The organism is Roseomonas sp. CAU 1739, assembly GCF_039839775.1.
Lineage (GTDB): Bacteria > Pseudomonadota > Alphaproteobacteria > Acetobacterales > Acetobacteraceae > Neoroseomonas.
Map to the genome: position 1 here is coordinate 1 of NZ_JBDOQQ010000030.1, position 42,722 is coordinate 42,722.

General features: G+C 67.3%; 43 protein-coding genes and 2 pseudogenes. 33 read left to right on the forward strand and 12 right to left on the reverse strand.

The features are described 5' to 3' along the window. Both AAFN86_RS27975 and AAFN86_RS27980 read left to right on the forward strand, forming a co-directional pair. A pseudogene (locus tag AAFN86_RS27975) lies at positions 1-202 on the forward strand (D-galactarate dehydratase); the annotation flags it as partial. Positions 203-475: 273 nt separating this feature from the next. After that, positions 476-1,042 (forward strand): DUF308 domain-containing protein, encoded by a 567-nt coding sequence (locus tag AAFN86_RS27980; protein ID WP_347546912.1) that lies wholly within the window; start codon positions 476-478, stop codon positions 1,040-1,042. Here the strand turns inward: AAFN86_RS27980 and AAFN86_RS27985 are convergent. Both AAFN86_RS27985 and AAFN86_RS27990 read right to left on the reverse strand, forming a co-directional pair. After that, on the reverse strand, positions 1,026-1,466 hold the full coding sequence (locus tag AAFN86_RS27985) for a DUF3429 domain-containing protein (protein WP_347546913.1): 441 nt from the start codon (positions 1,464-1,466) through the stop codon (positions 1,026-1,028). The two genes, AAFN86_RS27980 and AAFN86_RS27985, sit on opposite strands and share 17 nt — an antisense overlap. A gap of 70 nt (positions 1,467-1,536) precedes the next feature. Next, positions 1,537-2,148: a hypothetical protein gene (locus tag AAFN86_RS27990; protein ID WP_347546914.1), complete on the reverse strand. Its 612-nt coding sequence runs from the start codon at positions 2,146-2,148 to the stop codon at positions 1,537-1,539. Positions 2,149-2,271: 123 nt separating this feature from the next. Between AAFN86_RS27990 and AAFN86_RS27995 the strand changes: the two genes are divergently transcribed. Next, a complete protein-coding gene (locus tag AAFN86_RS27995; protein WP_347546915.1) occupies positions 2,272-3,756 on the forward strand; it encodes an ABC transporter substrate-binding protein in 1,485 nt (494 codons plus the stop codon). A 3-nt stretch (positions 3,757-3,759) separates the two neighbouring features. Here AAFN86_RS27995 and AAFN86_RS28000 read toward each other — a convergent pair whose 3' ends face one another. Further along, positions 3,760-4,464 (reverse strand): creatininase family protein, encoded by a 705-nt coding sequence (locus AAFN86_RS28000; protein ID WP_347546916.1) that lies wholly within the window; start codon positions 4,462-4,464, stop codon positions 3,760-3,762. Further along, positions 4,461-6,053 (reverse strand): ABC transporter substrate-binding protein, encoded by a 1,593-nt coding sequence (locus AAFN86_RS28005; RefSeq protein WP_347546917.1) that lies wholly within the window; start codon positions 6,051-6,053, stop codon positions 4,461-4,463. The genes AAFN86_RS28000 and AAFN86_RS28005 overlap by 4 nt, the downstream gene beginning before the upstream one ends. A gap of 177 nt (positions 6,054-6,230) precedes the next feature. On the opposite strand from AAFN86_RS28005, the gene AAFN86_RS28010 reads away from it, so the two are divergent. From AAFN86_RS28010 to AAFN86_RS28055, 10 genes are all read left to right on the forward strand, one after another. After that, positions 6,231-7,208 (forward strand): ABC transporter permease, encoded by a 978-nt coding sequence (locus AAFN86_RS28010; RefSeq protein ID WP_347546918.1) that lies wholly within the window; start codon positions 6,231-6,233, stop codon positions 7,206-7,208. After that, the gene (locus tag AAFN86_RS28015) at positions 7,205-8,065 is read left to right on the forward strand and encodes an ABC transporter permease (RefSeq protein ID WP_347546919.1); all 861 of its coding nucleotides are present in this window, start codon (positions 7,205-7,207) and stop codon (positions 8,063-8,065) included. Before AAFN86_RS28010 ends, AAFN86_RS28015 begins: the two co-directional genes overlap by 4 nt. After that, positions 8,062-9,033 carry an ABC transporter ATP-binding protein gene (locus AAFN86_RS28020; protein WP_347546920.1) on the forward strand — a complete coding sequence of 324 codons (972 nt, stop codon included), beginning with the start codon at positions 8,062-8,064 and terminating at the stop codon, positions 9,031-9,033. Before AAFN86_RS28015 ends, AAFN86_RS28020 begins: the two co-directional genes overlap by 4 nt. Next, positions 9,030-10,028, forward strand: coding sequence for an oligopeptide/dipeptide ABC transporter ATP-binding protein (locus AAFN86_RS28025; RefSeq protein ID WP_347546921.1), 999 nt, complete (start codon positions 9,030-9,032; stop codon positions 10,026-10,028). Before AAFN86_RS28020 ends, AAFN86_RS28025 begins: the two co-directional genes overlap by 4 nt. Continuing rightward, the gene (locus tag AAFN86_RS28030; RefSeq protein ID WP_347546922.1) at positions 10,025-11,221 is read left to right on the forward strand and encodes a M20 aminoacylase family protein; all 1,197 of its coding nucleotides are present in this window, start codon (positions 10,025-10,027) and stop codon (positions 11,219-11,221) included. Before AAFN86_RS28025 ends, AAFN86_RS28030 begins: the two co-directional genes overlap by 4 nt. A gap of 138 nt (positions 11,222-11,359) precedes the next feature. After that, positions 11,360-13,156 (forward strand): peptide ABC transporter substrate-binding protein, encoded by a 1,797-nt coding sequence (locus AAFN86_RS28035; protein WP_347546923.1) that lies wholly within the window; start codon positions 11,360-11,362, stop codon positions 13,154-13,156. A 10-nt stretch (positions 13,157-13,166) separates the two neighbouring features. Then, complete coding sequence (locus tag AAFN86_RS28040; RefSeq protein ID WP_347546924.1) at positions 13,167-14,126, forward strand: ABC transporter permease; 960 nt, start codon at positions 13,167-13,169, stop codon at positions 14,124-14,126. After that, positions 14,092-15,018: an ABC transporter permease gene (locus tag AAFN86_RS28045; protein ID WP_347546925.1), complete on the forward strand. Its 927-nt coding sequence runs from the start codon at positions 14,092-14,094 to the stop codon at positions 15,016-15,018. Before AAFN86_RS28040 ends, AAFN86_RS28045 begins: the two co-directional genes overlap by 35 nt. Beyond that, positions 15,015-16,004, forward strand: a complete 990-nt coding sequence (locus AAFN86_RS28050; RefSeq protein ID WP_347546926.1) for an ABC transporter ATP-binding protein — start codon at positions 15,015-15,017, stop codon at positions 16,002-16,004. Before AAFN86_RS28045 ends, AAFN86_RS28050 begins: the two co-directional genes overlap by 4 nt. Further along, a complete protein-coding gene (locus AAFN86_RS28055) occupies positions 16,001-16,975 on the forward strand; it encodes a dipeptide ABC transporter ATP-binding protein (protein ID WP_347546927.1) in 975 nt (324 codons plus the stop codon). The genes AAFN86_RS28050 and AAFN86_RS28055 overlap by 4 nt, the downstream gene beginning before the upstream one ends. 299 nt (positions 16,976-17,274) lie before the next feature. Here AAFN86_RS28055 and AAFN86_RS28060 read toward each other — a convergent pair whose 3' ends face one another. Together AAFN86_RS28060 and AAFN86_RS28065 are read right to left on the reverse strand one after the other, a co-directional pair. After that, positions 17,275-18,492 (reverse strand): MFS transporter, encoded by a 1,218-nt coding sequence (locus AAFN86_RS28060; protein ID WP_347546928.1) that lies wholly within the window; start codon positions 18,490-18,492, stop codon positions 17,275-17,277. Beyond that, positions 18,489-19,889, reverse strand: coding sequence for a M20/M25/M40 family metallo-hydrolase (locus AAFN86_RS28065; protein WP_347546929.1), 1,401 nt, complete (start codon positions 19,887-19,889; stop codon positions 18,489-18,491). The genes AAFN86_RS28060 and AAFN86_RS28065 overlap by 4 nt, the downstream gene beginning before the upstream one ends. A gap of 131 nt (positions 19,890-20,020) precedes the next feature. On the opposite strand from AAFN86_RS28065, the gene AAFN86_RS28070 reads away from it, so the two are divergent. Further along, positions 20,021-21,451: an amidase family protein gene (locus tag AAFN86_RS28070; protein ID WP_347546930.1), complete on the forward strand. Its 1,431-nt coding sequence runs from the start codon at positions 20,021-20,023 to the stop codon at positions 21,449-21,451. A gap of 350 nt (positions 21,452-21,801) precedes the next feature. On the opposite strand, the gene AAFN86_RS28075 is transcribed toward AAFN86_RS28070, so the two are convergent. The 4 genes from AAFN86_RS28075 to AAFN86_RS28090 are packed head-to-tail and all read right to left on the reverse strand — an operon-like array spanning position 21,802 to position 26,591. Continuing rightward, positions 21,802-22,878: a DUF1513 domain-containing protein gene (locus AAFN86_RS28075; protein WP_347546931.1), complete on the reverse strand. Its 1,077-nt coding sequence runs from the start codon at positions 22,876-22,878 to the stop codon at positions 21,802-21,804. Next, positions 22,878-23,945, reverse strand: a complete 1,068-nt coding sequence (locus AAFN86_RS28080) for an imelysin family protein (RefSeq protein WP_347546932.1) — start codon at positions 23,943-23,945, stop codon at positions 22,878-22,880. The genes AAFN86_RS28075 and AAFN86_RS28080 overlap by 1 nt, the downstream gene beginning before the upstream one ends. Beyond that, on the reverse strand, positions 23,945-25,309 hold the full coding sequence (locus tag AAFN86_RS28085; RefSeq protein WP_347546933.1) for a di-heme oxidoredictase family protein: 1,365 nt from the start codon (positions 25,307-25,309) through the stop codon (positions 23,945-23,947). The genes AAFN86_RS28080 and AAFN86_RS28085 overlap by 1 nt, the downstream gene beginning before the upstream one ends. A gap of 4 nt (positions 25,310-25,313) precedes the next feature. Beyond that, on the reverse strand, positions 25,314-26,591 hold the full coding sequence (locus tag AAFN86_RS28090; protein WP_347546934.1) for an imelysin family protein: 1,278 nt from the start codon (positions 26,589-26,591) through the stop codon (positions 25,314-25,316). 481 nt (positions 26,592-27,072) lie between these two features. Here AAFN86_RS28090 and AAFN86_RS28095 point away from each other — a divergent pair. From AAFN86_RS28095 to AAFN86_RS28105, 3 genes and pseudogenes are all read left to right on the forward strand, one after another. Continuing rightward, positions 27,073-27,357: pseudogene (locus tag AAFN86_RS28095) on the forward strand (Arm DNA-binding domain-containing protein); the annotation flags it as partial. A gap of 87 nt (positions 27,358-27,444) precedes the next feature. Beyond that, positions 27,445-28,392: a site-specific integrase gene (locus tag AAFN86_RS28100; RefSeq protein ID WP_347546956.1), complete on the forward strand. Its 948-nt coding sequence runs from the start codon at positions 27,445-27,447 to the stop codon at positions 28,390-28,392. Between the two features lie 81 nt (positions 28,393-28,473). Further along, on the forward strand, positions 28,474-29,481 hold the full coding sequence (locus tag AAFN86_RS28105) for an SDH family Clp fold serine proteinase (protein WP_347546935.1): 1,008 nt from the start codon (positions 28,474-28,476) through the stop codon (positions 29,479-29,481). Positions 29,482-29,836: 355 nt separating this feature from the next. Here the strand turns inward: AAFN86_RS28105 and AAFN86_RS28110 are convergent, their stop codons facing one another. Both AAFN86_RS28110 and AAFN86_RS29665 read right to left on the reverse strand, forming a co-directional pair. Then, positions 29,837-30,085, reverse strand: a complete 249-nt coding sequence (locus tag AAFN86_RS28110; RefSeq protein WP_347546936.1) for a hypothetical protein — start codon at positions 30,083-30,085, stop codon at positions 29,837-29,839. 13 nt (positions 30,086-30,098) lie between these two features. After that, positions 30,099-30,497, reverse strand: coding sequence for an Arc family DNA-binding protein (locus tag AAFN86_RS29665; protein ID WP_408906639.1), 399 nt, complete (start codon positions 30,495-30,497; stop codon positions 30,099-30,101). A gap of 83 nt (positions 30,498-30,580) precedes the next feature. On the opposite strand from AAFN86_RS29665, the gene AAFN86_RS28115 reads away from it, so the two are divergent. From AAFN86_RS28115 to AAFN86_RS28190, 16 genes are all read left to right on the forward strand, one after another. Beyond that, a complete protein-coding gene (locus AAFN86_RS28115) occupies positions 30,581-30,772 on the forward strand; it encodes an Arc family DNA-binding protein (RefSeq protein ID WP_347546937.1) in 192 nt (63 codons plus the stop codon). A gap of 81 nt (positions 30,773-30,853) precedes the next feature. Next, the gene (locus tag AAFN86_RS28120) at positions 30,854-31,231 is read left to right on the forward strand and encodes a hypothetical protein (RefSeq protein ID WP_347546938.1); all 378 of its coding nucleotides are present in this window, start codon (positions 30,854-30,856) and stop codon (positions 31,229-31,231) included. Beyond that, positions 31,228-31,611 (forward strand): hypothetical protein, encoded by a 384-nt coding sequence (locus AAFN86_RS28125; RefSeq protein WP_347546939.1) that lies wholly within the window; start codon positions 31,228-31,230, stop codon positions 31,609-31,611. The genes AAFN86_RS28120 and AAFN86_RS28125 overlap by 4 nt, the downstream gene beginning before the upstream one ends. Continuing rightward, positions 31,608-32,129 carry a hypothetical protein gene (locus AAFN86_RS28130; protein ID WP_347546940.1) on the forward strand — a complete coding sequence of 174 codons (522 nt, stop codon included), beginning with the start codon at positions 31,608-31,610 and terminating at the stop codon, positions 32,127-32,129. The genes AAFN86_RS28125 and AAFN86_RS28130 overlap by 4 nt, the downstream gene beginning before the upstream one ends. A gap of 812 nt (positions 32,130-32,941) precedes the next feature. Next, the gene (locus tag AAFN86_RS28135) at positions 32,942-33,169 is read left to right on the forward strand and encodes a hypothetical protein (protein WP_347546941.1); all 228 of its coding nucleotides are present in this window, start codon (positions 32,942-32,944) and stop codon (positions 33,167-33,169) included. Positions 33,170-33,385: 216 nt separating this feature from the next. Next, on the forward strand, positions 33,386-33,523 hold the full coding sequence (locus AAFN86_RS28140) for a hypothetical protein (protein WP_347546942.1): 138 nt from the start codon (positions 33,386-33,388) through the stop codon (positions 33,521-33,523). Further along, positions 33,523-33,786: a hypothetical protein gene (locus tag AAFN86_RS28145; RefSeq protein WP_347546944.1), complete on the forward strand. Its 264-nt coding sequence runs from the start codon at positions 33,523-33,525 to the stop codon at positions 33,784-33,786. The genes AAFN86_RS28140 and AAFN86_RS28145 overlap by 1 nt, the downstream gene beginning before the upstream one ends. Further along, positions 33,779-34,093 carry a hypothetical protein gene (locus AAFN86_RS28150; RefSeq protein WP_347546945.1) on the forward strand — a complete coding sequence of 105 codons (315 nt, stop codon included), beginning with the start codon at positions 33,779-33,781 and terminating at the stop codon, positions 34,091-34,093. The genes AAFN86_RS28145 and AAFN86_RS28150 overlap by 8 nt, the downstream gene beginning before the upstream one ends. Next, a complete protein-coding gene (locus AAFN86_RS28155; protein WP_347546947.1) occupies positions 34,086-36,941 on the forward strand; it encodes a hypothetical protein in 2,856 nt (951 codons plus the stop codon). The genes AAFN86_RS28150 and AAFN86_RS28155 overlap by 8 nt, the downstream gene beginning before the upstream one ends. A gap of 882 nt (positions 36,942-37,823) precedes the next feature. Next, positions 37,824-38,363, forward strand: a complete 540-nt coding sequence (locus tag AAFN86_RS28160) for a hypothetical protein (protein WP_347546948.1) — start codon at positions 37,824-37,826, stop codon at positions 38,361-38,363. Then, the gene (locus tag AAFN86_RS28165; protein ID WP_347546950.1) at positions 38,360-39,061 is read left to right on the forward strand and encodes a hypothetical protein; all 702 of its coding nucleotides are present in this window, start codon (positions 38,360-38,362) and stop codon (positions 39,059-39,061) included. Before AAFN86_RS28160 ends, AAFN86_RS28165 begins: the two co-directional genes overlap by 4 nt. A 4-nt stretch (positions 39,062-39,065) precedes the next feature. Next, positions 39,066-39,311 (forward strand): hypothetical protein, encoded by a 246-nt coding sequence (locus AAFN86_RS28170; RefSeq protein WP_347546951.1) that lies wholly within the window; start codon positions 39,066-39,068, stop codon positions 39,309-39,311. A gap of 131 nt (positions 39,312-39,442) precedes the next feature. Beyond that, positions 39,443-39,934, forward strand: coding sequence for a hypothetical protein (locus AAFN86_RS28175; protein WP_347546952.1), 492 nt, complete (start codon positions 39,443-39,445; stop codon positions 39,932-39,934). 48 nt (positions 39,935-39,982) lie between these two features. Beyond that, on the forward strand, positions 39,983-40,450 hold the full coding sequence (locus AAFN86_RS28180) for a hypothetical protein (RefSeq protein WP_347546953.1): 468 nt from the start codon (positions 39,983-39,985) through the stop codon (positions 40,448-40,450). A gap of 103 nt (positions 40,451-40,553) precedes the next feature. Then, positions 40,554-41,765, forward strand: a complete 1,212-nt coding sequence (locus AAFN86_RS28185) for a hypothetical protein (protein ID WP_347546954.1) — start codon at positions 40,554-40,556, stop codon at positions 41,763-41,765. A 34-nt stretch (positions 41,766-41,799) separates the two neighbouring features. Then, positions 41,800-42,126 (forward strand): hypothetical protein, encoded by a 327-nt coding sequence (locus AAFN86_RS28190; RefSeq protein WP_347546955.1) that lies wholly within the window; start codon positions 41,800-41,802, stop codon positions 42,124-42,126. Positions 42,127-42,722 lie beyond the last annotated feature (596 nt).

Consider the following 42,722-nt stretch of genomic DNA (forward strand, 5'->3'; position numbering starts at 1 on the left):
GGCCAATCCGCGCACCATGCGCACCATGTCCGAGCACGTCGATGTGGACGTGACCGGGCTACTGCAGAAGCAGATGAACATGGACGAGGCCGGCGAGGCGCTGCTCGACTGCATCATCCGCACCGCGGATGGGCAGCACACGGCGGCCGAGATCCTCGGCCACCGGGAATACAGCCTGACGCGGCTTTACGAGAGCGCGTGACCTGTTGTACGGCGCTTCGCACCTCGGAGCGCCGTGCTGGCCGCGATCCCGATGATTTGCCCATCGATGGACCTGCTGCGCCTCATTCGTCCGTGCCGGACCCTGTCGAAACGTGGCGTCAATTCAGGGGGCAGGTCACGTGGCCTGTACACTCCCTTCAAACCCCGCCAAGCCCAGAATCCAGGCCATCCATAACGCCGTGGTCACAAGGCATGACGGGCGTGACGTTCCGAGTCATGCTGGCTCGCCATCCCGCGCGAGGAGCCCGAACCGATGACAGATGCCGTACACGGCCTTCCCGGCCATGGTCACGTCGCGATCCTGCGCGCCATGGCCCGGCACTGGTGGGCGTTCGTGCTGCGTGGCGCTGCGGCTATTCTGTTCGGTGTCCTGACCTTCATGAACCCAGGGCTTAGTATCTTCGTGCTGCTGGCCTTCCTGGCGGCTTGGATGGCGGTGGAGGGCGGCGCGACGATCTGGCAGGCGATCGCCGGCAAAGGGCAGCACGGTGCCTGGACCTGGATCGACGGCCTGCTGTCGCTGGCCGCCGCCGCGGCCCTGCTGCTGGCGCCGGGCCTGTCGGTCTTCGTCTTTGTCCTGTTCGCCGGGGGGTTTGCGGTCGCGATCGGTGTCGGGCGAATCGTACTCGCCTTTCGCGTGTCGGATGTGCTGCTTGGCGTGCTCGGCGCGGTCACCGTGCTGTTCGGCGCCATTCTGCTGACCAGGCCTGGCGAAGGACTCATCGCCATTGCCTGGATCATTGCGCTTGAAGCGATCGTGATGGGTGCGGTGCTGGTGGCCCTCGGCTTCCGCCTGAAGCGCCTCAATCAGCAGGGTTGAGGAACAGCACCAACGACGTGACCACCTGCAGAACCGCCATGGCATAGGAAAGCGGGCGGCGCTGGGCCAGCCACCAGCCCGGCGTGACGCCAGCCGCCTGCAACCGGCGGTCGGTGGGGGGCAACACGGCGAACAGCATCGCCAGGATTGCGAAGCCTGTCGCCGGCTGCACCAGCACCGCGAGCCAGGCGGTCAATGCAGGCATGATGGCGAGTTGCAGAAAACGCGAAAGCTCGCCGGGGCTCGCTCGCAGGGCGGCGAGGCCCCACCAGGTCCCGCCCACGAAGCTGGCGACCATGGCGCTGAAGACCAGGGCCGCGTGGGCGGCAAAGCCTTGCGCCTCCGGCCAGGCCAGCATGACGGCGAGCGCCGCAACGTTCGGCAGCATACCGGTCAGGCCAAGCCACCAGGCAGCGCGCGGCACGGTCGATTCGCTCATGCGGGTACCCCCTTGCTCTCATCTGCGCGAGCCGGGCGCGCCTGCCAAGCGAAAATCAGGCGCGGATCCAGGTCTCCGAAAAGGCGAGCATGGCGGTCGAGATGCGCTGTCCGGCAATGTCACGCGGCAAGGGCGCGCCGGGGCGGACCCGCCCGTTCACCGTGACGACCGCCTTCTCGCAGCCGACGAACAGGGATGGCATGTGGTGCCTGCCGGTCGCCGAATTCGGCGGCGTGAGCGCGAAGCAGAACGGCTTGCCGAGCCCCGACCAGGTCAGCGCCACGGTCGTATCCCCCGCGCGCACCGTCTCGCTGTAGGAGGTGATGGCGTCGCCGGTGGACTGCACGCTGTCGAGCCCGCGGTATTGCAGCCCCTTCAGCCCCGGCAGCCCGCGCCATGCGCCGAAATGGGAGACGTATTCGGCCACCAGCCAGCGCGCGAGCGGCTCATTGTCCGTGAAGCAGATATTGGCGCGATCGGCTGGCGGCGCCTCCTCGGCGGGCGACAGCAGCAGCACCAGCGCATGGCCGCGCCCATGCGGGGACAGCACGACCCGGAAGAAGGAGGCGAGGGTCGTGAAAAGACCAGCCGGATCCTCCTTCAGGGAGATGCCGGGGTTCTCGCCCGACCATTCGACGGTGCCGGGGAACAGGATTGTATCGGCCATGGACGCTTCCCTCATGCCTAGTTTGCAGCGACCCTGCCCCGTCCGGCCGGGCGCGGCAACCGCTGCGGCTTGCGGCGCCCGGGCGCGGCGGGGATGATCCGGCGTCAGGATGGGATGCCCCGCATGCGTGCGCTTGCCGCCATGGCCTCGGTACTTCTGCTGTCGATCTCGGCCCAGACGGGGGCGCAGACGCTGCGCATCGGGATCGGATCGGACCCCAATGTGCTCGATCCGGCGGTCAGCGGGTCCTTCGTCGAGCGTGTCGTCTTCTCGGCGCTGTGCGACAAGCTGATCGACACTGGGCCGGACCTCGCCTACCGGCCGGAACTGGCGACGCGCTGGGCCTGGGCGCCCGATGGCCTCTCGCTGACCCTGACCCTGCGCGACGATGCGCGCTTCCATGACGGCACGCCGCTTGATGCCGAGGCGGTGCGGGTCAACCTCGAACGCTATCGCACTGCCCGCGAATCGCGCCGGCGCAGCGAGCTGGCGCAGATCAGCGCCATCGAGGCTCCGGACCCGCGCACCGTGGTGATCCGCCTGTCGGAACCCTTCGCGCCGCTACTGTCGGTGCTGGCCGATCGCGGCGGGATGATCATGTCGCCCACGGCGCTGGCGCGGCTTGGCGAGCGCATCCGCGACGAGCCGGTCTGCTCCGGCCCCTTCCGCCTGACGCGCCGGGTGCCGCAGGACCGCATCGAGATGGAACGTTTCCCCGGTCATTGGAACGCCGCGAACATCCATGTGGAACGCCTGGTGTTCCTGCCGATCCCCGACAACACGGTGCGCCTGCTGAACCTGCGCGCCGGTAAGCTCGACATCATCGAGCGGCTGTCGCCTTCGGACGTCGCCGATGCGCGGCGCGACCGGCGGCTGCGCGTGGTGGAAGCGACCGCCCTTGCGTACCAGACCATGTCCATCAACACCGCCGCCGGCGCGTTGCGCGACCCGCTGGTGCGGGAGGCGCTGGAACGCAGCATCGACCGGGCGGTGATCAATCAGGTGGCGCTGGAAGGGCTGCTGGTGCCGTCCAACCAGCCGGAGGCGCCCGGCACGGCGTATCACTTCGCCGATCTGGTGCCGCCGCCGCGCGACCCGGCTCGCGCCAGCGCCTTGCTGCGCCAGGCGGGCCATGAGCGCTTCGCCTTCACGCTGAAGGTGCCGAACAGCCCTGTGGAATCACAGGTCGCGCAGATCATCCAGGCGATGGCGGCGGAAGGCGGCTTCGATGTCCGGATCGAGGTGTTGGAAGCGAGCGCCATGGTCGCTGCCACCCAGCGCGGCGACTATGACGCCGCCATCGCCATCTGGTCGGGCCGGCCGGACCCGCATGGCAATGTGGCGATCTGGCTGGCGAGCGACGGCTTCCTGAACTGGGGCCGCTATGCGAACCCCGTAGTGGACACTGCCTTCGCCGCCGGGCGGCGCAGCACCGACACGGCCGAGCGCCAGGCGCATTATCATCGTGCCGCGCAGGCCTGGATGGCCGACCGGCCGCATCTGTTCCTGTACCATCACCGCTGGTTCTGGGGTCTGCGCGCCGGCGTCGTGGGGTTCGAGCCGAACCCGGACGGCATCATCCGCTTCGCCGGCATCCGCGCGCCGTAGTGTTCAGCCCGGCCAGGGGCCTTCCAGCGCGGCACGCGTCTCGGCGACACCTTCGGTCCACAGGCGCGCCATGACGGCGTCCGGCTTCTGCCAGGCGCCGCCGAAGCTGCCATCGCCGAGCATCGCCCGCACGGCGTCAGGCCCGCTCGCCTTCATCAGTGCCATGTCCACCGCGGGCTTCGTCCCGGCCTGCGCGGGCGCATGCGCAAGCCGCGTCCAGGGGAAGTTCTCCAGCCAATTGCCGTGGCTGCCGGTGGTGTCGTCCTGCGTCGCCACCGCCCAGGTGCGCGGCGCGTTCCACCAATTGTGGAATTTGATCGACAGGGACGGGTCCTCGGCCATCACTTCCTGCGCGAGCGCGCCCACCGGCGCATTCCCGCCATGCCCGTTGACGATCAGGATGCGCCGGAAACCCGAGCGCGTCACGGACGCGATCAGGTCGCGCGCCACGGCGAGCAGGGTTTCGACCCGCAGGCTGACGGAACCCGGGAAGGCTGCAAAATACGGCGCCAGACCGAAAGGCATCGCCGGATAGACCGGCACGCCGAGCGGTTCCGCCGCCTCCACCGCCACGCGCTCCGCCAGGATGGCATCGACACACAGCGACAGCCGCGCATGCTGTTCCGTGCTGCCGAAGGGCAGCACGCACCGGTCGTCGCGCGTCAGATACGCCTCGATATCCTGCCAGTTGCTGTCGGCGATCCTCACCGTGCGGCCGGCGTCACGTCCCAGGCGTAGGTTTCCTCATCGGAGCGCCCCACGCGCAGGGTTGCGCGGTCGCGCCGCATCGCCCAGGCGGAACCCACCGCTGCGATCGGGATCACCACGCGCTGCGCCGTGAACAAGGCGCCGACCTGCTGGAGCAGTTCCTCGCGCTTCCTGTCGTCCAGCTCGACATTGGCGGCCTGGATCAGCCGGTCGATCTCCGGGTTGGAGAAGCCGTTCCAGTTGAATGCGCCGAGGCGCAGCTCGCGGTTGTTCGTATGTGCGTTGGCTGCGTAGTAGTAGTTCGCCTCGCCGGTCAGGGTGCCCCAGCCGGCCATGATGTTGGAGAGTTCGCCGCGCGCGCGGGCGGGGAAGATCACGGCGGCGGGCTGGCCGGCGGCCTGCACCTCGATGCCGATGCGGGCGAGCATCTGCGCCATCGAGGTGCCGACGCCGTTGTCGCCGGGCAGGCGGTTGTTGGTGAAGTTCAGCACCATGCGGAAGCCGTTCGGATAGCCGGCTTCGGTCAGCAATTGCCGGGCGCGCGCGACGTTCGGCGTGGGCAGCTGGATGGCCGGGTTGAAGCCGAAGATGCCGGGCGTGACCATCTGCGCCTGCGGCGTGCCCATGCCCTCCATGGCGACTTCGGCCAGGGCGCGGCGGTCGATGGCGAGGTCGATCGCCTCCCGCACCCGCGCGTCGCGATAGGGGTTGGCGGGCAGACGCGAGCCGTCGCGGGCGGTGACCTGCGGCGTCGTCTCCCGCTGGTCCAGCGCGAGGTTGAAGACATAGACAGTCTCCGCCTTCACCACGGACAGCGTGCGGTCGCGTTCGAGCGTGGGCACGTCGGCCGCCGGGACGCGGACGATCATGTCCACCTGGCCGGTGCGGAGCTGCGCGACGCGGGCAGCGGGGTTTGAGATCTCGCGCCGGACATGCCGCGCCCAGGCGGGACGGGCGCCCCAATAGGTATCGTTGCGCTCGACCGTGAATTGTTCCCGCGGCGTCCAGGACCCGAAGCGATAGGGACCCGTGCCGATGGCGACACGGCCGGAATTGAAGGCCTCGTTGGAGGTTTCCGGCGTCAGCCCGGCGGTGGCACGGGCCGAGACGACGAACAGGCGGATGAAGTCGTTGGGTAGCGTCGGTGCCGGGCCGTCGGTGACGACGCGCAGCGTGTGCGGGTCGACCACCTGCACTTCCCGCACGCGACGGACATAGATGCTGGTGGGGTTGGGGCCGGTCAGGGTCTGCATGCGCCGGATCGATGCAGCGACGTCCTCCGCCGTCATGTCCGACCCATCATGGAACTTCACGCCCTGGCGCAAGCGGAATTCCCAGGTGTTCGGGTCCACCACGCGCCAGGACTCCGCCAGGCCGGGTTCGATCTGCAGTCGGTCGCCAGAGCGGGTCAGGGTGTCGAAGACATGCGCCAGCGATTCGGCATGGGTGCCGGTGGCGGTGTAGTGCGGATCGATGCTTTCGGGGCCTGCGATGACGCCCATCGTCAGCGTCTGGGCGGCGGCGGGGCCGGCAAGCAGGGCGCCGGTGGCCACGGAGGCGAAGGCAAGGCTACGGATGGCGCTGCGCATGTTGTCTTGTCTCCGGAGGGAAGCATCCTGCCGCGGATGCTAGATCGGTTCCCCCGAACGTGGAACCATTCTTGCCCAGGCGCCTATTGGATCGTCGGCCCTTGGGCACTGGCATCAGGGCGCTCCCTGCACGAAGAATGCCTTGCGCCGTCGGGCCACTGGCCGATATTCGGCGGAATGCTCGGCCATATCATCCAACGCCTGCTGCAATCCGCGCTCGTCATGCTGGCGATGTCGGCGCTGGTGTTTGCCGGCGTCTATGCCATCGGCAATCCGATCGACGTGCTGATCTCCCCCGACGCGACGCAGGACATCCGGGCCCAGGCGATCCGCCATCTCGGGCTGGACCTGCCGCTGTGGCAGCAATACCTCGCCTTCCTGGGGCGGCTGCTGCGGGGGGATTTCGGCAATTCCTTCGTGTTCGGCATGCCCGTGCTGGACCTGATCCTGTCGCGGCTGCCGGCGACGCTGGAACTGGCGCTGGCCGCCGTGCTGATCGGCACGCTGCTGGGCGTGCCACTCGGCATCTATGCGGGATATCGTCCGAACTCCCCGGTGTCGCGGGCGATCATGGCAGTTTCGGTGCTGGGCTTCTCGGTGCCGACCTTCTGGGTTGGGCTGATCCTGATCCTGACCTTCGCGGTCAATCTCGACTGGCTGCCGGCGGGCAATCGCGGGCCGACCATCGACCTGTTCGGCGTCGGCTGGTCCTTCCTGACGCTGGAAGGGCTGTCATTTCTGGTGCTGCCGGCGCTGAACCTGTCCCTATTCAAGCTGGCCATGATGATCCGCCTGTCGCGCGCCGGCACGCGGGAGATCATGCTGACCGACACGGTGAAGTTCGCCCGCGCGGCCGGCCTGCCCGACCGCACCATCCTGCGCCGCCATGTGCTGCGGCTGATCGCCATCCCAATCGTCACCGTCTTCGGGCTGGAACTTGGATCGACGCTGGCCTTCGCGGTGGTGACGGAGACCATCTTCTCCTGGCCTGGGGTGGGCAAGTTGATCATCGATTCGATCACCTCATTGGACCGGCCGGTGATGGTTGCCTACCTGGTCCTGGTGGCGTTCCTGTTCGTGCTGATCAACCTGGCGGTCGACCTGTCCTACGCCTTGCTGGACCCGCGGCTGCGGCGCGGCGGGGCAGCCGCATGAACGCCTTCTGGCGCGAATATGCCGAGAACCGGGCGGCGCTGGCGGCGCTGCTGGTGGTCATTGCCATCCTCGCGGCGGCGTTGCTGGCGCCGTGGTTCGCGCCGCAGGACCCCTATGACCTCGCCAGCCTCGACCTGATGGATGCGCGGCGGCCGCCGGGCTTCGTGGGGTCGAACGGCTATGTGCATTGGCTCGGCACGGATGCGCAGGGACGCGATCTGCTCTCGGCCATCCTGTATGGGCTCCGCATCTCGTTGCAGATGGGCCTTGCCGCGGGGCTGGTGGCGCTGACGACGGGTGCCACTCTCGGGATCCTCGCTGCACAAGCTGGGGGATGGATTGAGACCGCGATCATGCGCGTTGTCGACCTGCAGCTGTCCTTTCCGGCGATCCTGCTGGCACTGGTTCTGGTCGCCGTGCTCGGCCAGGGCAAGACGCAGCTCGTGATCGCGCTGGTCGCCGCGCAATACGCCTATTTCGCGCGCACAGCCTACGGCGCGGCGAGTGCCGAGCGACGCAAGGACTATGTCGAGGCAGCGGCCGCCACGCCACTGTCCACCGGCCGCATCGTGTTCCGCCATGTGCTGCCGAACGTGCTGCCGCCGCTGATCGTCGTCGCCACCGTGCAGGTGGCGAATGCGATCTCGCTGGAGGCAACGCTGTCCTTCCTCGGTCTCGGCCTGCCGCCGACCGAGCCGTCGCTGGGCATGCTGATCGCCAATGGCTTCCAGTACATGATGAGCGGGCGGACCTGGATCTCGGTCTATCCAGGTGTCGCGCTGATCGTGCTGGTGGTGGCGATCAACCTGGTCGGCGACCAGCTGCGCGACCAGACGAACCCTAGGCTTCGCCGGTGACCGCGCCGCTGCTCACCGTGCGCGACCTGCGCACGCACTTCCATACCCGCGCGGGTGTAGCGCGGGCGGTGGATGGCGTGTCCTTCGACCTCGAGGCGGGCGAGATCCTCGGCCTGGTCGGTGAAAGCGGGTCAGGCAAGTCGGTGACGGGCTTCTCCCTGCTCGGCCTGGTGGATCCGCCGGGGCGCATCGCCGGCGGGTCGATCCTGTTCGATGGGCGCGATCTCGTCGGGCTGCCGGCGGAGGCGATGCGCGCGCTGCGCGGGCGGCGAATTGCGATGGTCTTCCAGGATCCGCAGGCGACGCTCAACCCGGTGCTGACCATCGGCGCGCAGATGGCGCTCGCGGTGCAGGCCCATGAACGTGTGTCGACGCGCGCGGCGGTCGATCGCGCAGCCGCGGTGCTGGCGCGGGTCGGCATTCCGGACGCGGCGCGGCGCATCGGCGCCTATCCGCATGAATTCTCCGGCGGCATGCGCCAGCGCGTCGCCATCGCGATGGCGTTGCTGCATGGCCCCGATCTGATCGTGGCGGATGAACCGACGACGGCGCTCGACGTCTCGATCCAGGCACAGATCCTCCATGAGGTGAAGGCCCTGGCGGCGGAGACCGGCACGGCGCTGATATGGATCAGCCATGACCTCGCGACCGTGTCCTCGATCGCCGACCGCGTGCTGGTCATGTATGCCGGCCGCATCGTCGAGAGCGGGCCGGTGGGCGCGGTGCTCGGCGCACCGCTGCATCCCTATACGCGCGGGTTGCTCGACAGCCTGCCGGCCATGGCCGCGCCCGGCCAGCGCCTGCGGCAGATCCCGGGCACGGCGCCATCGCTGCTCGCGCTGCCGGCCGGCTGCCCCTTCGCGCCGCGCTGTCCGCGCGCGAACGAAGTCTGCGCCGCGCCGCCGCCCGAGATGCGCATGCCCGGGCGCCTCGCGCTCTGCCACCATCCGATCGAGGTGGCGGCATGAGCGCCGTTGTCGTCGCCGAGGCGCTGACCCGCCGCTTCGACCCGCATCTGTCGATCGGGGATCGCATCGCCGCAGCCTTCGGTGCGAGGGTGGAAACGCGTCCCGTGCGCGCGGTGACCGATGTCTCCTTCGCCATCCGGAAGGGGGAAACGCTGGGGCTGGTCGGCGAATCCGGCTGCGGCAAATCAACGCTGGGGCGCATGGTCGCGGGCATCCTGCCGCCGAGTGGCGGAGTTGTCAGCGTCGAAGGCCAGCCGGTGATGCGCGGGCGGCACAAGACCACCACGCGCATCCAGACGGTGTTCCAGGATCCCTTCGCCTCGCTCAATCCACGGCGGCGCATCGGAGAGACGATCAGCGAAGGTCCGGTGGCGCACGGGTTGGTCGCGCGCGCCGGCGCGCTGACCTTCGCGGCGGAATGGCTGTCGCGGGTCGGATTGGATCCGGCCGTCGCCATGCGGTTCCCGCACCAATTCTCCGGCGGGCAGCGGCAGCGCGTGGCCATCGCGCGTGCCCTGGCGATGCAGCCGGATATCCTTGTCTGCGACGAGCCGGTCGCATCGCTCGACGTTTCGATCCAGGCGCAGATCCTGAACCTGTTCCTGGAACTGCGCGAGGCGCTGGGCTTGACCTGCCTGTTCATCTCGCACGACCTTTCCGTCGTGCGGCATGTCTCGCACCGCGTTGCCATCATGTATCTTGGCCGCATCGTCGAGATCGGGTCCGCCTCGCGCGTCTATGGCGCGCCGCGACATCCCTATACGCAGGCGCTGCTCGACAGCGTGCCCAGGCTGCGCATCGACGATGTGGCGGTGACCTTTCGCCCGATTGCCGGTGAGCTGCCTTCCCCGCTTGCGCCGCCCGCCGGCTGCGCGTTTCATCCGCGATGCCCACGCGCCACCGACCTGTGCCGGCGCGAGCGGCCTGAGCTTCGCCACGGCGCGGACGGCACCGCCGTCGCCTGCCATCATGCCGAGGAAGGGACCATCCCATGACCAATCCAGTCATCGAGGGCGTGACGGCCTGGTTGCCGGACCTCGCCGCCATCCGCCAGGACATCCACGCGCATCCCGAACTTGGAATGGAGGAGACGCGCACCGCCGCGCTCGTTGCGAAGGAACTGCGTGCGCTTGGCATTGAGGTGACGGAAGGCGTGGGGAAGCTCGGCGTGGTCGGAACCATCAGGGGCTCGCGGCCGGGCCAGCGGGTGATCGGGCTGCGCGCCGACATGGACGCGCTGCAGATCACCGAGCAGACCGGCGCATCCTATGCCTCGACGAACGCCGGCGTGATGCATGCCTGCGGGCATGACGGGCACACCACCATGCTGCTGGGTGCCGCGCGCTGGCTTGCGCAGCACCGCGACTTCGCCGGCACGGTGCATCTGATCTTCCAGCCCGCCGAGGAAGGCCGCGGCGGCGCGAAGGCGATGATCGCCGACGGTCTGTTCGAACGCTTCCCGTGCGATGCCGTCTACGGACTGCACAATGCACCGACGATCCCACAGGGCGTCTTCGGCATCCGCCCGGGCCCGGCGCTCGCGGCATCGGACCGTTTCATCGTGACCTTCAAGGGCACCGGCGGACATGGTGGGTCCTCGCCGCACCTCGCCACGGACGTGACGGTGGTGCAGGCGCATTTCGTGCTCGCGCTCCAGACCATCGTCGGACGCAACGTGCCGGCGATCGAGGCGGCCGTGCTCAGCGTGGGTTCGATCCAGGGTGGGTCGCCGGTATCGCCCAATGTGATGCCATCCGCGATCACCATCACCGGTACGGCACGCAGCTACATGCCCGCCGTGCGCGACACGCTGGAGAAGCGTATCCTCGAACTCGCCCACGGGCTGGCCGCATCCTATGGCTGCACGGCGGAGGCGGAATACCGGCGCGGCGCACCGGCGCTGGTGAACCATGAGGAGCAGACGGAGGTGGCACGCGCTGCGGCCCGCGCCCTGGTGGCGGACAGCGCCGTGGCGGTGATTCCGCCGATCACCGGTGCGGAGGATTTCGCCCTCATGCTCGAGGCTCGGCCGGGCGCCTTCATGTTTCTTGGCGCCGGCAAGGGCCCGGATGGCATGTCACCCGAGGTGCACACGCCGCATTACGATTTCAACGATGCGATCATTCCGCTTGGCGTCGCCTATTGGGTAAGCGTGGTCGAGCAGGAAATGGGCAGGGCCGGCGCATAGGGCGTGATGGACGCAAAAATCCGATAGTGACGGCGCCTGCCATCATGTAGCGTTTTCAGAGATTGCCGGAACTGTGATGGCACCGGGCCCCAGGGAGGACCGGCCGATCATCGCGTGGCACAGCCTGGGAGACATGGAATGCAAGAAGACGATCTGCGCCAGATGATCGGCCGCGTGCAGCGCGGCACGCTGTCACGCCGCGGCTTCGTGAAGCGGATGGCCGCGCTTGGCATCACCGCGCCGATGGCGACGCAGTTGCTTGCGATCACGGGCGTCGCTCCGGCTGCAGCACAATCCGTCCCGGCCTATCGCCCGACCCGGCGCGGCGGCGGCGGCGCGTTGAAGATCCTGTATTGGCAGGCGGCGACGCTGCTGAACCCGCATTTCGGATCCGGCACGACCAACCAGGATGCCAGCCGCGTCTTCTACGAACCGCTTGCCGGCTGGGCGACGGATGGCACGCTGCATCCGGTCCTCGCCGCCGAGATCCCCTCGATCGAGAATGGCGGCCTGGCTGCCGATGGGCGTTCCGTCACCTGGAAGCTCAGGCGCGGCGTGAAGTGGCACGACGGGCAGGATTTCTCGGCCGATGACGTGGTCTTCAACTGGGAATATGCGAAGAACCCCGCCGTGGCGGCGGTGACGTCCGGTTCGTATCGCGATGTCAATGTCGTCAAGGTGGACGATCATGCGGTGCGGGTGGAATTCGCCCAGCCGACGCCGTTCTGGGCGGATGCCTTCGTGGCGGCGGTGGGCGGGATCATCCCCAAGCACCTTTTCAAGGATTACGCGGGTGCCAATGCGCGCGACGCGCCGACCAACCTGCGCCCGGTCGGCACCAGCGCCTACAAGTTCGTCTCCTTCGCGCCAGGCGACAATCTGCGGGCCGAGCTGAACACCAACTACTATGAGAATACCAAGCCCTATTTCGACACGCTCGAGATCAAGGGCGGCGGCGATGCGGTCTCGGCTGCGCGGGCGGTGCTGCAGACCGGCGACTTCGACTATGCCTGGAACATGCAGGTCGAGGACGAGATCCTGAAGCGGCTCGAGACGGCTGGCCGCGGCAAGGTCAACATCGTCGATGGGGGCGGCATCGAATTCGTGCAGCTCAACGCCACCGATCCCAACCAGGAAGTCGATGGCGAGCGGTCTTCCATCAAGACCGAACACCCGGCCTTCCGCGACCCCGCGGTGCGCCAGGCGATGGCGCTGCTGATCGACCGCAACGCGCTCGAACAGTTCATCTACGGCCGCGGTGGCCCGGCGACGGCGAATTTCCTGAACAACCCGCCGCGCTTCGTGTCGCCCAACATGCGCTGGGAATTCAGCATCCAGAAGGCGAACGAGCTGCTCGATCGTGCCGGCTGGGCACGCGGGCGCGACGGCATCCGCGCGAAGGACGGCGTGCGGCTGAAGTTCGTGTTCCAGACCTCGGTCAACGCGCCGCGCCAGCGGACCCAGGCGGTCTACAAGCAGGCCGCGCAGCGCGCGGGTATCGACCTTGAGCTGAAGTCGGTCACCGCCTCGGTGTTCTTCTCGTCGGATGTCGCCAATCCCGACACCTACACCAAGCTCTACGCCGACATGCAGATGTACACCACGACCATGCCGCAGGCCGATCCCGAGCGGTTCATGAACCAGTACGTGTCGTGGGAGGTATCCTCCAAGGCCAACAACTGGCAGGGGCGCAACATCGTCCGCTGGCGCAATGAGGAATACGACCGCATCTTCCGCGAATCGCAGGGCGAGCTCGACCCGGTGAAGCGCGCGGCGCTGTTCATCCGCATGAACGACCTGGTCGTCGGCAGCAACCACATCATCCCGCTGGTAAAGCGGCCGACGGTGAGCGCCAGCCTGAACACGCTGCATCCGGTGTTGAGCGCGTGGGATGGCACCACATGGCTGCTGAGCGACTGGTGGCGCGACGCCTGACGGGCCGCGCGTGACCCAGTATCTGATCCGTCGCCTGCTGATCGCGATCCCGAGCCTGCTCGGGATCAGCATCATCCTGTTCACAGTGCTCGCGCTGGCACCGGGTGATCCGTTCGAGGAACTGGCGACGAACCCGGCCATCCCGCCTGATGTCCGCGCGCATCTGCGCGCAAGCCTCGGGCTCGATGACCCCGTGCATGTCCGCTACATCGCGTGGCTGACATCGATGCTGCGCGGCGAATGGGGGTATTCCTTCGTCAGCCGCATCCCGGTGGACCAGTTGATCCTGCAACGGCTGCCGACCACCATCGCGGTGATCGGCCTGTCGCAGATCGTCGCCCTGTGCATCGCGCTGCCGGTCGGCGTCTTTGCCGCGACGCGGCCGTACTCGCTGTTCGACCAGGTCGCCAATACGCTCGCCTTCATCGGCTTCTCGCTGCCCACCTTCTTCACCGGGTTGCTGATGATCCTGCTGTTCTCCATCACGCTGGGCTGGCTGCCCTTCGTGTATCAGACGCAACTTCCGCAGACAGGCCTGGCGTGGTGGTGGGCGCAGTTCCGGCAGTCGATCATGCCGATCATGGTGCTCGGCCTGTTCCAGGGCGCGGCATGGACACGCTACGTCCGTTCTGCGGTGCTGGATGTCATACGGTTGGACCATGTGACCACCGCGCGCGCCAAGGGGCTGCCCGAAGGGCGCGTGACCATCCGCCATGTCGTGCGCAACGCAATGATCCCGGTGGTGACGCTGGTGGCGCTGCAGATGCCTGCGGTGTTCGGCGGCGCCATCGTGACCGAGCAGATCTTCCGCGTGCCCGGCGTCGGGTCCCTGCTGATCACCGCCATCCTGGCGAATGACACGCCGGTGATCATGGCGGTGACCTTCGTATTTGCGTGCCTCGTGATCTTCTTCAACCTGGTGGCGGATATCCTGTATGGCTGGCTCGATCCCCGCATCAGCTATCGCTAGCCCCGCCGCGCGGCCGCAGATCGGCCCGTGGCAGGAGGCCTGGCGGCGCTTCCGCAAGCACAGGCTGGCCGTGGTCAGCGCGGCGGTGCTGGCGACGCTGATCCTCAGCGTGCTGTTCGGGCCGCTGCTGTGGCAGGTGCCGATCGACGAGATCGATTTCTCCGCGCGGCTGCAGGGGCCGTCCTGGGAGCATCCGCTCGGCACCGACGACCTCGGGCAGGATCTGCTGGCGCGCATTCTCTATGGCGGTCGGATCTCGCTCGCGGTCGGCTTCACGGCCATGGCGGTTGCCGTCACGCTCGGTGTGTTCATCGGCAGCGTGGCGGGCATGGCGGGCGGCAAGCTCGACGCGGCCCTGATGTGGGTGACCGACCTGTTCCTGTCGCTGCCGCAGCTGCCGCTGTTGCTGCTGATCATCTACCTGTTCCGCCAGACGCTCACCGACGTGGTGGGGCTGGAGATGGGCGTCTTCATCCTGGTGGTCAGCGTGATCGGCAGCTTCAACTGGATGCCGGTGGCCCGGCTGGTGCGCGCGCAGTTCTTCTCCCTGCGCGAGAAGGAATTCGTCGAGGCGGCGCGGGCGCTGGGTGCGTCGCGCATACGGCTGATCGTCCGCCACATCCTGCCCAATGCGCTGGGGCCGGTGATCGTGGCGGCGACCATCGATGTCGCCTCCGCGATCATTGCCGAGAGCACGCTGTCCTTCCTCGGCCTGGGCTTCCCGCCGGATATCCCGACCTGGGGACGGCTGTTGTTCGATGCCAAGGACAACCTCGACTTCGCACCGCATTGGGCGTTGTTCCCCGGACTTGCGATCTTCCTGACGGTGGTCAGCATCAACTTCGTCGGCGACGGGTTGCGCGACGCGCTGGACCCGAGGCGCGTGCAGTGACCGGTCGCCTGCTCGAGATCAGCGGCCTCAAGGTCCATTTCCGCACCGATGATGGCTGGGTGCGCGCGGTGGACGGCGTCGATATCGGCGTGGGTCGCGGCGAGACCGTGTCCATCGTCGGCGAATCCGGCTGCGGCAAGACGGTCACGGCGAAGACGGTGCTGAAGCTGATCGACATGCCGCCAGGCAAGATCGTCGCCGGCAGCATCCATTGGCAGGGCCGCGACCTGGTGCCGGAACCACCCGCGGTGATGCGCGCCATCCGGGCCAAGGAGATCGGCTTCATCTTCCAGGAGCCGATGACCTCCCTGAACCCGGTCTACACAGTGGGCGAACAGATCGCCGAGGCGGTGCGCCAGCATGAAGGCCTGTCGCGCCGCGGCGCGCTGGATCGCGCGGCGGAGATGCTGTCCCTGGTGCACATCCCGAACGCATCGCGGCGCGTGCATGATTATCCGCACCAGTTCTCGGGTGGGATGCGCCAGCGCGTGATGATCGCCATGGCGCTGTCCTGCAACCCGAAGCTGGTGATCGCGGATGAACCGACCACGGCGCTCGACGTCACCATCCAGGCGCAGATCCTCGACCTTCTGAACGAGATGAAGCAGCGGCTGGGCATGGCCGTGCTGCTGATCACCCATGCGATGGGCGTGGTGGCTGAAACGGCGCAGCGCGTCATCGTCATGTATGCCGGCAAGGTGGTGGAGGAAGCGCCGGTCAACGCGCTGTTCGCGACGCCGCGGCATCCCTATACGCAAGGTCTGATCCGTTCGATCCCGCGCCTCGATCTCGCGGCGACGCATCACCACCGGCTGGAGGCGATCCCGGGGTCGGTACCCTCGCTGCTCAACCCGCCGATCGGCTGCCGCTTCGCCGCGCGCTGCCGCCACGCCACCGAGGAATGCCGCGCGGCCGAACCGCCGCTGCGCGAGGTGACCGCAGGCCACAAGGTCGCCTGCATCCACGCCGAGAGCATCGCCGCATGACCGAACCCTTGCTGCGCGTGCAGGATCTGGTGAAGCGCTTCGCGGTGAAGGGCGGCATCCTGCGCCGCACGGTGGCGGAGGTGCACGCCGTCTCCGGCGTGTCCTTCGACCTGGCGGCGGGCGAGACGCTGGGGTTGGTGGGCGAATCCGGCTGCGGGAAATCCACCACCGGGCGGCTGATCCTGCGGCTGATCGAGCCGACCTCGGGCCAGGTGTGGTTCGACGGGCAGGACATCACCGGCCTGACGGAACAGCAGATGATCGCGCTGCGGCGCGACATGCAGATCATCTTCCAGGACCCTTTCGCCTCGCTGAACCCACGCATGACGGTGCGCGACATCGTCGCGGAGGCGCTGATCATCCACGGTCTCGCCAAGACCGCACGGGAACGGGAGGAACGCGTCGTCGAATTGCTGGAGACGGTCGGGCTGAATGCCGACCACATGCGGCGATTCCCGCATGAGTTCTCAGGCGGGCAGCGCCAGCGGATCGGGATCGCGCGCGCGCTCGCCGTCTCACCCAAGCTGGTGATCTGCGATGAGCCGGTCTCCGCGCTCGACGTATCGATCCAGGCGCAGGTGGTGAACCTGCTGGAGGATCTGCAGGAGAAGTTCGGTCTCACCTTCCTGTTCATCGCGCATGACCTGTCGGTGGTAGAACACATCTCCGACCGCGTGGCGGTGATGTATCTCGGGCGCATCGTCGAGATCGCGTCGTCGCGCGAGCTCTACACCACGCCGCTGCATCCCTATACCGAGGCGCTGCTGTCCGCGGTGCCGATCCCGGACCCCACGATCAAGCGCGAACGCATCCGCCTGCAGGGCGATGTGCCATCCCCGCTGAATCCGCCGACCGGCTGCCATTTCCACACGCGCTGCCCGATCGCCGATACCGGCATGTGCCGGGAGGTCGCGCCGCCGCTGCGGGAGACACGGCCGGGACATTGGGTGTCCTGCCACAAGCGTGACTGAGACCGGCGGTTTTGCACGATGACCTGCGGCGGTGGAATTGGTGGGGCGCCGCCCCTCCATTTCCACCCCGCCAAAGGCCAGGGGGCCTTTGGAATGCCGTCTTTTGGCGCCGGGCGGAAAAGGTGCGCTGCCCCTTCAAGTGCCATATCTGCGCCAATGCGGGTTTCGGCATGGATCCTGGCCGTCGTGCCCGATACTCGGTGAAGGTTTCCAAAGGCCTTTGGCCTTTGGTGGGGTGAGCCCGAGAGGGGCAAGGCCCCCTCGGAGACCAGGGCCAAGCCTGTCGGTATATGCTGGCCTCAGCGCGCCACCGGCTTGCGCAGGGACCAGAAGAACATCGCGCCCAGGCCATACGATGCCATCGACAGCCAGAAGGCGAGCCGATAGGTGCCGGTCAGGTCGAACAGCAACCCGGCCGCCCAGGCCCCGATGCCGGCACCGAGCCCCGACCCCACGGTGATCACGCCGAGGATGGTGCCGAGCCGCTTCCCGCCGAATAGGTCCGCCGTCTTCGCCGTGATCGCCGGGCCGCGCGCGCCCCAGGTGATTCCGAAGAAGCAGGCATGCACCCACAGCATCACATGCTGGTCGCCCGAATGGATCAGCAGCGCCGCGCCCGATCCGATCATCGAGATGATGTAGGTCGTGATCGCCGCCTTCTCCCGCCCGATCACGTCGGAGATGCTGCCGGTGATGATCACGCCTGGCAGCGCCAGCAGCGCGCCGGTACCGAGCACGAAGGCGGCATAGAGCGGATCGAATCCCACACCGACCGCGAAGGCGATCTGGTGCAGGGAGACGAGGAACGACCCGATGCTGGTCAGCGCGTAGACCAGGAACAACAACCAGAAATGCCGCGTGCGCATCGCCGCCGTCAGCGTCCAGTCGCGCGCCGCTGTCACGTTGGCGACGGCCTTGTCCGCCGCCGGCGCCGGTAGGGCGGATTCGGCGCGGCGGAACATCAGGGCGAGCGGCACCACCAGCACCGCCATCACCCCTGCCTGGATCCAGTAGGCGCCGCGCCAGCCATGCGCGTCGATCAGCAACTGTGCAACGGGGGCCGAGACGGCGCGGCCAGACCCATTCGCCGATTGCAGGATGGAGATGGCGAGGCCGCGCCGTTCCACGAACAGTCGCGAAACCAGCGGCACGAAGACCACCATGCCGATGCAGCCCGCGCCGAACGTCATCACGAAACCATAGAGGAACACCATCTGCCACAGCGACGTCGCCATCGCGCTGCCGACAAGGCCGAGCGTCAGCAGGCAGCCGCCGAGCAGTACCATGCGCATCGCGCCCAGCCGGTCCACCAACCCGCCCACCAGCGGGGAGGACACACCACCGACTACCTGGCCGACGGAATAGGCGAGGCTCGCTTCCGCGCGCGTCCAGGCGAAATCGGCGATGAAGGCCAGCAGGAACACGGTGTAGGCGTGCATCAGGCTGGCGCTGACGGTGAAGGCGACAAAGCCGCCGGCAACAACCAGCCAGGCCTGGCGCGATGGGCGGAGGTTCACCGGCGCGGCGCCGCGCCCGCCCCAATATCCCACCAGATGCCAGCCATCAGTCCAAGGCCCTCGCGCAACAGCGGTGCGAGCGCGTGCTCGTCCGGCCCGTGCTGGTTGCAGCCGGCATAGGAATTCGGCACCCACAGTACCGGCACGCCGAGTTCCTCCATGAAGATGTTCGACGGGTTCGACCCGGAGGAATTCGGAATGACGTTGGGCGCTCGGTTCGCGGTGCGCGCCATGGAACCGGCGACCATGCCCACCCAGGGATCGGCCGGATCGGTGCGAGATGCGCCGAACATGTCGCGTTCCATCACCGGGATCACCTGCACCATCGGGAAGCCCTCGGCGTCGAGATGCGCGCGCAGCGCCGGAATGATGGCCTCGCCCGGCACATCGACGGTGTGGCGCACCTGAAGCCGGGCGCGGGATTCGCCTTGCACCGCGTTTGTCGGCGCATCCGGGTGGCCGGTGATCTGCGCCAGCACGATCACGGAAGTCCAGGCGAAGATCTTCTCCGATTTCGACAGGCCGGGCTCGCCCCAATCCGGGTCGGCTTCGGGCAGGCCGGGGATATCCTCGAAGACGATCTCGCGGCTCGCCTTCAGCACGCTCTCGGGCACGCTCTGCGGCAGCCAGCCCTTCACGCGGATGCGCCCCTGCGGCGTGACGATGCTGGCCATCGCATGCGCCAGGATGAAGCCGGGATCAGGCAGCACGCCGCCCCAATGGCCGGAATGGGCCGCATTCTTGCGCAACTGCACCACCAGGTCGAAGGCGACGCCACCGCGCGCACCGAGTTTCAGCTCGGGCATGAAGGTGGTCTGGCGTGGGCCGTCCAGGCCGATGAAGACATCCGCCTTCAGCAGGTCGCGGTCGCGCTGCATCAAGCCGCGCAGGCCGGGGGAGCCGACCTCCTCGCCCGTCTCGACGAAGACCTTCGCGTTGAAGCCGAGGCTGCCGCGCTCGGCGATGACGGCGCGCAGCGCCTCGATGGCGATCAGGTGCTGGCCCTTGTTGTCCACCGTGCCGCGGCCGTACCACAGGTCACCGGCCTCGGTGACCGCCCAGGGGTCGCGGCCATCGGTCCACTTCCCGGCGAGGCCGCGCACCACATCGCCATGGCCATAGACCAGCACGGTCGGCAGCGCGGGGTCCTCGATCCGGCTGGCGAGCATGACCGGACCACGGCCGGCATTAGGGTTCTCCAGCAGGCGGATCTCGAAGCCCATGCCGTCCATCACGCCGGGCAGCACCTCGGCGCAGTAGCGGTGCAGGTCGGGCAGGCGGTCGGGCATCTGGCTTTCCGTCGGCACCGCCACCAGGCGCCGCAGATGGGCGAGGTAGGTGCCGTCATCGTACAGCCCCTGCGCCGCTGCGATTGCGCCTTCGCGTGTTCCGGCCATGTCGATGCTCCTGCTGCCCGGGCGGAGCCTCGCACCGCGGGCGCGGGGGCGGAAGCCCGCCCCGGGGTTTCTTCGCCGCACGACGCCGCGATAGGCTGGCCGCGACGCCCCCGAAGGACTCAGGACCACCCATGCAGAACCTCCCGCCCGAACCCTGGCGCTGGGATGCCACCGACATGGCGCGCGCCATTCGCCTGCGCGCGATCTCGGCGCGCGAGGCGACACAATCCGTCCTGGCCCGTTGCGCCGAGGTGAATCCCGCGATCAACGCAGTGGTCGAGGTGCTGGGCGAGGAAGCGCTCGCCGCGGCCAATGCGGCGGATACCGCGCTCGCGCGCGGGGATGCGCTTGGTCCACTGCACGGCGTGCCGGTCAGCACCAAGATCAATGTCGACCAGAAGGGCGTCGCGACCAGCAATGGCTGCGTGCCGCTTGCCTCATTGGTGGCGAAGGAGGACAGCGCCGTCGTCGGCAATCTGCGCCGTGCCGGCGCCATCCTGTTCGGCCGCACCAACACGCCGGCGCTGTCGATGCGCTGGTTCACCGAGAACGACCTGCATGGCCGCACGTTGAACCCCTGGAGCGCGGAGCATACGCCGGGCGGGTCGTCGGGCGGCGCGGCGGCGGCGGTCGCTGCCGGCATCGGGCCGATCGCGCACGGCAACGACCTCGGCGGGTCGGTGCGGTATCCGGCCTATGCCTGCGGCGTGGCGGGCATCCGGCCGTCCTTCGGCCGCATCCCGGCCTACAACCCGACCGCAGCGGCGGAACGGCCGATCTCGGCGCAGTTGATGTCGGCGCAGGGGCCGCTGGCGCGCAGCGTGCGGGACCTGCGGCTGGCCCTGTCCGTCATGGCGCAGGGCGATGCGCGCGATCCGTGGTGGATGCCGGCACCATTGACCGGCGCGCCGCGGCCGCGGCCGATCCGCGTCGCGCTGTGTCCCGACCCGATGGGCGGCGGCGTGCATCCGGCCGTGCGGGAGGCTGCGGAACATGCCGGGCGGATTCTCGCCGCGGCCGGATATGTGGTCGAACAAGTCTCGCCGCCTGACTTCCCCGGCACGGTCGAGGATTGGGAAGCCTTCAGCCGCACCGAAGGTCGCATCGCCCTCGCCGATGGCTTCGCGAAGCTGGGCGATGAGGGCGCCCAGCAGACCTTCGCCGCGATGATGGCGCGCGCGCCGGAACTCAGCCTCGCGGCCTGGGCCGCGACGGCGGCGCGGCGCACGGCACGGCAGCGCGCATGGGCGGCGTTCCTGGCGGACCATCCGATCCTGCTGCTGCCGGTATCGCTGGAGCCGCCCTTCCCTCAGGGGCTGGACCTTCAGGGAACGCAGGCCTTCGACAGCGTGTTCCGCGCCCAGGCGCCAATGCTGGCGGCGCCGCTGCTTGGCCTTCCTGGCGTGTCGGTGCCGACGGGCCTCGCGGACGGGCTGCCCATGGGCGTGCAGATCATGGCCGCGCGCTGGCGCGAGGACCTGGCGCTGGATGCGGCGGAGGTGATCGAGGCGGCCTGCCCGATGCCGACGCCGATTGCGCCACGCGGGGGGGCGGCGGGTTGAAGTCGGTCTGCGGGTGTTGCGCGGCGCGCTCGTGATTGGAGAGGGGCGCTGCCCCTCTCCAAGCCTCACCCCGCCAGGGGGCGACGGCCCCCTGGACCGCGGGGAATGGGTGTTGGGTTCGCCTGGCCCGCCGACCATACGCAGCGTGTTGCCGGCACGACATCCCCAAGGGATTCGGGAAACGGGGGGCTCAGCGCATCCATGGCCTCGCGAAGCGCCTGCCCTGCCCAACACGGGACGACGGCTTCCAAAGCCCCAAGGGCCTTTGGTCGGGTGCGAACTGGAGAAGAGTAACGCCGCTCCCCGGCTCCCCATGGCGGCATCGTCCTGAAAAAGGCGGCGTCCCGCCCCTACAGCCCGACGAGATGGTTATCCCAGCGCATTCGCCCCAGCCAGGCCGCCGCAACGTCCCTCGGCGGCGCTGAGTCCCCCACCAGCGCCACACGGCCGAGACCCGAGGTCACCACGAAGCCACCCGGCGTGGCCGCCACGCCGCAGCCATCCGGCATGGCGAAGGATGTCAGGACGCGGCGCGAACGTGCCGCGATCAACACGCCGCGCCCGCCACGTGGGCTGGTCACCGCGATGACCTCGCCGTCCTGCCCGGCCGCCGCGCTGCCGGTGTAGTGGTTGAGCCCGCGCCAAAGCTCATCCCCCGCGTCCAACGCGGCCACCCCATCCACGGTCGTCGCGGCGATCAGCGGCGGGCGTTCGAAACGTGGCCCTTCATGCTGCATGGCGACGTAGAGCGCCCCTGTCGCATCGAGCGCCAGATGCCGCAGGGACAGTGCGTCGTCACCACCCAGCGCGCGCCGGGACAGCAGCGCACCGCTGGCGGCATCGAGCAGCACGATACCGCTCTCGAAGCTCTCAAGGTCGAGCCGCACGCGGGGTACGCTCGGATCGGTGCGGATGCCGCCATTGGCGACCCACAAGGCGCGCCCATCCGGGGTCAGGCGGATGTCGTGCGGATCCGCGCCGTCGGTAGGGAATTCACCCATCCGCGTGAAGCCGCGCCGCACCGCATAGACGCCGACGACACCATCCCCGGCGTCGTCCAGTTCGGTGGCATAGAGCAGCGCGCCATCGGCCGAGAAGCAGCCATGGCCGCAGAACCACCGCTCCGTGGCGCGGGAAATGGTTGCGCCGACGCGCCCTTCGGCCGGGTGCAGAACCTGCGCGAAGCTGCCGGGCCGGCGCGCGAACAGCACGGCAAGCTCGCCATCGGGGGAAACCGCGGCGCCATGGCCGCGCGCGGGCAGCGGGATGTCGAAGCGCGGCGTGCCATCCAGCGCGAAGGCCACGGCGCGCCACCGCCCTTCCTCGTCCGCCGCGGCCGAGAGATAGCTCGGTACATCGGCAGCGGCGGGCGCGGCGGCGGCGAAACCGATAAGTCCGAAGACGGCGCGGCGTCCGAGGGTCGTCATCAATCGCCATCCATCGAATTGAAGCCAAGCGGAAGCCCGATCGCGGCGGCGACGCGCTCAGCCAACAGACGGCGGAGCGTGCCGAGCGGGCGCAGCAGGGCTTCGACCGCGGTGCGGCCATCGGTGCGCGTCACCGCCACTTCGAGCGACGGCGCGATACGCGCGGCCGCAGCGACGGATTGCGCATAGAGATCGGCCACCTGCCGCGCCAGCGCCACATCCGCCGCGGTGAGCATGGGGGCGAAGGTCACCATCCAGAACTCCTGCTGCGCCGCGAGCGAGGCGCGCAGCAGAGCGAGGGATTCCCCGCTGCGCCGGGCCTCTGCCCGGCGTGGGAAGGCTTCGCGCAGGGACGGGCCGAGCACGCGGGCGACCTGGCGTTCAGCGAGGAATTCCAGCCCGCCCACGACGTTCTTGAACAGCGTCACCATGCCATCCTGGGTCGAGGCATAGCCGCCATCCGGCGTGCCTTCGAGCAGCGCACCATAGGGGCGTTCGCTGCGCGTCCATTCCTGCAGCATGTCGCTGCCCATGCCGGCGAGGTTTGCACCGATGGCGGCCAGCAGGACGCGACGGAACGGCTGGTCCGATGCGGCGAGCTTCGATGCCTCGTCGCCGAACAGCAGGCGTTCGGATGCCGGCAGCCCCTGCGCGGCGACGCGGCCGCTGCGAAAGGCATCGGGCGTGACCTGGGCGGGATCGGCGGCGCGCAGCAGTTCGGCCATCTCGCGGCCGATGCTGTTGCGGGTGTCGGGGAAGAAGTCGATGCGGAAGCCGCGGTCGAACTCGTCAAGCGGCCCGAAGCGCAGATGGCGGATGCGCTGGAAGGCGAGGGAGGTCGCGGCCCAGGCGCGACGCGCTGGCTCGGGCTGCGTGGGGGCGGCGCGCACGGCGTCGGTCGCGGCGGCGAAACCCTGTGCTGTCTCGGCGAAGGCGGTGAAACCGGGGATGATGTGCCGCGCCACGGCACGGCGGATCGCGGCGCGCTGCGTCGCCTCCACGGCTTGGGCGCGCGCGGCGGCAGGCGCGATGAGCAGGGCGGCGAGAAGCAGGCGACGTGTCGGCATCACAGGCTGTCCAGGAAGGCGAGGAGGGCGGCGCGATCGGCGGGCGGCAGGCCGACCACACGGTTGCGCGCCGCCTGGGCTTCCCCGCCATGCCAGAGGATCGCCTCCAGCGCGTTGCGTGCGCGGCCGTCATGCAGGAGCTGCGTATGGCCGCTGACGACGCGGGTGAAGCCGAGCCCCCACAGCGGCGGGGTGCGCCACTCGCGGCCGGTCGCGGCGCCCTCGGCACGATCATCGGCGAGGCCGTCGCCCATGTCGTGCAGCAGCATGTCGGTATAGGGCCAGATGCGCTGGGCGGAATGCTCCGGCCGCCCGGGCACCTGGCCGGTGGTGAAGGACGGGCGGTGGCAGGACGAGCAGCCGGTCTCGCGGAAGATGGTCCGGCCGCGCAGCACCTGCGGCGACGGCGCAGTGCGCGCCGGCACGCCGAGGTTGCGCGCGTAGAAGACGGTCAGGTCGAACAGGCGCGGATCGACCTCGGGCTCGCCACCCGTGGGTGCACCCCTGCAGGTGACCTGGGCCGCGGTGCATTCGCCGAAGCCTTCGGGATGCAGCGTGGTGGACAGGCCCATATCGGCGCGGAAGGCATCGGCGATCTGGTCTTCCATGGTCGGCGCCAGCGCCTTCCAACCGAAGCGACCGAGGGCGGCGCGGCCGAGGAAGGCGCTCGGCACGAAAGCGGCGCGGCCGCGGATGCCGTCATGGTTGCGGTCGTCGGGGTCGGCGCCGGCGACAATCTCGGCCTCGGGGATAGCCTCCAGCAGGCCGAGGCCGATCATCGGCGGCGCGCTGCGGGCGGAAAGCCGAAGGCCCTGCATCGGGTCGCCATAGCCCCAGCTGTCGATGCGCCAATGCGGGCGGCGCAGATGCGCGACCTCGCCGCCGGCGAGCGCCACCTCCTCCTCGGTCCAATCCGGGTGAACGCGTCCCTCGGCCGGATGGCCCTGGATGCCGAAGGTCTGCAATTGCCCGCCATAGACCGGGTCCGGCGACCCATCTGCCGCACCGATCCGCACCAGCAGGGAGGACGCCGCCTCTCCCGCTTCCGGCGGTCGGCCCCGCCCGTCGCGCAGATGGCAGGACTGGCAGCCCCGCGCATTGTAGAGCGGCCCGAGCCCGTCCGAGTTGGTCGTCGAGGAGGGGGCCGACACCCAGAGCTTGCGGAACACGCCGTCGCCGACGCGGAAATCGAGTTGTCGGTCGAAGGGCAGCGTCGCCGAGGAGAGCGAGAAAGCACGCGCATCACGCGCGACATGGACGGTGGCGGCACTGCCCGGCAGCAATTCCGCCGGCTCCGGCCCATCCTGCGCGGAAAGGGCGCCGGTCAGGAGGACGGCGCCGGCCAGCAGCACTACGCGGCGCATCGCGCTACGGCCGCCGCACCGCCGCGGGATTGTCGAGGCTGTCCGAGCGTTCGAAGCTTGCGCTGAGGCGCAGCGCCGCCATCACGCGCTCGATGGTGCGGGTCTGTTCCAGCAGTCGGTCGATCGCCGCCTGGACCAGGGCGCTGCCCTCGGCATTTCCCTCGCCGAGCATCTGGTCATAAGCCTCGACCGTCTCGGCACGCGTCTTGATCGCCTGCATGGCGGCGAGGGTGGCGTCGAGCCGGGCGCGCATCTCGCGGTCCAGCGCGGGGACGACGTGGCGCACGAAATCCGACAGCGACGGGCCGCGGACGATCGAACCATCGGTGCGGCGGTACTCGCCGAGATAGACGGCGCGCATGCCGACCACATCGTTGAAGTGGCTGTTGTGGGTGTTGTCGGAGAAGCAGTCATGCTCCTCCTCCGGGTCGTGCAGCATCAGCCCGAGCTTCATGCGTTCGCCGGCGAGTTCGCCATAGGACAAGCTGCCGAGGCCGGTGAACATCGCGGTCAGCCCGGCATCGGGGCCGCGTGCCGTGAGCGCCCGCCGCGCCGCGCCATTTGGCGCCCAGTTCGCCACCATCGCCTCGAGCTCCGCTACCAGCATGGCGATGACGGTGGTGAGGTAGGCGGCGCGACGGTCCTGGTTGCCGCCGGTCCCGCCCTCCCCGCGCAGGTAATCGGTGTAGGGGCGATTGCCCGCGCCCGGGCCGGTGCCGTTGAGGTCCTGGCCCCAGAGCAGGAATTCGATGGCGTGCCAGCCGATGGTCACGTTCGCCTCGACGCCGCCGACCTCATGCAGGCGGGTCAGCACTTCGGGCGTGATGGTGGTGATGTCGATCGTCTCGCCGGCGTGGGAAATTTCGCGCGACGCGATGATGTTGGCGGTGAAGAGCGGGTTCTCGTCGCTGGTGTCGCCGTAGCGTTCGGTGTCGACGTAGTCGATCAGGCCCTCATCGAGCGGCCAGCCATTCACCCGCCCTTCCCAGGCATCGACGATGGGATTGCCGAAGCGATAGGCCTCGGTCTGCTGATAGGGCACGCGAGCGGCGATCCAGGCGCGGCGGGCGGCCGCGAGGGTCTGTTCGGACGGTGCCTCGACCAGCCGTGCGACGGCCTGTTGCAGCGCGCGGGCGCCGGCCAGCGCATCGGCGTACATCGCGGCAGCGATATCGGCATAGGTGGCGAGGATGGCACGCTTCGCAGGCAGGGCTTGGGCGTGGGCGGCGGGTGCCGCCACGCTGGCCATGGCAAGGGCCAGCAGGGCACGACGGGTGGACAAGGGCGATGCTCCTGGAAGGCGTGCGTTCGGGCCAGGGTGATATCGCTAATGCGAGTCGTTCGCAACAAAAGAAGAATTGTGTTCGCCCATGGGCCGACACAGCCCACGGGTTCGGAGGCGGCCTCGGTTGCGTCGAGAGGAGGAGCGGCCGGAGGCGCGGGGCGCCGGAATTTCGGGGCCCCTGCGTGTGAGCAACGCGGATTGGCCGTCGCTTCACGCCCATCGACAGGCCGTTGGCCAGGATAGGCGCGACAAGGCATGCGTCTGTCGCGCATGCGGGTCGGTTCAATAATTGGAAGGATTGGCGGACCCGAAATCCGCCTCACTCATGTTCCGGCCCGTCCCAGGCTGACCGGTTTATGGCGGTTATACGGCTTCTTCCCGTCAGAGGCGCTTACTGAGTGTCCCTAGCCGTTCCCGTCTATCCCCTTCCAGTCCACAAGGGTATTGTGGACTGGATTGTGGACGATGGGGCGATGCGATGGCAGCGGGCAGGATCGGCGGACGGCTACAGGCCGTTGCTGTCAGGGCGCTAGTGAGCGCTGGGAAGCCTGGCGCCAAAGCCGACGGCGGGAACCTCTACCTGCGCATCACAGGGCCTGGCTCCGCGAAGTGGACGCTTCGCTACATGCTTGGGGGCAGGGCTCGGGAGATGGGGCTCGGCGGATACGACGCAGACGGGAAGCGAGGCCTCACTATCGCGCAGGCGCGCCACGCTGCGGCCGACGCGCAGCGGAAACTACGGGACGGCGTTGACCCCATCGCTCAGCGCGATGAACACGCTGCCGCGGCGCTGGCAGAGGCCCAACGAGAGGCTGCCAGGGCTGAGGCCAGTGAGCGGGACTTCCGCGCCGTGGCGACGCTCTACACGGCAGCACACGAGGCCGGCTGGCGCAACGCAAAGCATCGGGCCCAATGGACCTCGACACTGACCACCTATGCGTTCCCGCACATCGGCAGCATGGGTCTCGAAGAGATCAGCACGGATGACGTGCTGCGCTGCCTCCAGCCCATCTGGACAGCCAAATCCGAGACCGCAACGCGCGTGCGAGGGCGCATTGAATCCGTTCTAGACTATGCCATCGCTCGCGGCTGGCGAACGACACCCAACCCCGCCCGGTGGCGCGGGCATCTGGCAAACCTGCTGCCTCCACCGTCGAAGGTTGCCAAGGTCGAGCACCACGCCGCCCTGCCATGGCAGCAGATGGGCGACTTCATGGCCCGCGTCCGCGCGCAATCAGGCACCGCCGCCCGCGCGCTGGAATTCTGCATTCTGACCGCGACGCGGACTGGCGAGGCCCTCGGGGCGCGCTGGTCAGAGATCAACCTCGAAGCTGCGGTGTGGACCGTGCCGGCCGATCGCATGAAGGCAGGAAGGGAGCATCGTGTGCCGTTGTCTGGCGCTGCGTTGGCGGTTCTGGCGTTCATGGCGCCGTTGCACTCTAAGTCGGGTGATGCCCCGGTGTTCCCCGGCCAGGCCAAGGGCAAGCCGCTTTCCAATATGTCCATGCTGATGCTGCTGCGGCGGATGAAGCGCCGGGATCTCACGGTACACGGCTTCCGCAGCGCCTTCCGCGACTGGTGCGAGGAGGCGACGAGCACACCCCACTCAGTTGCCGAGGCTGCGCTTGCGCACGCCATCGGCGACAAGGTCGAGGCTGCCTATCGGCGGGGCGACCTCTTCGCGAAGCGGGCGACGCTTATGGAGGAATGGGCGACGTTTTGCGGGAAGGGGGCGGCGGAAGGCGATCGGGCGGGCGCAGGCTGCTGTCGCGCGGTTCATCGAAGTGCTGGCGAATGATGAGGTCGAATAGATGGTAGAAAGGCCGCACGCTCCCAGGTAGATTAGGCCGCACACAAAATCGCGAGGCAATGCTGGGCCATGAGTGGTAAACGAGCCCCTGACGGACCCCCAAAGTCGGACGGTGTCGCCAAGGCGAGCGGCAAAAAGGGGTCTGGATCCGCAGCCGACAAATTCGCGGCCGGCTACGACTTCTTGCTGATCAACAGCCCCGTTGATTCCAACTTGTATGCCAGAGTTATGCAGGAAGTAACGAAATCAAGGACGGCAGGGGGGCCACAGAAGGCCGTTGTTGCGATAGTGACAAACGGAGGTTTGGCAGACTACGCGTACCGGACGGGTCGGTATCTGCAATCTATCTACGATGATGTAGTCGCGTTCATTCCTTCAGGCTGCAAGAGTGCGGGCACGCTTATGGCAGTTGCAGCAAACGAACTGATAATAAGTCCTTTCGGCGATCTCGGCCCCCTCGATGTCCAACTCCTTCCCAAAGATGACATTATCGGGCGTCGCTCTGGGCTTGTAACCCGTTCTGCTATCTCTGACTTGAAGACGCACACCTTTGAGTTGTTTGAGCACTTCATGATGCAAATCATCAGCAGCAGTGGTGGAAGCGTCTCGTTTAAGGCGGCGGCAGACGTTGCCGCACGTACCACGGCGAAGGTGATGGGACGCATCTACGAGCAGGTGAATCCAGACATGCTGGGCCAGGATTTCAGGGACCTGAACGTCGCCATGAAGTATGGCGAGCGCCTCAACCGAAGGTACAAAAATCTCAAACCGAACGGCTTGCGCCGGCTTGTCCACGACTACCCAGCACATGATTTCGTAATTGATCACGAGGAAGCTAAGGAGATCTTTGAGCGCGTGAGCCTGCCTACGTCGTCGATATGGCGATTCCTGGAGGCTCGTATGGCCGATATGATGATGGTGAAACCTGCTCAGTCGGCTATCGTTGAGATCTGTGAGATTCCTCCCGCCCGAGAGGTTACTGATGTTAAAGGACATTCCGATAAAGAGAGCGATGACAAAGACGCTCCTCGAACCAAGCCGAACGGAGACGGTCAACGAGCGTCGGGAGCGTCGTGAACATATGCTCGCTTATGGTCGCGAGGTCGCCGCCGCGATGATTGCCCTGCAGGGGCGTTACCGGCGGACTGAAGAGCCGTCGCGGACCACAGAGATGGAGCGGGAGGACGCTTAGTCTCGTTGTAACCATGAGGTTTACGAACCCCGCCCGCTCCGGCCGGCGGGGTTTTTCGTGCCCGAAGCACTTTCGGGTTCCCGTTCAGTCTGAACCCAATCCGGTCCTCAGCCGGTAGTATGATGGGTGCCAACCGTAGGGCCACTCGCCGGCCGGTTGCGTGGATGAAACGGTTAGGTGTGTGGATAACGGCAGGACGGACTTTAGGCCCGCAGGTGCCCATGCTGCACCAGCCATTCGCTAGCGGCTCGCACAGTAAGGACGCCGGACCATGTCATCCGCGGTGCAAGAATACGTCCCCGTCGGCGCCACCGCGGTCCACGTGACGCTGCTTGCGCGCCGATCGATTTCCTGGATGGAGATGCTTTCAGGCAAGACGTTGCGGTCGATCGCCGCCGCCGTGGCGCGTTGCAGGTTCACCGTAGTGCTGGCGCAGGCCGCGAGAGCCAGGCCGGCCGCCGCCAAAGCCACAAGAGCGCCGTCTCGCATCCTACTCTCCTGCTTATGATCGCCTCCGCCCCGTCCCGGGTACTGTAGGCCCAGGCCCGCCGGGCGCCTCATGCCCGCCCCGGGATTCGTCCTCGGGGCCGACTGATCGGCTCGTGGGGGCAGGCGGCGATGCTGGCGTTGTCGCCAGATCATCCAGCGCATGGTCGAACTCTGCCGGGTCCGTCTCGCTGGCTACCTGAAAAAGCGCCTGTAAAGCGACGGGATCAATCCGCGACAGTTTTCGCAACGCGCTGCCCATCGACTGCCCAGGCGACTTTGTCAGGAAAGAGCGATCTAGCCGGGCCACGATCTCCGCATTCATCGAGCGATTGTTGGCCTTCGCCGCCTCTGTGATGCGGTCACGCATATCTCCGGGAAGGCGCAGCATGAATTTCGGATCTTCGCGGGCCATGAAGTCACCGTGCCATACAATTTCCTTGACCGCGAGAATGTCACGGTGACACCATGCCGAGGCAGTCACGGTGACTGCATGTCATGGAGGGCCATTTGGGACGGGATGATCCGAAGCTGCTGATCCGACTGCCTGCCGGGCTTAAAGCTTGGCTGGCCACAACGGCGGCGGCGAACCACCGCTCGATGAGCAAGGAAGTGGAATTTCGGCTGGAAACCGCGATGCGCGGTGAAAAGGCCGCCGAACCGGCATCGGGTGAAGCTTCGCCGGCATAGCCCGCTGCCGGCGCCTAGCCCGACCGCGTCGGAAGCGCGGAAGGCCCTCACCACAACCGCAGTCCCAAGGAGACCGCGATCATGACTGCTGAGCAGCATACCGCCCCGAATCCGTCCGAAACCAGCAGGCATGCGCGCCTCGCTGCCACTTTTGCCGCCGCGCCGATGCGCGACTTGGTCACCTGCGCGCGCATCTTCTACGCCGCGATCCATGTTGCTGGCGGGCGCTTCTCCGACGATGACTTTGATGCCTTGGTGGCGTTCGATGATTTCCTGTCGGAGAAGATCGCGGAACGGAATCCGCTGACCGCCGAAGACTTCGCGGTGAAGGTGCAGCACCTAGCCGGCCGCATCGAGGATGCGACCTTGTCGGATGGTCCGATGGCGGCGGCGATCGCGGCGATCAAAGTCGATGCCGCGACCGCTGCGGAATTGCCGAGGCAGGAGACGCGCGCATGAACCCGCGGCCCCGTCGCGGCGTTCTCGCCGCCACCTTCGTTGCCCCCGCGGTCCTGGCGGCTGATCCCGCTGTGGCTGCCACCGCCGACGCGCCGTTGATCGCGCTATGCGACACCATGTCGGACGTGCTGCGCGACCTGTCAGCGACGCCGGCCGACCTAGACGACACATCGCCGGAATGGCGGCCCTATGACCGCATCGCCGATGCCATGTGCGCGGCGCGGCCGGAGACGATGGAGGGCATTATGGCGATGGCGCGTGCAACGATGGCACACGCCAGGGACGGTGGCGGCGCCGACGATGATGAACCGGATGGCGTGGTTGCTGTTTGGGCATGGGCCATCGTGCGGCACCTTCTGCGCGTCGGGGGAGCGACATGAACGCCGCCCCTCTCTTCGACTGGCCCGACCGGGCGACCCCGCGCCCGGTCTTGTGCCTGGATCTGGCGCGCAAATTCGGGTGGTGCGTTGGCGTCCCCGGCGCACACCCCGAATACGGCACCGTGGAATTGCAGGGCCGGTCCCATGGTGTCGTCTATGCGGACCTCGTTCGCTGGATCCACGCGCTCATCCGCCAGCACCACCCCGCCGAGATCGCCATCGAGGCACCGCTTGGATCGACGCAGGGCTTGAGCAGCACCCGCCTCGCCTACGGGCTTGCGGCGCATCTGCACTTGCTGGCGCACCAGCACGGCATCGCCGTGCGTGAGGAACCTGTCTGGCGGACGAGGCGTGAGGTTATGGGGCGCGGTGACTTTCCTGCCGGCACAGCGAAGACCGAAGCGATCGCCTGGTGCCGGGCGCACGGCTTCGCACCCAGCGACGACAACGCTGCCGATGCGATCGTGCTGTTCAAGTCGGTGGAGAAGGAACGGCTGACAGCAGGATCGACGCGTTAGCCGTGCGAATCGCCGCAGCCGCCGGCTACGATACGGCGGGGGATAGGTTTGGCCGCCGAAAACCCGGAACTCCGACCGGGCTTCCCCCGTCTCGACTTCGGAGAGCGCATCGGAGGCGCAGCATGTCAGTTCCGATGCCTCCCGACGGAGGCTGGACTCTCAGTCAAGCGGTAGACGCGCTGATCCCCATGGCCGCGTCGGATTGCCGGCGAGCGGACGATCAGGCCGTTGCGCTGGAACGCATGAGCGAAGAACTGCTGCGGCACCTCGGGCGAGTGCGCGGCGACCTAACTTTCTCCGGTCGCGACAAAGATGCACCTCTCGCTGCGCCATGCATGATGTTGCCGCGTGAGTACCTGGATGAAGATCCGCCACCATCTGGTTCGGTGCTGTGGCTAAGCATCTCACACGGTGTCCTACGAGTACGCCTTGGGGGCTGGGGACCCGTGACAACCCTCACGATGCTTCGGATTGTGCCGGCCGCGGATAGCACCGTTGTGCCGGCGGTGGATAGCGCGGTCGCTTCCATGGCCAGTGCGTGGATGGAAGCCAACGCTGCTGGCAGGAAGCGTGACGACGCGATCGCAACGTGCGTCCGCGAAACCAGTGCGACGCATGCGCAGGCGCGAGCCGCATGGAACCGACTGCCCGATGCAGTCCGCGGCAGGCCAGGTGTCGCAAAGGGAGTGTGACCAAAGTGCCAATTGCGGACATTGCGGACGCCCGCAATTCGTCCGCTATCCGCTTTGGAATCAGTGCCGCCATGTAGTTACTCAAGAGCCCGTCCCCACCCGAACCCAGGACGGCTCACGATGGATAACCCAGCTGCCACGGCATTGCTCCTGCCGCCGATCGCCCTCCCTGCGTTGATCCCGATCTCGCAATCGAAGCCGATCACCGGCATCGCGCGCAGCACCGCCTATCGGCTCGGCGCCGAAGGCAAGCTCGACCTGCGGAAGATCGGCGCCACCACGTACATCACAGCAGACAGCCTGCGCGCGCTGATCGCGTCGCTGCCGATCGCGAAGGTCGCCGCCTGATGCGCGCCGCCCTCGCCCTCGCCGGCCCGTCCGTCGCGCTGCTGATCCTGCTGGCGATCGCCGGCCTGGTTCGCTTCACCCCGTAACAACAACCCCCGCTCGGCGCGGCTGCCGGCGGGGGCTGGGGAAATACATACGGGCTACTCGACACCCCCGATGTAGCGGATCCAGTCGCCGATTTCCAGCCCGCCGTGCGCTTCCCGAGAGGAAGACACGATGACGAAAAAGATCCACGAACTCCTGGCCGAGGCCGGTGAGTTGCGCCGCCGCGGCGACGAGGCCATGGCGACGTACCTTGAAATGCTCGCCGCAGTCGCGGTGCGCACGGCCTTCATCCAGGGGAGGGCCGCATAGTGTTGCGCATCCCTCTCCCTCGAAATCCCGCGGACTATCGCGAGACACCGGGCGTCGGCCAGACGGTCGGCGGCCGGCCCGTGGTGCACCTGATGAGCGTCAGCGAACTGGTGTTCCTCGAAATGCTGACGCGCGATGCCGCCCGCGGCTGCCTCCACGAAAACCGCACTGCCCTCGGCGCGCAACTGATGCGCGACGCCGACTGGCTCAAGCAGGTGCTGGGCGCGCGCGCTCGTCACATGACGGAGGCGCGGCATGGATAACGTCCATATCGGCCCGGCGCCGCTGACCGACCGACTGATGCGCGCCACAGAGCAGGCGAGCGACGCGGATCGCCGCTGGTTCGCCGAGAACCCCGGCCGAAGCCATCGCATGCGGCGCCCGATGTTCGGCGAGGTTCCGGCGCATCCCGACTTCCTGACCTTTGTCCTGGTGAAGCAGGTTCAGCCCGGCTTCCGGGTTCGCACCGCAATCTATGCGGACACCCCGCCGCCCGGTGAAGCCGATGAGGCTTCGGCCGCGTGGCTGTGGAACAGCGCCATGGCGTCGCAGGGGGTGCCGAATGGCTGACGGCATGGACTTCAACCCGGAGCGCCCGGCGTCCGCCGCCATCGGTTCCCCCGTCACCATCATTCGGTCAATCCAGCCAGCGATGGTCTGCAAGCGCTACACCATGGGCGCGGCCGGTATCGAGAAGCGCGCAGTCGCCCATGTGACGGAAGGCGAGGCGACGACGCGCGACGTTCCCGACGCCGCTGCTATGATGGCGCTGTTGCGTGAAGTCACCGAAGCGCCCGACCTGGTCATCTGCCCAGGCGTGTTCCGCGACGCTGGCGACCAGCCCTTCCGCGTCGTCCCCGAGAAGCAGTTTGCGACCATGCTCAACGGTAAGGTCGGCGAGGTCCCCGGCGGTGTCCATGACATCCACGGAAGCAGGGTCGCGGCTCGCCTGAAGCGCGGCATCAGTCCCGGCGCTTGGCTTCTACTCGACGCGGACAATCCGCCCGGCATGCCGGAGGCCTGGCAGCGCCAGCCATTCGGCGAACGGCTCGGGATGCTCGACAAGATCATCCCTGGCATCTCGACCTGTGAGCGCATCGAACTGCGCGGTAGCAGTGCCCGGGTGGTGCAGGACGGCGCCTCGGGCGGCGCGGCTACGCATGCGTGGATCCGCGTCTCGGACCCTGCCCGCATTGCCGTGCTGAAGGCCTATGCGACCATCGCCAGCGTCACGGCGGGACTGTCCTTCGCCTCCCCCCGGCATTCACGCATCGAACCCGGCAAGGTTGTGGGACACCAGCAACGGACGGTGGTGGATCTGTCGGTGTGGGATACCGGCCGGCTTGTGTTCTGCGCCTGCCCCGACGTTCAGGTGCCTGGCTACAGTGCAACGCCCGCCGGCATCGAACTGGTGAACCCTGGCGGAGGCGCTCTCGACCTCTCGGGGATTGTGCTGCCCGGCAAGCCGGACCTGGACGAGTACGCCGCGCGCACAGGCCATCGCGTGGATATCGAGGAGGGGCGCGAGGCGCCGGTAATCCGCTCCTATGGTGACCTCACTTGGGAAACGGAGATCGAATCACGTGGTCAGGTGAAGCGCTTGCGGGAGTGGGTCGCCACCATGCGGCCCGGCGGCAAGAAGCGGTGCGAAACGCCGTTCCGCGCATCATCCTCCGAAGCCGCAGTGATCCGCCTGCGCCGTGACGGCAAGCCGATCCTGCACGATGTGGGGACCGGCACCACCTATCACCTCTCGGAGGAACCGCCGCCTGAAGCAGGCCCCGCCTATGCGGACTCGTTCGATACAGCGCGGGAGCAGTTCGAGGCGGAAGGCCACGGGCGCAGCAACCGCCCCGCCAGCGACAGCGCGCTACACAAGGGACCGCTGATCCAGGTTGTCGGCGGCAATCTGCACAACGAGGCCACCGAAGGCGAAAGCGCACTCTTACACGCGGGGCGCGCGATCTATCAGCGCGGCTGCGATCTGGTGCGACCGGCGGTGCAGATCGTGGCTGCGTCGCGTGGCCGCATGACCCATTCCGCGGCGCTGGTGGAGATCGGCTGCGCTGGTCTGCGCGACGCGCTCTGTCAGGTCGCGCATTGGGAAAAATTCGACAAGCGGTCGAGCGACTGGGTCGAAATCAATCCTCCCGCCGACGTGGCGATGACGATCCTGGCGCGAACGGGCGAATGGCGCTTTCCCCGCATCGCCGGCGTGATTACCACGCCCACGCTGCGCCCGGACGGCACCCTGCTGTCGGAACACGGCTATGACCCGGCTACCCGGCTCTACCACATGGCAGACCCCGAGCTTGAACTCCGCCCGTCTGTGCACAACCCGACGCGGGCAAACGCCGAGGCCGCGCTGGAACTGCTGCGGTCCCTGCTCGCTGAGTTTCCATTTGATGGCGATGTGAGCCGTGCAGTTGGGCTGTCTGGCCTCATCACGCCCGTAGTCCGCGGCGCGCTCTCCGTCGCGCCTCTGCACGCCTTCAAAGCGACCTCGCCCGGCTCGGGAAAATCCTACTTGGTGGACGTTGTCAGCGCGATCAGCACGGGCCGACCATGCCCCGTGACCAGCGTCGTGGACGACGAACGCGAGACGGAGAAGCGGCTCACCGGCATGTTGCTTGCCGGCTACCCGATCGCCTGCCTCGACAACGTCAACGGCGAACTCGGCGGGGATCTGCTCTGCCAAGCCATCGAGCGACCCATCATCCGCGTGCGAAAGCTCGGGGGTTCCGACCTGTTCGAGATCGAGAACAAGGCATCTATGTTCGCCACCGGCAACGCGCTCCGCGTCCGCGGCGACATGGTGCGCCGGACGCTGGTGTGCAGCCTCGATGCTGGTGTCGAGCGTCCCGAACTGCGCGACTTCAAGGCCGACCCAATCGCCAAGATCCAGGCCAACCGGGGGCTATATGTCTCGGCGTGCCTCGTCATCGTGCGCGCCTATCTCGGCGTTGGATTGCCTGGCCTGCCGAAAGCGATCGCTTCATTCGAGGACTGGTCCGGCCTCGTGCGTGGCGCCCTCGTCTGGCTCGGTTGCGCCGACCCTGCCGCCTCCATGCAGGCAGCGCGGGACGATGACCCGGAACTAACCGAACTGCGCGAGATGCTGGCGCTTTGGTCGGATGCCTTCGGTTCCGACGCCATGACCGCGAAGGAAGTCGCTGATGCCATCCACCAGAAGGAGCCGACGCAGATGGGTGAGCCAACCGACTATAGGCGCCCCGATCTACGGGACGCACTAATCCGCTTGGTTGGTGAGCGCGGCGAGGTGAACACCAAACGACTGGGCAGGTGGCTGCTCAGCCGGGAAGGCCGGATCGTGGACGGGCAGAGGTTCAAGCGCTCCACCACGAAAGGTCAGAATAACGTCGCCAGATGGCAGGTTGTCGCGACGGTGTCGCCATGATGGGCCGCCCGTTCGCTACCTCTGGGTGGTTTGGGGGGTTTGAGGGGTACCTCTCGTACAACGCGCGGAAACTGTCATTGGACAACACAACACCCTCTTGGGTTTGTGGATTGGTCACTGACAGTTCGGGGAAGCGTGGTGAAGCCGCCCCCCCTAACCCCCCAAACCACCCAACGTGCGCGAGCAGCAGTCTTCGCACCGAACGGCGCACCGGGGGGGTAGGTCAATCTCTGGCCCGACGGAGGGGTTTGGACCGCACAGGGTCCCACGTACACATCGCAGACCTTCCGTTGATTTCCGGGTTGATTTCATCAAAGGCGGCTGACGGCCTGCAATCCCACGAAATCCGCCGATCTCCGTCGTTCCGCAATGCTTCCGCGCCGCGAAATCAATCACTAAAGGCGCCCGTCCCCAACCATTCCACGGGTGCACTTTTACCCTTTCAATACGCGGCGCTGCACACGGTCGGCCCAACGCGGTCCTGCCCCCGATCCCCCCAAATCCTCGCACGCCCCCCCGGGGGCCACGAAGGAATCCAAGGCCAAGGACCCTCGGACCGCGTTGGGGGCTTGTTTTGGCTAAGCGGCAAGGTTTCGCCGAGGGGCAGCGCATGACGGCCAGCGCGCGTGCGACGGCAGACCGCGCCCGCCGGTATCGAGCTCGGCGCCGGCGCGGCCTGGCCGTCGTGGCTGTTCCCATCGCGGAGCATCAGGTTGTCGCGTGGCTGCTCGATCGCGGATGGTTGGCGGAGAGTGATGCAGAAGATCCTGCAGCAGTAGCGGACGCACTGAGCCGCCTGCTGCGCGAGATTTGTGCTGCAGCCTAACGAATTTCGTCACGCGTGACGCCCCACAGCCGCGGATTACCGGCAGAATCGACGACATGAGCAACGCCATAACCCCGATCACCAGCGACCTGGAACGCATCCAGGCAGCATTCGCCGACGCCCTCTCTCCGGAGCGTATGGCAGTTGTGGACACGGCCCGCTTGTCGCTGCGCATCGCCCGGTCGGGCCTCGACGCGGCGCGGAACACCTTGGCTGCCATCTCGCAGGGCGACCACGATCCGGACGTACGGGACGAGGCTACGGCCGCCTACTCCGCCGCCGAGCGTGATGCGGCCGAGGCACAGAACCGGGCGAATGCTGCCCGCGCGGCCGTGGCGGAGATTCTCCGCCCCGCACTGGCCCGGCCGATCGAGGATCTGCGCGATCTAGTGCTGTCGCTGATCAGCCAAATCGAGGTGGCGATGGACCCGATGATGGAACTTCAATCCGCCTTGGTGTGCCGCGGCCTTCCTGTGCCGCAGGCAGTCGCCGCGGCAGGCCTGGCCCTCAATCCCCTCCGCGAAATGCGCCGCCTCGTCGGGCGCGGTGCGAATGCACAGCGGTTGATCAACGCCGCCGAGGCATTTGCAGCATGAGCCTTTCCAATCTCCTGCGCGGCCCGCGCAAGCCACCGGCGGAGGCGTCCTCCACCGACCTCCGTGCGACGCTTCGCGAGACTGAGACGCAGCGCGACGCGGCCGCGGCGCGCCTGGCCGAACTTGAAGCAGCGCTCGGCGATATCCTGTTGGACGACGACGCCGACGCCGAAGCGCAGCATCAGGCCGCCAAACGCGAGGCCGCCGAGAAGCTGGCCCGCGCTGAGGCTGTCATCGGAGCGCTTCATCCTCGTATTGAGGCGGCCGAGCAGCGCGAGGCGGAGGCCTTCCTTCGCCTCCAGTCTGATACGGCGGAACGAATTGCCGCGGAAGCGGTCGAGCACGTCCTCGCCTATGACAAGGCGGCGCGCGAGATGCTGGCCGCTGTGGAGCGGGTGAATACGGCGTCCGCTTTCGTCGTCGCAGCGAACCGCAGGATGGCGGAGCGCGGCCGGACTGATCTGTTCGTGGTGCCGCCGCTGAATCGGCTGTGGGAGCACAACAGGAACGACAAGATCACAAGCATCTGCGTCTGCGGTCCCCGACGGCTCGCGCGGACCCTCGCCGACTACGAGGCGGCCGTGGCCGAAGCGCCGCCGCCGCGGCCAGTGCACCCCAAGTCGGAGGCGCAACTCGCCCAGGAAGCAGATCGGGCTTGGTGGAATGGCGTTGTCGCTACCATCGAGCGGTGCCGGTGACGACATGAGCGGTGCCGAGACGATCCCCGACCTCGACGCGCAGGCCAAACGGATATCCGATGCGATGCACGGGGTCCTCCGAGGCGTCCGCCTTCGGTGTGAGCGGGAGACAGACCCCGGCCGGCTGTCCGAGCAGATGCTGGGTTTTCACGAGTCTTTGGAAATGCTGATCGATCTGCACGTCTCGACCGTCAGGCGACGGACGTTCGCTGGCATGCTGGCGCCAACACAAGCCGTGCAGCGCGGGTAGGAGATCCAGCCATGTCCTCAACCCGCGCCGAGCACCGCGGCATCCCAGAAGCCCTGCGCACGGCACTCGGCGAAGTAATCGCGCATGAGCGGCGAGAATGGCGGCGCGAACGGGAGGCCATCCAAACGGAGATGCGTGCCGCCGTCGCCGAGATGCGGGCGAGCGTGCTGCCGCTGTCGCAGCCATGGCGTGAAGGCGTCTTCCGTCAGGGGACACTCGTGACGCATGGCGGCGCGACCTGGCAGGCCGCTCGCGACACGGCGCATGAGCCGCCTCACGATGACTGGCATTGCTTCGCGGCGGCGGGCCACCCGGGGGCCAGTGGGCCGGGCCTGGCCGTCCGCGGCACATGGAGCGATGCCGAGACATACCGAATGGGCGACATAGCAATGCTGAACGGCGGTTCCTTCATCGCTCGCCGCGATGCCCCCGGTCCGTGTCCCGGTGAAGGGTGGCAGTTGCTGGCGTCGCCGGGGAAGCGCGGCAATCGCACGCCGGGTGTCGTGAGCATGAAGATCAGCGATGAGGGCATGCTGACATTGCGAAACGGGGATGGCTCGGTCGTGAACCTCGACCTCTATCCCCTGCTCGGCAAGATCGCGCACGCGAGGGCGGTGTCGTGACGGTCGCCACATACGTCATCACCGCCGGCAACGCGTGAGGGCTTCGGCATGACCGATTTCCTCTGGAAGCCGGGTTCGTGGGCGGCGATGTTCGGGTCGTCGGACCTGAATTCACTGGCCAACGGCAGCACGGCGTTTTCCTCGACGACCGCGCCGCAGATCGACACGACCAGCACCTTGGAACTCTACCTTCAGGCTGAGTTCGTCGGCGGGTCGATCAGCCCGACGAACGCGGCTGATGTGGTGTTCATCCTTGTCCCGCGCGATTCCGCCAACGCTGCCTATGTCGATGGCGAGGCCACATCGACCGTCGCGAACCAGCCGGTCTGGATGCAATACCCGCACGCCATCATCGGGCTGCGCACCAAGGCGACGCAGGCGCAGTTGGCTATGTCGCCGCTGATCATGCTGCCGCCGAACCGCTACAAGGCGATGCTGCTCAATCGGGCCGGCGTGGCGCTAGCGTCGAGCGGCAATCAGGTGAACGCGCGGCTGGTCACCGAGAAGGGCGTCTAGGTCAATGCGCGCGGTCACGCGGCTAGGGCAGTCGGGCGGCCACTCGGGCGTCCTGGAGATCTCGCGACCGGTCGTCAACCCTGCGCACCGTTTTGCGCACGGGATGACGGCGTTCTACGCGCCTATTGACTTCAGCGGCAACGGGTCGGCGGACAACAATATGTCCGAAAATCTGGCGCCGTTCCCCTACGGGGCGAGGCAAGGACACTCGCTACTAGTGCCGACTGCGACGCCTGGGGCGACGATATTACAACCTAAGGTGTTCGAAGATCAAAATGGCGCCTATTGGGACTTCCCGAATGGCGTCAACGCCGATCTTCAGCCGATTGAGAATATCGCGACGACGCCGTGGCGGCCAGGGGACAAGGGCGGGCATGCTCCCGGCACATTGTTCGTTAAGTTCCGCGTAACTGGCACACTTACCGCGGACAATACGCTCATCGACATCAGTTTTGGGGGCTCAACTGGAACGCCGACATTCAATATTTATGTAGACACGGTTAACGTTGTTGGATGGATTAGAACCGGCTCCGAGCAAGGGGCAGACGCACCTATCCCATCTACAATCGGCGAAACGTATATCGCTGTGTTCACGACGCGTGCTCACAACGACCACCAAACACTTAACTACAACGTCAGAACAGGTGTCGTTTCCAGCGGAGCAAACACGTCCAGTAGCGGCACTTCCGCGGGCAATGCCCCCCGCATGCAATTCGGGGCCAAGGCGGGGGGGCTGCGGGCCAAAGACAAGCGCATTTATTACGGCGGTTACATCGACCGAGGGCTGACCCTCGCCGAAATGCTCGATCTAGCGAGAACCGCGGACGATCTGCTAATCCCGCGGATACGTCGCCTTCCCGTCATCGGCGGCGCGCCCGTTACCGGCGACCTGGCCGCTACTCTCGACAGCGACACCGTCGCGGCAACGGTGTCTGTTCCGATCGTCGGCACGATGGCGGCGACGCTGGATAACGACACGGTCGCAGCGACGACCAGCGTCGCCATTAGCGGCAATCTCGCGGCGACGCTCGATAGCGACACGGTTGTCTCGACGGTCACGGTGCCGCTGTCGGCCAACCTCGCTGCCACGCTGGATGACGATGTGGTCGGCGCCACGGCCTATCCCGGCGATGGCGCCGTTGCCGTGCTGGGCGACACGCCAGTTACCCTCGATGGCGATACCGTCGCATCCACGGTCACGCTCGATCTTATCGCGGACCTCGCCGCCACGCTCGATGGCGACACAGTCGCCGCATATGTCATCGCCGGCAGCAATGGGCCGTTCACGCGGCGGCGCATGCTGCGGTTGAGTTAGGTGTCGGTCACTGAGGGCGGTGGGTGATACAGCGATGAACGAGCAATTCATTTGCCCCATGCAGCGCCGGGGCCTGCAAAGCGATCCTTTGTCCGTCGCGCAGATCCGAGGCGGTGTGAAGGCGAGCGATGGTGACCGCGCGTGGTTCGCGGCCCATCCTGGGCGGAACTACCGCCTGCGCCGCGCGGGCTTCCACCAGGTGGCCCTCCATCCCGACCTACTCACCTTCGTGGTGGTGAAGCAGGTGCGCCCGGGCGCACGCGTGAGGGCCTACTTCCGTGGACGCCTCGCGCAGATCGACGACGCGTCCGAGGCGCAAGCGCAACGCCTGTTTCACGACGTCATGGCCCACTACCCGTAGCACACCGCGGCGGTCGCGCAGTTTGAGGCCGAGAAGGCCGCACGGTGAAGGTTCGTGCATTGTGACATGGCGCGGGGCCGCTCCGATCCGGCAACCCCGCGCCACTCGCTCGCCACGGCGTCAGCCCCCCCAAACCGCGTTGGCGCGGCCAAGATATCGGCCTTGCAACCGCAAGGGACGGGCAATCGCTATCCGAATTCAGCCATCGTTCGCTTGCACCGGCCGTCGGTCACTGGGGGCGCGGCTCTGGCATCCAGTGCGTGACTTCATGAATGAGTCGTTGTCAATTTTTTTACAACAACTGATTCCGATGCTTGGCCGGAAACATCAACTTCTTGAGAGTATTGGATTTCTTAGACTGGCACGAGGAATGCTAATTCGTCGAATGTCTGCCCTTTTACAGTAGTGAAATGTGTAAAGGAGACATGCGATGCCCTGCTTGAAAAGCAAATCCGAGGTGGTTCTGGCCAGCGTCAGAGCCCATCCGGAAAGGAATTGAATCGGCTGAATCGGATGTGATTCGCTGATCCTGCGGACGATTCGTGGGGCGGATGATGGTGTGGACGGTAGAGCATCGGCGTGCGGCGGATCGACGT

What these genes read in the sequence shown, in the direction of transcription:
- AAFN86_RS28135 (WP_347546941.1), top strand. Translation starts at nt 32,942, where the DNA reads ATGGATAACCCAGCTGCCACGGCATTGCTCCTGCCGCCGATCGCCCTC.
- AAFN86_RS28105 (WP_347546935.1), top strand. Translation starts at nt 28,474, where the DNA reads ATGAGTGGTAAACGAGCCCCTGACGGACCCCCAAAGTCGGACGGTGTC.
- AAFN86_RS28065 (WP_347546929.1), bottom strand. Translation starts at nt 19,889, where the DNA reads ATGGCCGGAACACGCGAAGGCGCAATCGCAGCGGCGCAGGGGCTGTAC.
- AAFN86_RS28125 (WP_347546939.1), top strand. Translation starts at nt 31,228, where the DNA reads ATGAACCCGCGGCCCCGTCGCGGCGTTCTCGCCGCCACCTTCGTTGCC.
- AAFN86_RS28025 (WP_347546921.1), top strand. Translation starts at nt 9,030, where the DNA reads ATGAGCGCCGTTGTCGTCGCCGAGGCGCTGACCCGCCGCTTCGACCCG.
- AAFN86_RS28150 (WP_347546945.1), top strand. Translation starts at nt 33,779, where the DNA reads ATGGATAACGTCCATATCGGCCCGGCGCCGCTGACCGACCGACTGATG.
- AAFN86_RS28070 (WP_347546930.1), top strand. Translation starts at nt 20,021, where the DNA reads ATGCAGAACCTCCCGCCCGAACCCTGGCGCTGGGATGCCACCGACATG.
- AAFN86_RS28080 (WP_347546932.1), bottom strand. Translation starts at nt 23,945, where the DNA reads ATGCCGACACGTCGCCTGCTTCTCGCCGCCCTGCTCATCGCGCCTGCC.
- AAFN86_RS28115 (WP_347546937.1), top strand. Translation starts at nt 30,581, where the DNA reads ATGGAGGGCCATTTGGGACGGGATGATCCGAAGCTGCTGATCCGACTG.
- AAFN86_RS28005 (WP_347546917.1), bottom strand. Translation starts at nt 6,053, where the DNA reads ATGCGCAGCGCCATCCGTAGCCTTGCCTTCGCCTCCGTGGCCACCGGC.
- AAFN86_RS28015 (WP_347546919.1), top strand. Translation starts at nt 7,205, where the DNA reads ATGAACGCCTTCTGGCGCGAATATGCCGAGAACCGGGCGGCGCTGGCG.
- AAFN86_RS27980 (WP_347546912.1), top strand. Translation starts at nt 476, where the DNA reads ATGACAGATGCCGTACACGGCCTTCCCGGCCATGGTCACGTCGCGATC.
- AAFN86_RS28010 (WP_347546918.1), top strand. Translation starts at nt 6,231, where the DNA reads ATGCTCGGCCATATCATCCAACGCCTGCTGCAATCCGCGCTCGTCATG.
- AAFN86_RS28085 (WP_347546933.1), bottom strand. Translation starts at nt 25,309, where the DNA reads ATGCGCCGCGTAGTGCTGCTGGCCGGCGCCGTCCTCCTGACCGGCGCC.
- AAFN86_RS28140 (WP_347546942.1), top strand. Translation starts at nt 33,386, where the DNA reads ATGACGAAAAAGATCCACGAACTCCTGGCCGAGGCCGGTGAGTTGCGC.
- AAFN86_RS28120 (WP_347546938.1), top strand. Translation starts at nt 30,854, where the DNA reads ATGACTGCTGAGCAGCATACCGCCCCGAATCCGTCCGAAACCAGCAGG.
- AAFN86_RS28045 (WP_347546925.1), top strand. Translation starts at nt 14,092, where the DNA reads ATGGCTGGCTCGATCCCCGCATCAGCTATCGCTAGCCCCGCCGCGCGG.
- AAFN86_RS27990 (WP_347546914.1), bottom strand. Translation starts at nt 2,148, where the DNA reads ATGGCCGATACAATCCTGTTCCCCGGCACCGTCGAATGGTCGGGCGAG.
- AAFN86_RS28055 (WP_347546927.1), top strand. Translation starts at nt 16,001, where the DNA reads ATGACCGAACCCTTGCTGCGCGTGCAGGATCTGGTGAAGCGCTTCGCG.
- AAFN86_RS28110 (WP_347546936.1), bottom strand. Translation starts at nt 30,085, where the DNA reads ATGCGAGACGGCGCTCTTGTGGCTTTGGCGGCGGCCGGCCTGGCTCTC.
- AAFN86_RS28030 (WP_347546922.1), top strand. Translation starts at nt 10,025, where the DNA reads ATGACCAATCCAGTCATCGAGGGCGTGACGGCCTGGTTGCCGGACCTC.
- AAFN86_RS28035 (WP_347546923.1), top strand. Translation starts at nt 11,360, where the DNA reads ATGCAAGAAGACGATCTGCGCCAGATGATCGGCCGCGTGCAGCGCGGC.
- AAFN86_RS28155 (WP_347546947.1), top strand. Translation starts at nt 34,086, where the DNA reads ATGGCTGACGGCATGGACTTCAACCCGGAGCGCCCGGCGTCCGCCGCC.
- AAFN86_RS28175 (WP_347546952.1), top strand. Translation starts at nt 39,443, where the DNA reads ATGCGTGCCGCCGTCGCCGAGATGCGGGCGAGCGTGCTGCCGCTGTCG.
- AAFN86_RS28160 (WP_347546948.1), top strand. Translation starts at nt 37,824, where the DNA reads ATGAGCAACGCCATAACCCCGATCACCAGCGACCTGGAACGCATCCAG.
- AAFN86_RS28190 (WP_347546955.1), top strand. Translation starts at nt 41,800, where the DNA reads ATGAACGAGCAATTCATTTGCCCCATGCAGCGCCGGGGCCTGCAAAGC.
- AAFN86_RS28180 (WP_347546953.1), top strand. Translation starts at nt 39,983, where the DNA reads ATGACCGATTTCCTCTGGAAGCCGGGTTCGTGGGCGGCGATGTTCGGG.
- AAFN86_RS28185 (WP_347546954.1), top strand. Translation starts at nt 40,554, where the DNA reads ATGACGGCGTTCTACGCGCCTATTGACTTCAGCGGCAACGGGTCGGCG.
- AAFN86_RS27995 (WP_347546915.1), top strand. Translation starts at nt 2,272, where the DNA reads ATGCGTGCGCTTGCCGCCATGGCCTCGGTACTTCTGCTGTCGATCTCG.
- AAFN86_RS28165 (WP_347546950.1), top strand. Translation starts at nt 38,360, where the DNA reads ATGAGCCTTTCCAATCTCCTGCGCGGCCCGCGCAAGCCACCGGCGGAG.
- AAFN86_RS28075 (WP_347546931.1), bottom strand. Translation starts at nt 22,878, where the DNA reads ATGACGACCCTCGGACGCCGCGCCGTCTTCGGACTTATCGGTTTCGCC.
- AAFN86_RS28170 (WP_347546951.1), top strand. Translation starts at nt 39,066, where the DNA reads ATGAGCGGTGCCGAGACGATCCCCGACCTCGACGCGCAGGCCAAACGG.
- AAFN86_RS28130 (WP_347546940.1), top strand. Translation starts at nt 31,608, where the DNA reads ATGAACGCCGCCCCTCTCTTCGACTGGCCCGACCGGGCGACCCCGCGC.
- AAFN86_RS29665 (WP_408906639.1), bottom strand. Translation starts at nt 30,497, where the DNA reads ATGGCCCGCGAAGATCCGAAATTCATGCTGCGCCTTCCCGGAGATATG.